47 protein-coding genes are annotated in these 57,253 nt (G+C 64.7%); 24 read left to right on the top strand and 23 right to left on the bottom strand.

From position 1 onward, the window contains the following. On the bottom strand, positions 1–171 hold a 171-nt coding region (locus ACFMO3_RS04590), incomplete at its 3' end, for a Uma2 family endonuclease (protein WP_376789262.1). A 317-nt stretch (positions 172–488) separates the two neighbouring features. Here ACFMO3_RS04590 and gltX point away from each other — a divergent pair. From gltX to ACFMO3_RS04545, 9 genes are all read left to right on the top strand, one after another. Next, on the top strand, positions 489–1,976 hold the full coding sequence (gltX, locus tag ACFMO3_RS04585; RefSeq protein WP_376789260.1) for a glutamate--tRNA ligase: 1,488 nt from the start codon (positions 489–491) through the stop codon (positions 1,974–1,976). A 64-nt stretch (positions 1,977–2,040) separates the two neighbouring features. Beyond that, a complete protein-coding gene (locus tag ACFMO3_RS04580; protein ID WP_376789259.1) occupies positions 2,041–3,078 on the top strand; it encodes a M50 family metallopeptidase in 1,038 nt (345 codons plus the stop codon). A gap of 79 nt (positions 3,079–3,157) precedes the next feature. Then, complete coding sequence (locus tag ACFMO3_RS04575) at positions 3,158–4,888, top strand: alkaline phosphatase family protein (RefSeq protein WP_376789258.1); 1,731 nt, start codon at positions 3,158–3,160, stop codon at positions 4,886–4,888. A 12-nt stretch (positions 4,889–4,900) separates the two neighbouring features. Next, the gene (locus ACFMO3_RS04570; RefSeq protein WP_376789257.1) at positions 4,901–5,800 is read left to right on the top strand and encodes a SurA N-terminal domain-containing protein; all 900 of its coding nucleotides are present in this window, start codon (positions 4,901–4,903) and stop codon (positions 5,798–5,800) included. Between the two features lie 92 nt (positions 5,801–5,892). Next, positions 5,893–6,738, top strand: coding sequence for a 16S rRNA (cytidine(1402)-2'-O)-methyltransferase (gene rsmI / locus ACFMO3_RS04565; protein WP_376789256.1), 846 nt, complete (start codon positions 5,893–5,895; stop codon positions 6,736–6,738). Between the two features lie 126 nt (positions 6,739–6,864). Beyond that, positions 6,865–8,067 (top strand): MFS transporter, encoded by a 1,203-nt coding sequence (locus tag ACFMO3_RS04560; RefSeq protein ID WP_376789255.1) that lies wholly within the window; start codon positions 6,865–6,867, stop codon positions 8,065–8,067. Positions 8,068–8,129: 62 nt separating this feature from the next. Next, positions 8,130–9,602, top strand: coding sequence for a TldD/PmbA family protein (locus tag ACFMO3_RS04555; RefSeq protein WP_376789254.1), 1,473 nt, complete (start codon positions 8,130–8,132; stop codon positions 9,600–9,602). A gap of 50 nt (positions 9,603–9,652) precedes the next feature. Next, complete coding sequence (locus ACFMO3_RS04550; RefSeq protein WP_376789253.1) at positions 9,653–11,011, top strand: TldD/PmbA family protein; 1,359 nt, start codon at positions 9,653–9,655, stop codon at positions 11,009–11,011. A gap of 97 nt (positions 11,012–11,108) precedes the next feature. Continuing rightward, positions 11,109–12,521, top strand: a complete 1,413-nt coding sequence (locus ACFMO3_RS04545) for a DUF3536 domain-containing protein (protein ID WP_376789252.1) — start codon at positions 11,109–11,111, stop codon at positions 12,519–12,521. A 71-nt stretch (positions 12,522–12,592) separates the two neighbouring features. On the opposite strand, the gene tsaA is transcribed toward ACFMO3_RS04545, so the two are convergent. From tsaA to ACFMO3_RS04530, 3 genes are all read right to left on the bottom strand, one after another. Next, positions 12,593–13,006, bottom strand: coding sequence for a tRNA (N6-threonylcarbamoyladenosine(37)-N6)-methyltransferase TrmO (tsaA, locus tag ACFMO3_RS04540; RefSeq protein WP_376789251.1), 414 nt, complete (start codon positions 13,004–13,006; stop codon positions 12,593–12,595). A 302-nt stretch (positions 13,007–13,308) separates the two neighbouring features. Further along, on the bottom strand, positions 13,309–15,621 hold the full coding sequence (locus ACFMO3_RS04535; protein ID WP_376789250.1) for a sodium-translocating pyrophosphatase: 2,313 nt from the start codon (positions 15,619–15,621) through the stop codon (positions 13,309–13,311). A 195-nt stretch (positions 15,622–15,816) separates the two neighbouring features. Continuing rightward, the gene (locus ACFMO3_RS04530) at positions 15,817–17,763 is read right to left on the bottom strand and encodes an Nramp family divalent metal transporter (protein ID WP_376789249.1); all 1,947 of its coding nucleotides are present in this window, start codon (positions 17,761–17,763) and stop codon (positions 15,817–15,819) included. A 310-nt stretch (positions 17,764–18,073) separates the two neighbouring features. Between ACFMO3_RS04530 and ACFMO3_RS04525 the strand changes: the two genes are divergently transcribed. Together ACFMO3_RS04525 and rfbD are read left to right on the top strand one after the other, a co-directional pair. Further along, the gene (locus ACFMO3_RS04525; RefSeq protein ID WP_376789248.1) at positions 18,074–19,717 is read left to right on the top strand and encodes a thiamine pyrophosphate-binding protein; all 1,644 of its coding nucleotides are present in this window, start codon (positions 18,074–18,076) and stop codon (positions 19,715–19,717) included. 57 nt (positions 19,718–19,774) lie between these two features. Continuing rightward, positions 19,775–20,626 (top strand): dTDP-4-dehydrorhamnose reductase, encoded by an 852-nt coding sequence (gene rfbD / locus ACFMO3_RS04520; RefSeq protein WP_376789247.1) that lies wholly within the window; start codon positions 19,775–19,777, stop codon positions 20,624–20,626. Positions 20,627–20,636: 10 nt separating this feature from the next. On the opposite strand, the gene topA is transcribed toward rfbD, so the two are convergent. Further along, positions 20,637–22,817, bottom strand: coding sequence for a type I DNA topoisomerase (gene topA / locus ACFMO3_RS04515; RefSeq protein WP_376789246.1), 2,181 nt, complete (start codon positions 22,815–22,817; stop codon positions 20,637–20,639). A gap of 64 nt (positions 22,818–22,881) precedes the next feature. Next, the gene (locus tag ACFMO3_RS04510) at positions 22,882–23,964 is read right to left on the bottom strand and encodes a mannose-1-phosphate guanylyltransferase (RefSeq protein ID WP_376789245.1); all 1,083 of its coding nucleotides are present in this window, start codon (positions 23,962–23,964) and stop codon (positions 22,882–22,884) included. A gap of 144 nt (positions 23,965–24,108) precedes the next feature. Here ACFMO3_RS04510 and aroQ point away from each other — a divergent pair, with 144 nt between their 5' ends. Beyond that, a complete protein-coding gene (gene aroQ / locus ACFMO3_RS04505) occupies positions 24,109–24,555 on the top strand; it encodes a type II 3-dehydroquinate dehydratase (protein ID WP_376789244.1) in 447 nt (148 codons plus the stop codon). Positions 24,556–24,671: 116 nt separating this feature from the next. Continuing rightward, complete coding sequence (locus ACFMO3_RS04500; protein WP_376789243.1) at positions 24,672–26,552, top strand: protein kinase; 1,881 nt, start codon at positions 24,672–24,674, stop codon at positions 26,550–26,552. A gap of 155 nt (positions 26,553–26,707) precedes the next feature. Here ACFMO3_RS04500 and ACFMO3_RS04495 read toward each other — a convergent pair whose 3' ends face one another. The 3 genes from ACFMO3_RS04495 to ACFMO3_RS04485 form a co-directional block, all read right to left on the bottom strand. Beyond that, positions 26,708–28,522, bottom strand: a complete 1,815-nt coding sequence (locus ACFMO3_RS04495; protein ID WP_376789242.1) for a VanW family protein — start codon at positions 28,520–28,522, stop codon at positions 26,708–26,710. Beyond that, on the bottom strand, positions 28,523–29,071 hold the full coding sequence (locus ACFMO3_RS04490) for an NUDIX domain-containing protein (RefSeq protein WP_376789241.1): 549 nt from the start codon (positions 29,069–29,071) through the stop codon (positions 28,523–28,525). It lies immediately after the preceding gene. A gap of 122 nt (positions 29,072–29,193) precedes the next feature. Continuing rightward, positions 29,194–29,805 carry a LysM peptidoglycan-binding domain-containing protein gene (locus ACFMO3_RS04485; protein ID WP_376789240.1) on the bottom strand — a complete coding sequence of 204 codons (612 nt, stop codon included), beginning with the start codon at positions 29,803–29,805 and terminating at the stop codon, positions 29,194–29,196. 284 nt (positions 29,806–30,089) lie between these two features. Between ACFMO3_RS04485 and ACFMO3_RS04480 the strand changes: the two genes are divergently transcribed. From ACFMO3_RS04480 to ccmA, 3 genes are all read left to right on the top strand, one after another. Beyond that, a complete protein-coding gene (locus tag ACFMO3_RS04480; RefSeq protein ID WP_376789239.1) occupies positions 30,090–30,551 on the top strand; it encodes a dTDP-4-dehydrorhamnose 3,5-epimerase family protein in 462 nt (153 codons plus the stop codon). Positions 30,552–30,643: 92 nt separating this feature from the next. Beyond that, positions 30,644–31,180 (top strand): shikimate kinase, encoded by a 537-nt coding sequence (locus ACFMO3_RS04475; RefSeq protein ID WP_376789238.1) that lies wholly within the window; start codon positions 30,644–30,646, stop codon positions 31,178–31,180. Then, entirely contained in the window at positions 31,177–32,103 is a 927-nt protein-coding gene (gene ccmA / locus ACFMO3_RS04470) for a heme ABC exporter ATP-binding protein CcmA (protein WP_376789237.1), read from the top strand. The genes ACFMO3_RS04475 and ccmA overlap by 4 nt, the downstream gene beginning before the upstream one ends. A 53-nt stretch (positions 32,104–32,156) precedes the next feature. Here ccmA and ACFMO3_RS04465 read toward each other — a convergent pair whose 3' ends face one another. The 3 genes from ACFMO3_RS04465 to proS form a co-directional block, all read right to left on the bottom strand. Next, positions 32,157–33,032: a hypothetical protein gene (locus ACFMO3_RS04465; RefSeq protein WP_376789236.1), complete on the bottom strand. Its 876-nt coding sequence runs from the start codon at positions 33,030–33,032 to the stop codon at positions 32,157–32,159. A 48-nt stretch (positions 33,033–33,080) separates the two neighbouring features. After that, entirely contained in the window at positions 33,081–34,184 is a 1,104-nt protein-coding gene (locus ACFMO3_RS04460; RefSeq protein WP_376789235.1) for a class II aldolase/adducin family protein, read from the bottom strand. 184 nt (positions 34,185–34,368) lie between these two features. Beyond that, on the bottom strand, positions 34,369–35,802 hold the full coding sequence (proS, locus tag ACFMO3_RS04455) for a proline--tRNA ligase (RefSeq protein WP_376789234.1): 1,434 nt from the start codon (positions 35,800–35,802) through the stop codon (positions 34,369–34,371). Positions 35,803–36,001: 199 nt separating this feature from the next. Between proS and ACFMO3_RS04450 the strand changes: the two genes are divergently transcribed. From ACFMO3_RS04450 to ACFMO3_RS04440, 3 genes are all read left to right on the top strand, one after another. Beyond that, positions 36,002–38,260: a tetratricopeptide repeat protein gene (locus ACFMO3_RS04450; RefSeq protein WP_376789233.1), complete on the top strand. Its 2,259-nt coding sequence runs from the start codon at positions 36,002–36,004 to the stop codon at positions 38,258–38,260. A gap of 256 nt (positions 38,261–38,516) precedes the next feature. After that, a complete protein-coding gene (gene cdaA / locus ACFMO3_RS04445; RefSeq protein WP_376789232.1) occupies positions 38,517–39,374 on the top strand; it encodes a diadenylate cyclase CdaA in 858 nt (285 codons plus the stop codon). Positions 39,375–39,458: 84 nt separating this feature from the next. Further along, positions 39,459–40,682: a YbbR-like domain-containing protein gene (locus ACFMO3_RS04440; RefSeq protein WP_376789231.1), complete on the top strand. Its 1,224-nt coding sequence runs from the start codon at positions 39,459–39,461 to the stop codon at positions 40,680–40,682. On the opposite strand, the gene ACFMO3_RS04435 is transcribed toward ACFMO3_RS04440, so the two are convergent. The 7 genes from ACFMO3_RS04435 to dnaX form a co-directional block, all read right to left on the bottom strand. Beyond that, on the bottom strand, positions 40,679–40,996 hold the full coding sequence (locus tag ACFMO3_RS04435; RefSeq protein ID WP_376789230.1) for a nucleotidyltransferase domain-containing protein: 318 nt from the start codon (positions 40,994–40,996) through the stop codon (positions 40,679–40,681). The two genes, ACFMO3_RS04440 and ACFMO3_RS04435, sit on opposite strands and share 4 nt — an antisense overlap. Next, complete coding sequence (locus ACFMO3_RS04430) at positions 40,956–41,408, bottom strand: HEPN domain-containing protein (protein WP_376789229.1); 453 nt, start codon at positions 41,406–41,408, stop codon at positions 40,956–40,958. Before ACFMO3_RS04430 ends, ACFMO3_RS04435 begins: the two co-directional genes overlap by 41 nt. A 24-nt stretch (positions 41,409–41,432) precedes the next feature. Continuing rightward, positions 41,433–42,773, bottom strand: a complete 1,341-nt coding sequence (gene asnS / locus ACFMO3_RS04425; protein WP_376789228.1) for an asparagine--tRNA ligase — start codon at positions 42,771–42,773, stop codon at positions 41,433–41,435. A 73-nt stretch (positions 42,774–42,846) separates the two neighbouring features. Further along, on the bottom strand, positions 42,847–43,461 hold the full coding sequence (recR, locus tag ACFMO3_RS04420) for a recombination mediator RecR (protein ID WP_376789227.1): 615 nt from the start codon (positions 43,459–43,461) through the stop codon (positions 42,847–42,849). Positions 43,462–43,651: 190 nt separating this feature from the next. Continuing rightward, entirely contained in the window at positions 43,652–44,779 is a 1,128-nt protein-coding gene (locus tag ACFMO3_RS04415) for a trans-sulfuration enzyme family protein (RefSeq protein ID WP_376789226.1), read from the bottom strand. Between the two features lie 105 nt (positions 44,780–44,884). After that, on the bottom strand, positions 44,885–45,214 hold the full coding sequence (locus ACFMO3_RS04410) for a YbaB/EbfC family nucleoid-associated protein (RefSeq protein WP_376789225.1): 330 nt from the start codon (positions 45,212–45,214) through the stop codon (positions 44,885–44,887). Positions 45,215–45,261: 47 nt separating this feature from the next. After that, on the bottom strand, positions 45,262–46,785 hold the full coding sequence (gene dnaX / locus ACFMO3_RS04405) for a DNA polymerase III subunit gamma/tau (protein ID WP_376789224.1): 1,524 nt from the start codon (positions 46,783–46,785) through the stop codon (positions 45,262–45,264). A gap of 418 nt (positions 46,786–47,203) precedes the next feature. Here dnaX and ACFMO3_RS04400 point away from each other — a divergent pair, with 418 nt between their 5' ends. After that, on the top strand, positions 47,204–48,133 hold the full coding sequence (locus ACFMO3_RS04400) for an MBL fold metallo-hydrolase (RefSeq protein WP_376789223.1): 930 nt from the start codon (positions 47,204–47,206) through the stop codon (positions 48,131–48,133). A 25-nt stretch (positions 48,134–48,158) separates the two neighbouring features. Here the strand turns inward: ACFMO3_RS04400 and folD are convergent, their stop codons facing one another. Further along, complete coding sequence (gene folD / locus ACFMO3_RS04395) at positions 48,159–49,073, bottom strand: bifunctional methylenetetrahydrofolate dehydrogenase/methenyltetrahydrofolate cyclohydrolase FolD (protein ID WP_376789222.1); 915 nt, start codon at positions 49,071–49,073, stop codon at positions 48,159–48,161. Positions 49,074–49,195: 122 nt separating this feature from the next. After that, the gene (locus ACFMO3_RS04390; RefSeq protein WP_376789221.1) at positions 49,196–50,134 is read right to left on the bottom strand and encodes an SPFH domain-containing protein; all 939 of its coding nucleotides are present in this window, start codon (positions 50,132–50,134) and stop codon (positions 49,196–49,198) included. A gap of 263 nt (positions 50,135–50,397) precedes the next feature. Here ACFMO3_RS04390 and ACFMO3_RS04385 point away from each other — a divergent pair, with 263 nt between their 5' ends. The 4 genes from ACFMO3_RS04385 to ACFMO3_RS04370 all read left to right on the top strand — a co-directional run bounded on the left by ACFMO3_RS04385 (position 50,398) and on the right by ACFMO3_RS04370 (position 55,787). Next, positions 50,398–51,081 carry a uracil-DNA glycosylase gene (locus tag ACFMO3_RS04385; protein WP_376789261.1) on the top strand — a complete coding sequence of 228 codons (684 nt, stop codon included), beginning with the start codon at positions 50,398–50,400 and terminating at the stop codon, positions 51,079–51,081. A gap of 256 nt (positions 51,082–51,337) precedes the next feature. Further along, the gene (locus ACFMO3_RS04380) at positions 51,338–53,935 is read left to right on the top strand and encodes a transglycosylase domain-containing protein (protein WP_376789220.1); all 2,598 of its coding nucleotides are present in this window, start codon (positions 51,338–51,340) and stop codon (positions 53,933–53,935) included. A 142-nt stretch (positions 53,936–54,077) separates the two neighbouring features. Beyond that, positions 54,078–54,755, top strand: coding sequence for a glycerol-3-phosphate acyltransferase (locus ACFMO3_RS04375; RefSeq protein WP_376789219.1), 678 nt, complete (start codon positions 54,078–54,080; stop codon positions 54,753–54,755). Between the two features lie 192 nt (positions 54,756–54,947). Then, the gene (locus ACFMO3_RS04370; RefSeq protein ID WP_376789218.1) at positions 54,948–55,787 is read left to right on the top strand and encodes a DegV family protein; all 840 of its coding nucleotides are present in this window, start codon (positions 54,948–54,950) and stop codon (positions 55,785–55,787) included. A 66-nt stretch (positions 55,788–55,853) separates the two neighbouring features. Here ACFMO3_RS04370 and fbp read toward each other — a convergent pair whose 3' ends face one another. Together fbp and ACFMO3_RS04360 are read right to left on the bottom strand one after the other, a co-directional pair. Next, entirely contained in the window at positions 55,854–57,005 is a 1,152-nt protein-coding gene (gene fbp / locus ACFMO3_RS04365) for a fructose-1,6-bisphosphate aldolase/phosphatase (RefSeq protein ID WP_376789217.1), read from the bottom strand. Positions 57,006–57,073: 68 nt separating this feature from the next. Then, positions 57,074–57,253: DUF4058 family protein (locus ACFMO3_RS04360; protein WP_376789216.1), on the bottom strand; the 180-nt coding region annotated here is incomplete at its 5' end.

Here is a 57,253-nt window from a genome sequence, read left to right as displayed (position 1 = left end):
CGGGCGCAGCGCCTCCCACGAAGCCTCCGGGGAAAACAACGAGCCGTCCGGAAGCCGAAAACCCGTCGAGGAATCAAACTCCACCCCCAGACCAGTCCGCCGATTCCACTCCCGAAGCTGCCCAAAAACCTCCCCGCCGCGCCGCCCGCTTTCCAGGCCGGGAGGGGTCACGATCAGCCTCCCGTCCGCTCGAATGGATACCCCGGGTTCCGCTCCGACAGCTCCCGCAGCTCCTCATCCGTCACCCAATGCAGCAAGTCCAGCCGGATCCCCATCCCCCACCTCCCCCGAATCCGGGATCTCCTGATACGGGAGAATCGACGGGCGAGCGGCAAGATGACTCCCATCCTGCATGGACGCGGGAGTTCTCACTGGCCGTATCCCGCTCTGAAATCCCGGTGAGCAGGCTCTTCCTGGGCTACAATATCATCGGCAAAAGCCATGGGAAGGCAATGAACCTGGTTCCAAGCAGCGGAGGTAAATCTCGGATGAGCGTACGCGTTCGCTTTGCCCCAAGCCCGACCGGGTTCCTGCATGTCGGAGGGGCCCGCACGGCGTTGTTCAACTGGCTCTTCGCCCGCCACCATGGCGGGCAGTTCATCCTGCGGATCGAGGACACAGATCGCAAGCGGCTTATCCCCGGCGCGCTGGAGGATATCCTGGACTCCCTCCGGTGGCTGGGCCTGGATTGGGATGAGGGGCCCGATGTCGGAGGGCCTTACGGTCCTTACATCCAATCCCAGCGGCTGGAGATCTACCAGGAGCATGCCCATCGCCTGGTTGCGATGGGACACGCTTACTACTGCTTCTGCTCCGAGGAGCGCCTGGAGCGGTTGCGCCGCGAGCAGGAGGCCCGCAAACAGCCTACCGGTTACGACCGGTTCTGCCGTTACAACGTCTCGCCCGAGGAAGCCCAGCACCGTATCGCCGCCGGAGAGCCTTACGTGATCCGCCTGAAGGCCCCCTTGGAAGGGACCACCACCTTTCGCGACCTGGTGCATGGCGAGATATCGGTGCAGAACCGGACGCAGGATGACTTTGTGCTGTTGAAGTCAGACGGCTACCCGACCTATCATCTGGCGAACGTAGTGGACGATCACCTCATGCGCATCACCCATGTGATGCGGGCGGACGAGTGGATCCCCAGCACCCCGCGGCATATCCTGCTCTATCGGGCCTTCGGCTGGGAGCCTCCGCAGTTCGCCCATCTGCCTATCATCCTGAGCCCCACCGGCAAAGGGAAGATGAGCAAGCGGATGCTGCAGGAGCAGGGGCGCTGGGAGACGGCAGTCTTCGTCCGGGATTTCCGGGAGGAAGGCTATCTGCCGGAGGCCTTGGTGAATTTCCTGGCGCTGACCGGCTGGGCCTACGACGACAAGACCGAGCTGTTCACGGTGGAGGAACTGATCGAAAAGTTCGACATCTCCGGCATCAACCCCAAACCGGCGGCCTTCAACTACGAGAAGCTGGAGTGGATGAACGGCGTCTACATCCGCCGCCTGACGGTGGAGGCGCTGGCGGATCGCTTGCGTCCCTACCTGGAGGCCCTGGACCTGCGCCCGGACCCCGAGACGCTCCGCAGGGCGATCCCGCTGATCCAGGAGCGCATTAAGACCCTCCGAGAGGGCGCGGAGATGCTGGAGTTCCTCTGGCGGGAGGAGATCTCCCCCACGCTGGAGGATCTGGTGCCGAAGGGAAACACTCCAGAGGAGGTCCGGACCTGGCTGGCGGAAGCCTCGCAGGTGCTGGAGCGCCTTCCGGAATTCACCCATGAGGCGATCGAGGCCGCCCTGCGCGGGCTAGCGGATCGCCTGGGGGTGAAGGCGGGCACACTGTTCATGGCGATCCGGGTGGCGGTGACCGGCCGGCGAGTCACCCCACCGCTTTTTGAGTCCATCGCTTTGCTGGGCCGCCCGCGGACGCTGGCTCGCCTAGAAGGAGCGATCCGCCTGCTGGAACGGGTTCCTTCGTCTTGATCGGGGGAAGTGGGCAGTCGGCTGATCCAGCATCCTGGAGCGCACCCGAAAAAAGGGGGAGCCGTTGAAACCCCGTTCCTTCACCCTGCACCTGTTCACGCTCGCCGGGACGCCGGTCCGGATCCACTGGAGCCTGATCGCGGTGCTGGCCCTTGCCATGCTGGGCGCGGGCGCGCTGGGAGGATGGCGAGCTGCTCTCCGTCAGGGGCTCTGGTGGGGTCTCCTGTTCGGTCTTGTGCTGTTGCACGAGATCGGCCATCTAATGGCCGCTCGCTTGCTCCGCATCCCTGTTTCCTCAATCCTCCTATGGCCGCTGGGAGGGTTCACGGCGGTGCGGTTGCCGGCCGGCCGCTTCGGCACGGAGTTCGTCATCGCCCTGGCTGGCCCGGCGGTGAACCTCCTGATCGCCGTGAGCCTCAGCGTAATGGGCATGGGGGGAAGTGCCATCAGGAGCCCGGGGGAGCACTGGAGCCTCGGGTCCATCCTATGGATGTTCAATCTCCTCCTGGGGGTTTTCAATCTGCTGCCGGTGTTTCCGCTGGACGGCGGGCGGATTCTGCGCAGCCTGCTGGCCATGGGGTTTGGGGAAGGACGAGGGACCCAGCTCGCGTTGCGGGTGAGCCAAGCCAGCACAATGGGCATCGGCGGGCTAGCAGTCTGGCAGTTCATGCATCAGGATCCCGGAGGGTTGGTGACGATGACAGTGGCGATGTGGCTATTCGGTCAGACGCTGCAGGAAACGCGCCTGCTTCGCCGCCACGAGCATCTCCAGCGGACCCCCGTGGCCCCCTATCTACAGCCGATCCGGATCGCCATCAACGATCGCCTCGCCCTTCCGGCAGCCCGTCGTTTGCTGGCCCATAGCGGGCAGCCGCTCCTCCCGGTGGAATCCGCTGGTCGGTGGGCGGAGGGCCTCTTCCGGGATCCAGAAGGGATTCGACGGCGAAAACTGGCGATCGTGGATGGGGAGAGCTCCATCGCCTTCGCCTGGTCCTGCCTAGTCCAAGGCGAAGAGCCAGGCCTGCTGGTGCTTCGCAATGGTCGGCCCATCGGCTGGCTTGCCCGGGAGCGGGTGGAATCTCTCCTTCAGGACAGCCTATAAGCGGGGGTTCTTCTCCGCCGCGATCCCTGGCCCCAGAGTGGGTGCAAGGAGTTCGAGAGAAGAAGATCGATCTAGCACGATGAAGCGGATCCTCCGGTGGGTTTACCGAGCGAAATATCGCCTCCTGGGTCGGCGGATGGGACAGCCAGAGGCCCTGCCGACCCTCGAGCGGGGCCTGGTGCTGATCCAGATCGATGGGCTCTCTTTCCTTCATTTGCAACGTGCCCTGCAGGAGGGCCGCATGCCGTATCTGGCCCGCCAGATCCGCAAGGGGCGTTTTCAAGTCGCGCCGTGGTTCGCCGGTTTCCCCACCACAACCCCGGTGGTGACCGCCGCGCTGCTCTACGGCCAGCTGGATGCGATCCCGGGGTTCCGATGGTATGAGCGGATGCGAAGGGAGCCGGTGGTGATGAAGCGGCCAGCGCACGTCCGTCGAGTCGCCGCACGATTGCGGTCCGGAGGGGGGAGCGGGTTGCTCCGGGGCGGCGCCTGTTACGCCAGCTTGTTCGATGGAGGGGCGGAGCGCACCGTTTTCACTTTGAGCACGATGGGTCTGCCCGGACTGCTGAGCGGTGTGCAGGGACTGGGCCTTTTCCTGATGGTGCTGCTGAACCCGGGGCGGATCTGGCGGATCCTCCGGATGGTGGCCCGGGACATCCTGGACGAATTGTGGTATGGGATCCGCTCCTGGGAAGCCGGGTGGCGGTTCCTGCGAGACCCGACCGGGCTGTTTCGGACCGCGTTTCTGGCCTTGGGAAGCGCCCTGCTCCACGAGCTATTGACCTTCAGCCTCAGCATGGATATCCATCGGGGGATCTCCCCCCTGTATGCGATTTACGTCCTGTATGACGAGGCTGCGCATCGCTACGGCCCGGACCATCCGGTGGCCTTCCGAGCCCTGCGCCGGCTGGACGCTTATCTGCGGGAGATCGATCGGATGGCCGGGTTCGCCCGGCGCCCCTACGATCTTTACATCTTCTCCGACCATGGCATGACTCCTTCGGAGCCCTTCGCCCGACGCTTCGGACGAAGCCTGGGAGATTTTGTCCGAGAGTATATGGTTCAACCGGTAACCCTGGATGAGAGGGTGGAACCGGATGATCGGCGCTGGCGGTCGTGGCGATACTTGATGGTGGAGATGCGCGGCCTGGAGCGAACCCTCTCCCCCCGCGGCGCTCAGGTGGTCCGGGCAGCTCGGGCCTATGTGCAGCGACAGGCTCCACGCCCCCACGAGGGAGAGGGCGGCCCCTTCGGGCGTCGGGCGGACGTCGTGGTTCGGGCCTCTGGACCCCTGGCCCATCTTTACATCACAGCCGCCCCGCACCCTCTGTCGTTGAGCGAGATCGCCGTTCAATGGCCGCGCCTGCTCGATGCCTTGATCGAGCATCCAGGGATCGGCCTGGTCATCGGGCGGGAAGGCGAAGACGTGTTTCTGATGGGCCGGTATGGAGCGCACGTCATCCGCGCCGATGGCCGGTCCTCGATCTACGGCCAGGATCCCTTAACGGATCCGGAGCGCATGGCGCCGGAGGGACGCTGGCTGGATGGGGAACGGATCGTTCAGGAGCTGGCCCGCCTGGCACGGTTGCCCGATAGCGGCGATCTCATCCTCCTGGGAGCCTGGGATGGCCAGGCGGTGATCACCTTTGAGGATCAGCGCGGAACGCACGGGGGGTTGGGCGGGGCGCAAGAGATTGCCTTCCTGGTTTTCCCCGCGGATCGACCGCTGCGCCCTCAGGGATGGCGCGATGCTCGGGATTTTCACGCTTATCTGAGCGAAACATATCAGAGGACGTCCCTGCCGGATTAAGGAGGAGAGCGCATGAAAAAATCGACGGTGATGCTTCTAACGCTCATTGCGGCGGCCTGCACGCCCGCTCCGGCGCTCACGCCGACCCTTTCGCCGCCGGCCGCCGCAACGCCAACCCCTGCGCTGGCGGCCCGCGTGAACGGCACGCCGATTTTCCTTCAGGAGTTCGAGAAGCGAGTGGCTGCATATGAACGCGAGTGGATCCGCAATGGTCTGGATCCCCAGTCCGGGGAGGGACGACAGCGCCTGGCCCAGCTTCCCCGCCAGATCCTGGAGGGGATGATTGAGGAGATTCTGATCCAGCAGCATGCCGCGGCGCTGGGGATCACGGTATCCCCGGCGGAGGTCGAGGCCACCATGCGCCAGTTAACCGAGGAAAGCGGCGGGGTCGAATCGTTCCGCCAGCGGCTGGCCTCCATGGGGATGACTGAGGAGGAATTCCGGCGCAATCAGGAGACGGCCATCCTGGCTCAGAAAGTCTTCGAGCGCCTGACCGCCGATATCCCGGCGGCGGCCGAGCAGGTTCACGCCCGACATATCCAGGTGGCCCGGGAGGACATCGCCCGTCAGCTGCTGGCCCGCCTACAACATGGGGAAGATTTCATCGAGCTGGCTCGACAATATTCCGAGAACGAAGCTACCCGGGATCTGGGAGGCGACCTGGGGTGGTTCGCCCGGGGAACCCTGGCGATCCCAGAGCTGGAGGAGGCGGCTTTTGCCATTCCTCCGGGTCAGGTTGTGCTGGTAAAAACCCCCCATGGCTATCACTTGCTCCTGGTGGTGGAGAAAGATCCCGCCCGACCGCTCTCCGAAGATCAGAAGGATCTGCTCCGCCAGAGGCGGATCCGGGAACAGCTCCAGGCCTGGCGGGCCGAAGCACGGGTGGAGATCTTTATCCCCCTTTCCCCTTGAGGGATCCCTCCGGTTGTCATTCCAGGCAATTGAGGGCATGCCGTTATCCGGCATGCCCTTTTCGCCTGGATCGGCGGAACCGGGAGGTGCGGATGGGGACGCTGTATGTGGTGGGCACGCCCATCGGCAACTTGGAGGATATCACGCTGCGCGCCCTGCGGGTGCTGCGGGAATGCGCCCTGATCGCTGCGGAGGACACGCGCCGGACCCGCATCTTGCTGGAGCATTACGGGATCCATACCCCGATGATCAGCTATTTCGAACACAACGAGCCGGTGCGCATCCCCCAGGTTCTGGAGGCCCTGACTCGGGGCGACGTGGCGTTGGTTTCGGAGGCCGGGATGCCCGGCCTTTCGGATCCGGGCTTCGCGCTGATCCGCGCCGCGCTGGATCGGGGCTTCCCCGTGGTGCCCGTCCCCGGACCCTCCGCCCCGGTGACAGCCCTGGTGATCTCCGGACTCCCGGCGGATCGCTTCGTTTTCCTCGGCTTTCTGCCACGCAAGCCCGGAGCACGACGGCGGCTGCTCGCGGAAGTCGCCGCTCTTCCCTGGACCCTGGTGGCCTTTGAAGCCCCTCACCGCCTCCAGGAGTCCCTTCGGGATATCCTGGAGATTCTGGGGGATCGCCCCATGGCGGCGGCCCGCGAGCTGACCAAGCTCCATGAGGAAATTCGCCGGGGCACCGTGCGGGAGATCCTGGAGCACTTCACCCAGGTGGAGCCCCGGGGGGAGTTCACCCTGGTCATCGCCGGAGCGCCCGAGGAGGTCCCACGGTGGGAGGAAGAGGAAGTGCGAAGCCGCCTTCAGGAGCTGCTCGCCGCCGGAATGCCACCGGCGCAGGCGGCCCGAGAGCTCGCGCGGGCTTCCGGATGGCCGCGCCCGGTGATCTATCGGATGGCCCTGGCCCTTCGAGGGGCATCCCACCGATCCGACATCTGACAAAAGGGAAGAACCACCGGTCCGAGGGGTCAAGGGGGAAGAGAGAACCCGCTTTTTGAGGATCCTAGGTGTCCTGCAAGGTCCCAACCAGCCCGCCAGGCCTTCACCGGAACGGAGTTTTCTCCCATGGAGCCTGCCTCCTCCACATCGTGGCGGATGATCCGGCTATTGATGCTCTCGGAAATCCTCTGGGCGCTGGGGGAGGGCCTCTTTTTCTATCTGATCCCCGTATATCTGCAGGAACTGGGAGCCACCCCGTCCGAGATCGGGATGGCCGTGGGGATCGGGGAGCTGATCCTGACCGCGATCTACCTCCCGGTCGGCTGGGTAACGGACCGCTTCCCCCACAAGCCGTTGATGCTGGGCGGATGGCTCGCCGGGCTGATGGGGGTCCTGACGATGGCGGGGGCCGCCGACTGGCGTACATTCGTCCCGGGCCTGACGCTCTACCTGATATCGGGCTACTGCCTTCCCATTATCAACGCCTATGTCGCCCGCATGGCCGGCCCGATCCCGCTGGAGCGCGCCTTCCCGCTGCTGAGCGCCAGCTATGCGCTGGGCGGCGTTCTGGCGCCCGCCATGGGCGGATGGCTGACTCCGCAATGGGGAATGCGCCGGGTGCTCCTGGTGAGCGCGGGGCTGTTTTCCCTCTCCACCCTCGCCGCCATACGCCTCCCTGCCGATCCTCCCCCTCAACGCCCCGGTCATCGAAGCCCGGGGGAGTTCCGGCGAGGGATCCCCTGGCCGTTCGGCCTGGCCCTGTTCACGCTCTTCACCGCCGGCCAGCTGGGGCTGGTTCTGCTGCCGAATTTTCTGCAACAGCAGGGAGGATGGGCCCGGACCCATCTGGGCCTCTTCGCCTCGCTGCAAGCCCTCGGGGCCATTGTGCTGGGCCCCATACTGGGCCGATGGGATGAAAGGCGCGCCCGGCCCATCGGGTTGCTGAGCGCATGGGGAATGGGCTGGATCGCTTTCGCGCTGCTCCAGATCGGATTCCGGCATCTTCCGATCGTGAGCGGGGCGATGTTCCTTCTGGGAGGCATGTATGCGGGCTATTCCCTGGCCGCGGCCCGCATCCTGCGCTTGGCTTCCCAGGAGACCCGGGCCACGTCCTCCGCGCTGGTTCATACCGCTCGCAGCCTGGCCATGACGCTGGCGGCCCCACTGGCTGGGCTCATGTTCACGCTGGAGCCCGCCTATCCGCTGCGAGCCGCCGGGCTGGCGATCCCCCTGGCGATGGGCGCCGTCTTTTGGACAGGAAGGCTGATCCCAGGGGAGGAGGCGGTTTCACCCGGACAAGCTTGGGAGGAAGGAAGGCCTCGCCTATAATACAGGCGCACGGGTTTCCGCCGCCGGCCCTCCCTCGAAACCCCACTCGGAAGGAGGCGAACGTGAAGGAGCTCCTGGAGCGGGCATTGAACGCCGCGCAGCTGAAAGGCGCATCCTACGCGGATGTCCGCCTGGTCCACCGCACCGAGCAATCCCTGCTGGTCCGCAACGGCGTGGTCCAGGGCATCAGCCAGCTCGAAGACATGGGCTTGGGGGTCCGGGTGATCGCGGACGGCGCGTGGGGGTTCGCCTCCAGCGCCCGGCTGACGCTGGAGGAAGCCGAGCGGATCGCCGAGCGGGCAGTTCAGATCGCGAAGGCCAGCGCCCTCTTTAAGAAGGAAGACGCGGACATCGGCCCTCCGGTCGTCCAGCGAGGGACCTATCGGACGCCGGTGCAGATCGATCCGTTCACCATCCCCATGGAGAAGAAGCTGGAGGTCCTAATGGCCGCCGACGCGGCGATGCAAGCGGTGAAGGGGATCGCCGCCACCGAGGCAGAGATGGTGTTCCTCCGCGAGCGCAAGATCTTCGCCAGCACCGAGGGATCATGGATTGAGCAGGAGATCATCGAGTCGGGCTGTGGCATTGAGGCTCTCGCCGTGGGGCCCGATGAGGTCCAGCGCCGATCCTATCCGAACTCCGTGGGCCGTCATCAAATGACCCGGGGGTGGGAGTTCATCGAGGAATGCGACCTGCCAGGCCACGCGCCGCGCATCGCGGAGGAAGCAGTCGCGTTGCTCAGCGCCGATCCATGCCCCGACACCGTGACCACGGTGATCCTGGGAGGCTCCCAAGTGGCCCTGCAGATCCATGAGTCATGCGGGCATCCCATCGAGCTGGATCGCGTTTTCGGGACAGAGGCGGCTTATGCGGGGACCTCCTTCCTAACCCCGGAGAAACTGGGGACCTTCCGCTACGGCTCGGAGGTGGTGAACATCACGGCGGACGCCACACTACCCGGGGGCCTGGGGACCTTCGGGTGGGACGATGAAGGAGTTCCGGCCCAGCGCGTGGATATTGTGAAGGAGGGCCTCTTCGTCGGCTACATGACCTCCCGGGAGACCGCCCGACAGCTGTTGAAGCTGTTGGGCCCTTCCCCTTACGTGACCGGCCTCTCGAACGGAACCATGCGGGCTTCTGGATGGAACCGCATCCCCCTGATCCGCATGACGAACGTGAACCTTCTTCCAGGGACATGGCGCCTGGAGGATCTGATCGCAGACACTGAGGAAGGGATCTTCATGGACACCAATCGCTCCTGGAGCATCGATGACAAGCGATTGAATTTCCAGTTCGGCTGCGAGATCGCCTGGGAGATCAAAGGGGGGAAGTTGACTCGCATGCTGAAGAACCCGATTTACACCGGGATCACGCCGGAGTTCTGGCGCTCCTGCGATGCGGTATGCAACGCCGATCATTGGGTGATCTGGGGGACGCCAAACTGTGGCAAGGGGCAGCCTTCGCAGCTGGCCCACACCGGCCACGGGGCCGCCCCCGCCCGCTTTCGGAACGTGCGGGTGTTCAGCCGCAAGTAGGAAGCGAGACGGCCGGTCCCCAGACGATGAGGATCCACAGGGAGGTGACAATGCTGGGCGAGTCCCAGATCCGCGAGCTTCTGGAGAAGGCCTTAACGATCTCCCCAGCGGATGAGACGGAGATCGTCTTGGAAGCCCACGATAGCGCCCTGACCCGCTTCGCGAACAACATCATCCATCAGAACGTGGCGGAAGTGAACGCGGAGATCGCCGTCCGCGTGGTGGTGGGGAAACGGGTGGGCTCGGCGATCACCAACCGTCTGACGGAGGAAGCCCTCGAGCGGGCAATCGAGGAGGCAGTGGCCATCGCCCGGCTGCAGCCGGAAAACCCGGCGTTCCCGGGCCTTCCAGACCCGGCGCCCATTGAGCCGGTTCTCGCCTTCGATGAGGCGGTGGCGGGCGCCACGCCGGAATGGCGGGCGCGCGCCGTCGGGGCCGTCTGTCGCATGGCGGAATCCGTGGGAGCCAGCGCGGCGGGCGCGCTCTCCACCGAGATCTACGAGCTGGCTGTGGCGAACTCCCGGGGGGTGTTCGCCTACCACGTTGGCACCGAGGCCCATTTCACCACCGTCGTGATGTGCGATGAGGGGTCCGGGTATGCCCATCGGGCCGCCTGGCGTCTGACCGATCTGCATGTGGAAGCCCTGGGCCGCTCCGCGATCGAAAAGGCCCTGCGAAGCCGGAACCCCCGCCCGATTGAGCCGGGGGTGTATCCGGTTGTCCTGGAGCCCTACGCGGTGGATGATATCCTCTCCTGGCTGGGCTACGCGGGCGCCGGCGCGTTGGCCGTCCAGGAAGGCCGATCGTGGATGAACGATCGGATCGGCCGCCCGCTGATGTCCCCCTTGGTGACCATCTGGGACGACGGTCGAGATCCGGCAGGGTTACCGCTTCCGTTCGATTTTGAGGGAGTCCCTCGCCAGCGCGTGGTCATCGTGGAGAAGGGCGTTCCCCAGAGCCCGGTCTACGATACCATCACCGCCGCCCGGGAGGGCCGGCATTCCACCGGTCACGCCCTCCCCCGCTCCCGCCCCCAGACGGCCAGCCTGGGGCCCATTCCCCTTCACCTGTTTATGGCCCCCGGTGAGGCGACGCTGGAAGAGATGATCCGCCAGGTGGATCACGGCCTTTATATCACCCGGTTCTGGTATACCCGCCTGGTCCATCCGCGAGATTGCGTCCTGACCGGGATGACCCGGGATGGAGTGTTCTGGATCGAGAAAGGAGAGATCGCCTACCCGGTGCAGAACCTGCGATTCACCCAGGGCTACGTGCCGGCCCTGGCTCAAGTGCGGGCTGTGGGGAAGGAGCGCTGGGTGCTTTCTGAAGGGTTCGGGTTCACCTGCGTTCCGGCCCTCCTGTTGGAGGCGTTCACATTCACCGGGGTGACCGAGATGCCCGGGCGTTAAACGGGGTGCGTTCCCATCGCTACGGGGAGCGTAGGATCGCAGCGTCCCCCTGTCGATATCCGACCTGGCTGCACTTCTTCGCGTGCGGAGGTTTCCGGTGAGCGAATCGACAGCGCGGCTGGCCGTGCACGGGCATTTCTATCAGCCCCCCCGGGAGGACCCGTGGACCGGGGAGGTCCCCCCGGAGCCTGGGGCGGAGCCGTATCACGATTTCAACGAGAAGATCACGGCGGAGTGCTACCGGCCGCTGGCGGAGCGCTGCCTTTTCGAGCGGCTCAGCTTCAATATAGGGCCCACCCTGATCGCCTGGCTGGCCCGACATGATCCGGAGACCTATCGGAGGATCCTGGAGGCGGATCGGGCGAACGTGGCCCGCGGCGTGGGGAACGCCATCGCCCAATCGGCCCATCACACGATCCTCCCCCTCGCCCGACGCCGCGATCGGATCACCCAGGTCTACTGGGGAATTCAATCCTTCCAGCACCGCTTTGGCCGGCATCCCCGAGGGATGTGGCTGCCAGAGATGGCCGTGGATCTCACCACCCTGGAGGTGCTGGCCGAGGCCGGCCTGACCTTTACCATCCTTTCATCCGAGCAGGTGCGAGGGGAACTCACCCAGGGCGCCGGGCCATATCGGGTCCGCCTGGAAGCCAACGCGTATTTCACGGTTTTCGTCCGGGATCGCGACCTCTCGAATCAGGTCTCCTTCGCGATGCCCTCCCTGGGGCCAGCGGACCGCTGGGCGCAGGAGGTCCTGCGAGGCCGGCGCGATCTGACATTGCTGGCAATGGATGGGGAGACCTTCGGCCATCATCACCGGGAAGGGGTGGGCTTCCTGGAACGCCTGCTCCACCCGCAGGCCGCTGCCTATGAAGTCGTAACCCTCACTGAGTATCTGCGGGCGCATCCGCCCGTGGAGGAAATCGAGGTGATCCAGAACACGGCCTGGAGCTGTTCCCATGGCCTGGCTCGCTGGAGCACGGGATGCAACTGCACCCCCGGGGATTCGCGGTGGAAGGCGATCCTCCGGGCAGCGATGGATCTGCTTTCGGAGGAGATCGACGCCGCCTATCTGGACCTGGCCCACGGGCGCGTTGAGAATCCGTGGCGGCTGCGGGACGAGTATATCCATGTGGTCCTGGGGGTGATGGACGCCGGCTCGCTCCTGCGGGGATTCGCCGATCGCCCCCTTTCCACCGAGGTTGAGCAGCGCCTGCTGTGGGCCCTTCAGGCCCAGGTCCACCGCCAACGTATGTTTGCCAGCTGCGGCTGGTTCTATGCGGATCTGGACAGCCTGGAGCCCCGCCTGGTGATCCGCCAGGCAGCCCGGGCCATCGAGCTGATCCATGAAGCGACCGGGATCGATCTGAGCGAGGGATTCCGCCGGGCCCTGGCGCTAGCCCGAAGCGAGCGCACCGGCAAGACCGGCGCCCAGATCTTCGATGAGATCTGGAACAGCCGGCCTTCGGGGCTTCGGAGCGAAAGCCCCCCATCGGGGCTCTCCCTATGACGCAAAGGCGAGGGATGAAGCTCCCAGCTTCCTCGCCCGCCCTGTCCACAAGAGAATGCCCTCCCCCCAGCTCAGGGATCCGGAGGCCGATCCAGGTCCGAGGCGATCTTCAGATCCAGAATCGGAGAGCCGTCCAACGCATCCAGCCCCCGCACCCGCACAATGTGGCCTTCGATGGCCACCACCCGCACCCCCGTGAGCCCGATGGGATTGGGTCGATACGGGGAGCGGGTGGCGAAGACCCCTTTCATAGGCTGGGTGGGATCGCCTCGGGGATGCACTTTCAGGCGGATCTCCTTCACCCGGTCCAGAACGTAAATGACCATCAGCCCATCGCCCGGCTGCAAACCCTCCAGACCTTCCACGAACGCCGGATCCAGGACCAGCTCGCTCTCCTCCTGGCGCATCCCCTTCGTTTCCGTCCCCTCTGAGAAGGGGCTCCGAACATAACCAATGGCCCGGAACACCCATTCTTTCTGGCTCATGACCGCTCTCTATCGAACTGCGGCGAATTGGGTAAGAGCGGGCCATCGGCCCAAGGCCCTTGAGGTCAAATTCCTTTGACATCCCTTCACACCCCGCGTCGACGATCGCCTCGCGTGTTGCATCTTGAATCCCGGAACCGGGTCATAGGCTCCCCGGCGGGCGACGCAGGGGACCAGGTAAGCTAAAAAAAGAGGCTGGACCGATGGCCCATCGCCGTTGATCCACCCCCCTGGAAGTTTTGGCTCCCCAGAGGAGTGGAGCAGGCACCGAAGGCGACTCCTCGACTTCCGGAGCTCCTTCTTCACTGCCCCGATCCGGAAGCTGGAGCTCCTGCGAGCTCCGGCACCTCCCGCTTGCTCTGCCAGACCACCCAGAGGAGCACCGCCAGGAGCACTCCCACTGCGGCGCTGATGGCCAGCAGGGTTCCCAGGGTGAGCACGCCCCGGAACTGAACGATGATCGGCGCGGCCAGCACGGAGACCAGATTCACCGCCTTGATCATTGGGTTGATGGCCGGGCCGGCGGTGTCCTTCAACGGATCCCCGACGGTGTCGCCGACCACGCTGGCCTTGTGGCGTTCGCTTCCTTTGCCCAGGTTGCGGGCAGGATCGCGGGGCTCGTTCTCCACACGCTTTTTGGCATTATCCCAGGCTGCCCCGGCGTTGGCCATGAAGACCGCCAGCAGCTGCCCCACCAGGATGGACCCCGCCAGGAAGGCACCGAGGGCCTCCACCTGGAGCACCAAGCCCACCACCAGCGGGGTAGCCACCGAGAGCAGCGCCAAGGAGAGGAGCTCCTTCTGGGCTGCCAGGGTGCAAATCGAAACCACCCGGGCGTAGTCGGGTTTCACCGTTCCCTCCAGGACCCCCGGGATGCGGAACTGACGTCGCACCTCCTCCACGATCAGAGTAGCCGCACGGCTTACGGCCCGGATCGCAAAGGAGGAGAAGAGCCACGGCAGCGCCCCGCCCAGCAGCAGGCCCACGAACACCAGGGGATAATCGATCCGGATCCCGACATCCTGCAGGGTGGGCTTCTGCCCGAGCTGGGCCTGGACCTTACTGACATCCGTGAGGTAAGAGCCGAAGAGGGCCACGGCGGCGATCACGGCGGTTGCAATCGCCAGGCCCTTGGTGGTGGCCTTCGTGGTGTTGCCCACCGCATCCAGATCCGCCAGCACCTCCTGGGCCGATTCCTCGAGCCCGGCCATCTCCGCGATCCCGCCGGCGTTGTCGGTCACCGGGCCGTAGGAATCCATCCCCACCACGTTGCCGGTGAGCATCAGCAGCCCGATGCCGGTAAGGGAGATCCCATAGAGCACATAGACCGGCGGCAGGCCCCAGTAGATCAGTGTGGAGGTAGCGATGGTGAGGGCGATGACCCCAATCGACCACACCGTGGATTCATAGCCCACGGCCAGGCCACTGAGGATCGTGGTGGCCGGACCCGCGCGGGTGGCCTTCTCGATCTCGCCCACCGGAGCCCGCTCGGTGCTGGTGAAGTAATCCGTCAGCCGCTCAATGACGATGGAGAGAATCAACCCCACCGTCGTTGAAGCCACCACCCGCCAGTCCTTCGCGTAGAGCAGGCCGATCGTTCCGAAGCCCAGGAAGGAGAGAACGGCTCCAATGAAGAAGCCCCGGCTGATGGCCCGCAGCGCGTCCCCCCGGCGGCCGGCCACGCCCCCCACCGCGTATGTGCTGAGGATAGAGGCGATCACCCCCACCGCGCGGGCCAGCAGCGGGAAGATGATCCACACCATCGAGTGGTTCGGATCGACTGCGCGGACGGCCAGGCCGAGGATCATCGCCGAGACCATGGTGACCTCATAGGACTCGAAGATGTCCGCGGCCATTCCGGCGCAGTCGCCCACGTTATCGCCCACCAGATCCGCCACCACCGCCGCGTTGCGAGGGTCATCCTCCGGGACGTCCATTTCCACCTTGCCGACCAGGTCTGCCCCCACGTCCGCGGCTTTGGTATAGATGCCGCCGCCCACCCGCATGAACAGGGCCAGCAGCGTCCCGCCGAACCCAAAGCCCAGGAGGGCATCCGGCGCGGCGATCCCGAAAATCAGAAAGATGATGGAGCCACCCAGCAGCCCTAGGCCGTTGGTCAGCATCCCCGTAATGGTGCCGGCTCGATAGGCCAAGCGCAGGGCCGCCTCATACCCACGGGTCCGCGCGGCCTCAGCCACGCGAATGTTCCCCTGGACAGCCATCCGCATCCCCAGCTGCCCGACGGCGAGGGAGAACCCAGCGCCCAGCAGGAAAGCGACCGCCCGGCCCAGTCCCATCACCAGTCGCAAGGTGTTCTCATCCAGCTGGGGGAAGACCTCTCGCGCTTCCGGTGAAGGGGGAACGATGTAAACACTGAGGAAGAGCAACACGCTCAGGAGGCCCATGAACGGAAGGATGCTCATAAGCTGCCGGCGCAGATAGGCCTCGGCCCCCTCCCGGATGGCCCCCCAGACCTCCTGCATCTTCGGCGTGCCCTTCGGGTGGCCCATGACCTCCGTCCGGAGGATCCAGGCGAAGATCAGGCTCACCACGGCCACCCCAAGCACGGCCAGCACCGCATAGAACTCAAACGGTGTGAGCCCATGCCAGGTCATCCGCGCACCTCCCTAAGGGTTTCTACCAGCGGGGAAATGTGAGGAAAGACGCAAACCCATTCTACAAGCTTTATAAGGAAGGGTCAAGGGGAAGGGGGACCGAAAGGAAGCCACCGTCCAGCGCATCTTCGCGGAGGGTCGAGGGATCCTCCTCACGGACCGGTACACGCGGGCTGAACAGCCCCTGGCCTCCCCTTATGCGGAGGGAGAAGTCGCCCACGTGCTTTCGGTGGCTCCTTTCTCCCCCAGGTTCACGATGAGCACGTTGGCCCCCACGCGATGGCGCACACCCTCGATGGTCGTGCCATGGACCATGTCGGCCAGCCCGGCATGGCCGTGGCTCCCCATGATGAGCAAGTCCACAGCCGTCTCGTTCACCAGGCGAGCAATTTCCGGCACCGGGTGCCCCATGCCCAGGAGGCACGTGACCTCAAACCCCTGCTCCCGCAGCACCCGGGCATACATCTGCAGCCGCGCCTCGTCGCGCGCCACTTCGGAATCCGCGGCCTGAGGGCCCACGGCCCGCGCGGTCGGGCTTTCCACCACGTGGATCAGGTAGACATGCGGCCGGCTTTCCCCGGCCACCCGGACCACCTCGCGCAGCAGGCGCTCCTCCCCGCCGCTGAAGTCCAGCGCCACCGCGATGCGGCGGTAGGGGGTCGGCGGCGTCACCTGCGATGGGACCGGCACTTCGCGGTGGACGGGCGTCCACGATGGCACCCCCGCGCGGCCCAGGTAGGGATCCAGCCAGGGGCGCGCGGTGATGTAGGTGAGGAGCGCCGCCAGCGCCACAGCGGCCAGGAGGACCAAAGCCCGGACCCACCACGCTTCCGGTCCGACTGTGGCCATCCAGGCGCCGACCTCATCCACCAGCAGCTTGACATTCAGGGCCACAATCACACCGGCCACAGTCCAGGCAACGCCCTGCATCCGCCTTCCGAGGGCAAACTCCCCCATCCGCTCCCGATCCGAGACCATGTGGATGAGAGGAATCACCGCGAAGGGCAGTTGCAGAGAGAGGATCACCTGGCTGAGGACCAGCAGATCGCTGGTGGCATGTTCCCCGAAGAGGGAGATGGCGATGATTGCGGGCGTGATGGCCAGCAGGCGGGTGATGAGCCGGCGCAGCCAGGGGCGAAGGCGCAGGCTGAGATACCCTTCCATGACCACCTGGCCGGCCAGCGTGCCCGTGATCGTTGAGCTTTGCCCTGAGGCCAGGAGCCCGATGCCGAAGGCCAGTGGTGCCAGAGTCGTGCCCAGGAGGGGTTCCAGCAGGCGATAGGCCTCCTGGATCTCCGCCACTTCGCGCAGCCCGTTTCGGTAGAACACAGCCGCGGCCATGACCAGAATGGACGAGTTCACGAAGAAGGCCAGGCTTAGCGACACCGCCGAATCGATCGTGTTCCAGCGGATGGCATCCCGCAAGGACGCCTTATCGCGCTTCACCCGCCGCGTCTGGACCAGGGCCGAGTGCAGATACAGGTTGTGGGGCATGACCGTGGCGCCCAACATGCCGACGGCAATGTAGAGCGCCGTCGTATCGGGAATGGAAGGCACAAAGCCCGAGGCGAGGTCCGGCCAATCGGGCCGCGCCAGGAAGATCTCCACCAGCAGTGCCAAACCGATGGTCCCCACCAGCGACGCGACAACTGCCTCCAGCTTACGGATTCCATAGCGGGACAAGAACAAGAGGAGCAGCGTGTCGAAGGCCGTGATAAGAACTCCATACAGAAGGGGGATGCCGAACAGGAGCTGCAGGGCAATGGCGGACCCCAGCACTTCGGCCAGGTCCGTGGCGGTGATGGCGATCTCTGCCAGGAGATACAACGGGATGTTCACGAGGGGTGGATACTCCTCCCGGCAGGCCTGGGCCAGGTCCCGCCGGCTGACAATGCCTAAGCGGGCGGCCAGGCTCTGGAGAAGCACCGCCATCAGGTTGGACATGAGCAAGACCCAGATCAGGGTGTAGTTGTAGCGGCTCCCCGCCGCCAGGTCCGTCGCCCAGTTCCCCGGGTCCATGTACCCCACGGCCACCATGATCGCCGGGCCGGCCACGGCAAACCAGCGGCGCCACCAGCGGACATCCTGGAGGAGATCCACGCTTTCGTGCACCTCTTCCAGGGACACATGGGCCTTGCGCACGATCGCCTCCCGATTTCCCGGCCTCGCCTGGACCAGATATATCAGGGTATATCCCGAAGATCACCCGCTCGGAATAGAGTTGTGTTTCTCCCCTGTAAATTTAGTCGAACCTAAAAATGATGTCAAATCGTTAGCGGGTTCTCCGCTCCTCCCGGCGATCGGAGCGCTGGCTGCGCTGCTCTCTGAGCGCGGGAGGGGACGCAAGCCGGATGGCTCTCGCGGTCTCTCCTTCGGGAGCAGATCCCAGGTTGCGTTAAAATGAGGCTATGTAGATCACGCATTGATTCGAAGCCTGAGGGGAGGGAAGGAGATGTCGAGTGTGCATGGAGGGCGGCTGGTGGCCAAGGCCCTGAAGGCCGCAGGGGTGGAGGTGGTTTTCACGCTGTGTGGCGGCCATATTCTGCCCATCTACGACGGATGCCTCGACGAGGGGATCCGCATCATCGACGTCCGCCACGAGCAGGCCGCTGTCCACGCCGCCGATGCATGGGCCCGCCTGACCGGCCGGCCGGGGGTCGCAGTGGTGACCGCGGGCCCTGGGGTCACCGACAGCGTCACCGGGGTGGCCAACGCCTTCCGGGCCAACAGCCCGGTGCTGGTCATCGGCGGCCAGGGGCCCTTCGCACAGCTCGGCCGGGGCTCCTTGCAGGAGATGGATCACGTGGCGGTGATGCGGCCGATCACCAAGTGGGCCGGGGCCGTCTATGAGACCGAACGGATCCCGGAGTTCGTGGAGATCGCCCTTCGCCATGCGGTAAGCGGCCGCCCCGGCCCCGTCTTCCTGGAGATCCCCCTGGATGTCCTCTTCCGGTTCGTGGATGAGCGCCACGTGGCCTTCCCGGGTTTCGAGCGAAATGTGCCGCGGCCCGGCCCGACGAAGTCGGCGCTGGAGCACGCGGTGGCGATGCTCTCCGAAGCGGAACGACCCGTGGTGATGGCGGGGAGCGGGATCCGCTGGTGCAATGCCTATGGCACCCTCGCCCGATTCGTGGAGACGCTGGATCTTCCTTTGTTCACAAACGGGATGGCCCGAGGAACCCTCCCCCCGGATTCGCGGCAGTTTTTCCAGCACGCCCGGCGCAAGGCCTTCGCTCAGACGGACCTCCTCATCCTGGTTGGTGGGGAATTCGACTTCCGTCTGAAATTCGGGCAGGAGATCGCCTCAACAGCGCGGATCATCCACGTGGACCTGGAGCCCACGGTGATCGGGCATAACCGGCCGGTGGATCTGGGACTGGTGGGGGATATCGGGATCATCCTGGAGGAGTGGCGGCAGGCCATGCAGGCCCGCCATCCAGGCCGGCGGTGGACGGCGTGGCGGGAGGCGCTGCGGGAGATCGAGGAGACCGAGGCGGCCTTCTGGGCCCAGGGGAAGGACGCCGCGGATATCCCCATCCATCCGCTGCGATTGTGTCATGAGCTGGCCCGTTTCATAGATGACCGAACCATCGTCATCGGTGATGGGGGAGATATCGTGGCGGCCGCTTCCCGCATCCTCCCGGTTTACCGGCCGGAGAACTGGATGGATCCCGGGCCTTTCGGATGTCTGGGGATCGGGGTACCCTTCGCGATCGCGGCTCAGCTGGCTTATCCGGATCGGCGGGTGCTGGTGCTCTTCGGCGATGGGGCCTTCGGATTCAATGGTTTTGAGTTCGATACGGCAGTGCGCTTTCGCCTTCCCATCATGAGCGTGGTGGCCAACGATGCGGCGTGGAGCCAGATCCGCCGGCCCCAGCTTGAAATGGTAGGGGAAGCTCGCGCGGTGGCGACTGCCCTGGCTCCCACCCGCTATGATCGGATCGTGGAAGCCTTCGGAGGTTACGGCGAGCTGGTGGAGCGCCCGGAGGACATCCAGCCCGCTCTAACCCGAATGGCCGCTGCCGGGCGACCGGCCTGCCTGAACGTCCGCACCCAGCCACTGCCGCCTGGCCTCCTGTCGGCGCGGTATTTTTAGTCGAGGGGGAGCTACCTGCCTCCCCTTCCCCTCTTCCTCTATCGTGGAGAAGGCGCGATGCGGGTGCTTCTCACCGGTGGAACCGGGATGCTGGGGCGAGCCCTTCGGGAAATCTGGAGCTCGCAACATGAAGTGATCGCGCCACCCCATGCGGAGCTGGATCTCACCCGGCCGCCCCAGATCTTCGAAGCGGTCCGGCAGCTCCATCCGCAGCTCATCCTCCACGCCGCCGCGATTGCGGACGTGGACCGTTGCGAGTCGGATCCGGATCTCGCGTTTCGGGTGAACACGGTAGGCACCGCCTGCCTGGCCGCAGCCGCTCATGAAATTGGGGCTACCCTCATCTTCATCAGCACGGACTATGTGTTCGACGGCACGAAGGGAACTCCTTACACCGAGTTCGACACTCCCAACCCGATCAATATCTACGGACGGAGCAAATGGATGGCCGAGGAGGCCGTGCGAACCCTCTGCCCGCGGCATTTCATCGTGCGGACGGCGTGGCTCTTCGCCCCATGGGGCCGTCATTTCGTGACCCAAACCGTGGAACGCATCCAGCGCGGAGAACCCGTGGGGGGGATCGCTCAGACCAGCTCCCCTACTTCTGTGCTGGATCTCGCCCGGGGTCTTCTGTGCCTTCTGGAATATCCCGCCTATGGGGTCTATCATATGGTAAATCACGGCGCGGTCTCCCGATACGAGATGGCCCGGGTGATCCTGTCCATGCTGGGGCGAAGCCCGGAGGAGGCCGTCCGGCTGTCCGCGGTGTCCGGCCGGCGCGCCCCACGGCCGGACCGGACACCGCTGCGGAACTATGTGCTGGAGCTGCAGGGCCGCGATCCCATGCGGCCATGGACGGAAGCTCTCGCGGAATGCCTGGAACGGATGGGGCTGTCTATCGTCCTTTAGGATTCAGGATTTACGCGCCTTCGCCAGCCTCCTCCAGCTCCAGCTCCTCGAGGGAAACCATCGCCTCGCACTTCAGGCAGCGGGCGCTCTCCCGATCATCCTGCACCAGGACGCCGCCGCAGTGCGGGCAACGCACAGTCAATGGTCGCTTCCAGGTGGTGAAGTTGCACGCGGGCCAGTTGCTGCATCCATAGAAGGTGCGGCCCCGCCTGGTCTTCTTTTCCAGAAGCTCTCCGCCACACTGAGGGCATGGGATGCCCAGCTTGTTGTAGAAGGGCCGGGTGTAACGGCACTCCGGGAAGCGCGTGCAGCCCACGAACTTCCCGAAGCGGCCATAGCGGATCTGCAGCGGCGCGCCGCACTCGGGGCACTGTTCGTCCAGAAGCTCATGATCCAGGGAGATCTTCTGGATCCCGGCCAGGGCAGCCTGGAGCCGCTGTTCGAAGGGCCCATAGAACGCTCGCAGCACCTCCACCCAGTCCACTTCGCCGGCGGCGATGCGATCCAGATCCTCCTCCATCCGGGCCGTGAAGTTCACATCCATGATGTCCGGGAAATGCTGGACCAGGAGATCGGTCACCGTGATCCCCAATGGGGTGGGCACCAGGCGTTTGTCCACCCGTTCCACATACCCTCGCTGGAAGAGGGTGGAGATGATCGGGGCATATGTGCTGGGCCGGCCGATGCCATATTCCTCCAGCGCTTTGATCAGCGAGGCTTCGGTGTAGCGCGGCGGCGGCTGGGTGAAATGTTGTTCCGGCAGCACCTGCCAGAGCCGCAACCGCTCGTTAGGCTCCAGCGGCGGCAGAAGCCCGCCGCCCTCCTCTTCCTCTTCAGACCGGACATCTTCCTCACGTGCTTCCTCGTAAACCACCAGGAAGCCCGGGAAGCGGATCGCGGAACCGGTGGCCCGGAAGAGATAGCGGGGGCTCTCCAGGGCTTCCGCAGGGATCTCTCCGTTGGCGATCAGCGAGCGGGGCACCGCCACGATCTCCACCGCCATGGTGTCCAGGATGGCGGGGGCCATCTGGCTGGCCACGAACCGTTTCCAGATCAGCTCGTAGAGGCGATATTGATCGCGATCCAGATAGGGCTTCACAGACTCCGGCGTCCGGAACACCGAAGTGGGGCGAATGGCCTCATGGGCCTCCTGGGCAATCCGGGCTCGGGTCTTGTAGACCGGAGGCTCGGGAGGGAGCAGCTGCTCCCCATAGGTCTGGGCGATGAAACGGCGGGCCTCCTCTTGAGCGAGAGGGGAGATGTTCGTGGAGTCCGTGCGCATATAGGTGATGAGGCCGACGGAACCCTCCTCGCCCAGGGGCAGGCCCTCGTAAAGCTGCTGGGCGACGGCCATCGTGCGCCGGGCCGTGAAGCCCAGGCGTCGGGAGGCCTCCTGCTGCATCGTGCTGGTGGTGAACGGGGCAGCCGGCCGCCGCCGGCGCTCGCCCTTCTTGACACTGATCACCACGTAGAGAGCATCCCTCAGCTCCTCCACCAGCGGGCGCACCTGCTCCTCGTTCTGGAGCTCAGGCTCGGCCCCCCGATAGCGAACCAGGCGGGCGCGGAAGGTCCGATCCTCATTGAGTTTGCTCAACTCCACGGCGATGGTCCAGTATTCCTCCGGGACGAAGGCCTGGATCTCCCGCTCCCGCTCGACGATGAGTCGCAGGGCCACCGACTGTACCCGGCCGGCGGAAAGGCGCCCGCGAACTTTCTCCCAGAGCAGCGGGCTCAGCTTATAGCCCACCAGGCGGTCCAAGATGCGCCGGGCCTGCTGGGCGTTCACCAGCTGCATATCGATGCCCCGGGGATGGGCGAAGGCCTCTCGGATCGCCGGCTCCGTAATCTCGTGGAAGACCACCCGGCGCAGCTTCGAGGCCGGGATGTTCGCCACCTCGGTCAGATGCCAGGCGATGGCCTCCCCCTCGCGATCCGGGTCGGTGGCCAGATAGACTTCCGCCGCCTCCTTCACGGCCTCCCGCAGCTCCCGGACCACCGCCTGCTTCTCCTTCGGCACCCGATAAGTGGGCTTGAATTCGTTCTCGATATCCACCGCCAGCTGGGATTTCAGCAGGTCCCGCACGTGTCCGATGGACGCTTTCACTACGAAACCCCGGCCCAGGATGCGGCCTACCGTGCGGGCCTTGGCAGGGGATTCCACGATGACCAGCCGTGTGCCTTTCTCCGCCATTTTCTTCCCTCCAAACCTTATCCCTGCAGGTAAAAGAATATGGGCCATTTATCCGGACGAAACGCTACAGATATTCCTGCCGTCCCTCCCGTTTTAGGGTTTCCACCAGCAGACGGACATCCTGGGCGCGCTCGCGATGGCAGACCAGGAGGACATCTTCGGTGTCCACAATGATGAGATCCTGGATCCCCACGGTGGCCACCAGCCGGCCATTTCCGAAGATTAACGAACCGGAGGTATCCAGACCCAGGTGTTCTGTCCCCAGAACCACGTTGCTCTGGTCATCGGCGGCCAGGATGTCCAGCAGCGCCGCCCAGCTGCCGATATCGCTCCACCCGAACTCCGCCGGGATCACGGCAACCTCCTGCGCCTTCTCCATCACCCCGTAGTCAATGCTGATGTTCGGCATCTCCGGCCATATCCGGCGCAGGGCGGCCGCCTCCTCGGGGGTCCCGAGGGCCGCCTCCAGCGCCCGGAGCCCGGCGGCGAGCTCCGGCATGCTTCGTTCAATCTCCTCCAGGATGCGATCCGCCCGCCAGATGAACATGCCGCTGTTCCAGGAATGGCGACCGTCGGCCACAAAGCGTTCAGCGGTCGCCAGATCCGGCTTCTCCCGGAAGGCCAGGACACGGTAGGCCATGAAGCCGCCGAAGCGGCCCAGGGGCTCCCCGCGCTCGATATAGCCGAAGCCCGTGGCGGGGTAAGTGGGGCGAATGCCCAGGGTGACCAGGAACCCTCTCTCCGCCACCTGGAAGGCAGCGCGGAGCACGGCCCGGAAGCGGGCTTCATCCCGGATGTAATGGTCGGCAGGCAGGACGGCCATGAGGGCATGCGGCGCTCGCCGGCGAAGGTGCAGGGCGACGAGGCCGATGGCGGGCGCCGTGTTGCGCCCCACCGGCTCCACCAGGAAGTTCTCCTGGGGGATCTCCGGAGCCTGGTGGATCAATTCCTCCGCGTGCTCCTGGCCGGTGATGACTAGGATTTGCTCCGGTCGGAACATCGGAAGCAGACGATCCACCGTCAGTTGAAACATAGTCCGCTCCCCCAGCAGCCGGAGCATCTGCTTGGGGCGGCTCTGCCGGCTCAGCGGCCACAGACGCGTGCCGCTTCCCCCCGCCAGTATCACGGCAAAAGGCTCCGCCCTCATCTCCGTGCCTCCCACGCCCCCAAGATCCCGCTTTCCACTGTGAGGGTTCTGGCGGAAAATAACGATACGCAGAACCGGACGGTTTCGCAACTTCCAATAGATAGGGGATGGGCGATCCGCTTCTGATGCTCGGGGAGGTCGCGGATGAACATCCTGGTGCTGCACGGCCCGAACCTGGATCTGCTGGGAACCCGGGAGCCCCATATTTACGGGACGATGACCCTGGAGGAGATCAACGCCCGGATGGCAGAGTGGGCGGCGACCCACGGGGTCAGCTTGCGCATCGTCCAGTCCAATCATGAGGGAGCTCTGATCGATGCCCTCCATGAAGCCCGGGGGTGGGCGGATGGGATCCTCATCAATCCCGGCGCTCTACATATCTACGGCTATGCCCTGCGTGACGCCATCGCCGCAGTGAACCTGCCAACGGTGGAGGTCCATATCTCCAACACGCAGGCTCGGGAGGAATGGCGGCGGGCCTCGGTGATCGCTCCGGTTTGCCGCGGGGTGGTGCTGGGCTTCGGATGGCGGAGCTACATCCTGGGGCTCGAGGGACTGTATGCACTGCTCCAGGAGGCTCAGGGTCGTTAATCGGCCCCCGGGGGATGCCTCAGGGGTCCGGTCTGTCCTTCGATATAATGAGAACCGACCTCCCGAAAGGGGATCCCAGCGGCGGATCTCTTACCATCAGAAAAGCTGAGGAAGCGATGGCCGAAACGCTATTCGCGGGACGATATCGCATTCTGAGCACGCTGGAACGCAGCGGGGCGGCCGTGGTTCATCGGGCGTTCGACACGGTCCTCCTGCGCACGGTGGCCATTAAGGTTCTCCGCAACGATCGCCTGCAGGATGCGGCGCTGCGCCCGCGGCTGGAGGCTGAGGCTCGTCTGCTGGCCAGCCTATCCCACCCGAACCTGGTGACCGTATATGATTTCGGATGGGAGAACGGCCAGCCTTACTGGGTGATGGAGTATGTGGACGGTTGGGATCTCAAAACCCTGATCCGTCACAGCGCTCCCCTCCCGGTGGAGCGGGCGCTGGAGCTCTTCCTCCAGATCTGTGCCGGGGTGGGTTATGCTCACCGGAACAATCTGGTACACGGCAATCTTAAGCCCCAGAACGTCCTGGTATCCCGATCCGGCGAGGTCAAGGTGGTGGACTTTGGCATCGCGGCCCTCCTGTGGTCCCGGGATCCCGATCCAACGACCTGGGCCACCCCGCAGTATCTCTCTCCGGAGCAGGCCGCCGGCCAGCCGCCCACCCCGGCCTCCGATGTGTATAGCCTGGGCCTCATTCTTTATGAAATGCTCACAGGGCGTCTTCCTTTTGAGGCGTCTACTCCCACGGAATGGCTTCAAGCCCATCGGATGCAGGCCCCTCTTTCTCCGAACACTTTCCAGCCGACGCTGCCGGACGATCTCATTGCGATCCTCCTCACCTGTCTGGAAAAGGAGCCCGCCCGGCGCTACCGGAACGCAGATCAGCTGGCCCGGGTGCTGCTCCAGCATCATCCGATGCCATCCCCTATGGGCCTCCCGGAGCAACCGGCTGAGCGAACCATCCCGGACGTTTCCCCGCCGGCTTCAGCCCCTCCCTCGTCCCCAACAGCCCCCCCTATCCCAGAGGAACGGGACTGGATGGTCTGGCTCCTGGGGGCGCTGGCGGCCCTGGCCATCCTGGGCTTGATTCCCCTCTGGCTGCTGGTCTATCGGGCGTGGCTGGGCGGCCCAGCGGGCCTTCCGACCCCCACTCCGCCGCCGACCATCGCGCCGACCATCCAGGTTCCCGACCTCCGAGGATTGCCCATCGTCGATGCGCAGGCACGGGCAATGGGGCTCGGATTGGGACTCTCGGTTGTCGGCGAGACGGAAAATCCTCAGCAGCCTGCAGGCGTGGTGATCACCCAGGAGCCTCCGCCAGGGGCGACGCTGCATCCGGGCGAAACCATCCGGGTCACCGTCAACCGTGGCGCACCGGTCTTTCCAGTCGTCAACGTCCTGGGATATACCCTGGACGAGAACATCCTGAACGGCCTGCGCTCATATGGATGGGATGTGCGGGTGGAACGGGTGTGGAGCCCAGAACCTCCCGGGCGGATCCTGGGTCAGATCCCCCCGCCAGGGGCTCTTCTGGGCGTGGGCCAGCCCCTCACGTTGACGGTGAGCGCGGGGACGCGGGTCGAGATCGGGGCGAACTTTGCCAACTGGGTGGTGCTGGATGCCGTGGACCTGCCCCAGCGAGATTTCCGGCCTGGGGAAACCCTGGTTGCCACCCTGGAGTGGCGCTCCCTGCAGCGGGTGGATCAGCCGCTGGTGATCTTCGTCCATCTGATCGGCCCGAACGGCCAGCTGATCGCCCAGCGGGATGCCCCACCAACCCCTCCCATCCCAGCCTGGCAGCCTGGGCAGATCGTGCGGGATCCGCTGGCCCTGCCCATCCCGGGTGGGGCTCCGCCTGGGATCTATCAGCTCCGAACCGGCCTCTACCCGGAGGGCAATCCGGCCGCCCGGGTGGTCGTCTTGACCCCCGGGTACTCCAGCGCGGTCAACAACAGCGTGCTGATCAGCGAGCTGACCGTGCGGCCATGAGGGAGGCCGGGGTAACGCCGCTGACCTCGAGATCGCGGCTCCATCGAGCGGTCACCCCGCTCAAGGCGGAAGAGGTTCCCCGCAAGCCTCCACGGGGCGGCCGCGGAGGGTTGTTGAGCCGTTCGAACCGTTCATGGGCGATGGACGCCGGAGGATCATTCCCCTGTTCCCACCTTGAAGACGGCCTGCCAGGGCTGATAACGGGTAAACACTCGATCCTCATACAGGATCTGCCCATCCTTCTCGACTTTCCGCTTGACCAGCACATCGGCCCCATCGACCGCCCAATCCACCTGGATGATCTTCCCTTTCGGCAAAGTAGGATCTTCCTCGTAGATCGGAGGGCCATGGGGGACGATGTTGGAAACGAAGGGGCCTTCCACCGTCACCCTTCGCCCATCGTTCGCACCGTAGATCTTGAAGGTTAACGTCCCCGCTTCCGGATCGACTTCTGCCACAATCAGGATCGGCGTCTGGCGATCGTTCCGGAACTTGAAATCCGCATAAGGGGAGAAGATGGCAGCGTCGAGGCCAGGCCCGAAGGTTCGCTCATACCATCCTACCCGATAGGCATGAGGCCAACGCTCCTCGATGGGAAAGCCTCCGAAGAAGGCAGCCCGGAACAAGGTGGTGGAGACCTGGCAAAGCCCCCCGCCCACCCCTCGAACGGTCCGCCCATTGAAGATGATCAGCGCCTCTTCGAACCCAGTGTCCACACTGACATCCCCCAGGTAGGCATTGAAGGAGAACACCTCCCCGGGTGGAACCACCACGCCGTGCATCCGGGAGGCCCCGAGGGTGATGTTCCGCACCCGCGGGGGAGGCGAACCTTTGAAGCTGGTGGTCGCCGCAGCGAGGCGCTCGGTGATCCCGAGCGCCTCCGCGGTCACTGTTTCCGGATAGCGCGGGGGGACCAGCGTCAGGGCGATCGGGACCTCCCGGGTCGGCCCAGAAAGGCTTTCCCGGATGCGGGCCACGGTGGTTGTGACCGCTACCCGATAGCCCCATTGGGAAGGCGCGATGGGAAGCAATCGCCGTTGCGCTTCATCAAAGATGAACCGCGCATCCACCGGATCTGCGCGGAGCGTCTGGGTGATCGGGGTCAGCCATTCCAGCAGGCGGGCTTCCTCCAGCCGAGCCTCCAAATGCGGCGCCGGGGAATCCACGCGGACCACGGTGATCATCCGAGCCAGGTCCGCGGGGGAGAGCTCCCAGGGGCCGGCTTTTGGAAGGGGAAGAGGAACCGTCAGGGTTTCGGTGGGCACGAGGAGGCGGATCGGCGCCTGGAGCCACTGGCTCAACTGGGTCCGCGCTGGCTCCACCTCGGCCACCGCAGGGGGCACGGTCTCCACCGGCAGGTCGATGATCTGAGGCTGTAGAGCGGACAACGCCTCCAGGAGGCGTGCCTGAAGCGCCGCCTGGTTCAGGCGGGCTCCGGCCTCCGCCGGGTGAACGATCACCTGATCCCCCCGGATCTCCAGAAAGGCATCCCGGGGAGGACGATCAATGATCTCCGCGATCGCGGCGATTCGTTCCTCTAGGAGCGCAGCGTCGACCTCCACCCGTGGGGACACCGTCCGGCCGAACCACCAGATCCAGAACCGATCGAGCCCATCGGCAAGGCCCCTCCCGCGGCCGGCCTGCATAGCCTCCTGGAGAGTCCCCAGGATGTCCACGCGAGCCCCCAGGTCGGCCAGGGAAAGTGTCTGCTCGAATCCCGGCCCCCGGAGGGTGAAAAGGGGACGCTGGGGATCAGGCAGCGTGGCCTCCCACCGGGTCCGGGCTTCCGCTTCGCTCAACCCCCCCACATCCACGTCGCCGATGAAAACCCCTGGCCAGATCCGGTCGGCATAGATCCACTCCAGGGCACCAGCCGTCAGAAGTCCAAGCCCGGCCATAAAAAGCAGGAGGGCCGGGATATAAGAGAGCGTCCATCGGGTGGAGCGGATCGAGGTCGCTTCGCCAGCCATTTATTTCCCTCCCAGGCGGCGGGCAGCCCAGGTCAAGGCCACGATGCTCTTCGCATCCCGCAGGCGGCCTTCCTCGATCGCCTCCCAGATCTCTGACCAAGACATACAGGTTACACTGAGCGCCTCATCGAACTCCGGCCGCGCGGGGCCAGGCGTCAGATCGTGGGCCATGAAGAGGATGATCTCCTCGGTGCTGTAACCGGGGGTGGGCCAGATCGTTCCCAGCCGTTCCCAGCGGGCGGCCTGATAGCCCGTTTCCTCCTCCAGCTCCCGACGGGCGCATGCCAGGGGATCCTCTCCAGGCTCCAGAGTGCCCGCTGGGATCTCCAGAGAAACCTGACCAACCGCGTAACGGAACTGCCGCACGAACACCACTTGTCCATCCGTCAAGACGGGGACGATGGCCACAGCCCCACGGTGCTCCACGATCTCTCGCAACGCCGTCCCGCCCGAGGGCAGGCGGACTGTATCCACCCGCAGATTCAGGACGCGGCCCTCATAGACCCGCCGGCTTTCCAGCGGAATCTCCGCTATGACGGGATCCAACATAAAGACCTCCACCGAGATCGCCGATACGGCTTCCGGCCTGATGGCGGACTGGGCGCTGTGGGCGGTGGCCCCTTCCTGCTAGGCCTCCCCTCAAGGCACCCATAGCCCCCGGGATGAGATTTTCATGGGCTTGGGATAATCAGACGCTGCCCTGGATAGATCGCATTCGGGTTCGTGATCCCGTTGCGAGCTGCGATCACTGTCCAGAGCATGTTAAATTTCAGCCCGATGCGGAACAGGTTATCCCCGGGCTGCACAATGTAGATCCGTTCGCCGCCGGCAGGAGTGGGAGCAGGTGCCCCCGCCGTGGGAATCACCAGCCGCTGGCCAGGCACGATGAAATCCGGGTTGATTAGATCATTGGCTTGGACGATGGCCTCCACAGTGGTCCCATAGCGAAGGGCAATACGGAAGAGAGTCTCCCCGGGCTGGACCACATGGGTGATCCCCGACGGAGGCGCGGAGGTCGGCGCCGGGACGACAGCAGGCATCGTCGGCGTCGGGAGCGGGGAGAGGAACGGCGTCGGCGTGGGAGCGCCCTGGGGAAACACTGGGAGCGGCGTCCAGGTGGGAGTAGGCAGCAAGGTCGGCGTCGGCTGACCCAGAAGCAATCCCGGGGGGGTTGCTGTGGGCGCAGGACCAGAACGGGAGCGCACGGGGCGACATCCAACCAGAAGGATCACCCAAATCAAGCCCAACCTGGACAGCGCGCGGATCCAGCGATGACGAACCATGGGCACCTCCTGCGAGCATCCATCGCTCAGAGAACGATTTTCCATCCTTCCGAACAGGTAATCAAAGACTAACACAAGGGAAGTCGGAGAGCAAGAGATCTGGCGCTTGCCAATCCTCTTCCTGAACGCGCAGGGCCATGCATGCACAACACCGGATTCATGGCTTACGCGCCATCCCGCTTAGAATGGAAAGGGGCGAGACGCTATAGCGCATATCCAGAGTCCGTGCGCTTACGCCCTCCCATTCCTCGGGTTGCGGGATTCTATCTCGCCAGGAGGTGGCGATGATCGCCGGCGTGGAGCTCAAGGAGCTGATCACCCACGTGGATGAGCGGGGGTTCTTTCGGGAGATCCTACGAGTCACCGACCCCATCTTCACCGAGGGGTTCGCGCAATGGAGCCACTCGTTGATGTATCCCGGTGTGATCAAGGCATGGCACATCCACTGGAAGCAGACCGACTGGTGGTATGTGGCGATCGGGACGCTGAAGGTGGCCCTGCATGATCTCCGGCCGGATTCGCCAACATATCGGCAGACGATGGAGCTCTACCTGGGGGATCATGCGCCACCGCGGGTATTGAAGATCCCGCCCGGCGTAGCCCATGGATGCAAGGTGATTAGCCCCACGCCGGTGCACCTGTTTTACATCACCTCCAGGACCTATGATCCCGAGGACGAAGGGCGCATCCCCCATAATGATCCGACGATCGGCTACGACTGGTTGGCGCCGCCGCCGATCCGATAACGTCATTCCTACCGGGTTGGAGGAGAAGCCCCTCCTGCCCGAAGTTACCGGCTGTGACCGGCAGAAGCTGATTCAGAGGTGACATCCACAGCATGTCGCAACGGAACCTGGTGATCACTGGTTTTGTGGGGGCCGGGAAAACAACGATCGGTCGGCAGCTCGCGGCCCGGCTGGGATGGCCATTCCTGGACTTCGATGAGGAGATCGTCCGACGGACCGGGCGATCGATCGCGGAGATCTTTGAGCGCGATGGCGAGGAGGCGTTCCGTGCGATGGAGGCGGCCCTCTGTCAGGAATGGTCCCATCCCCGGGGATGGGTGTTGGCGACCGGCGGGGGCACATGCATAAGCCCCACCAATCGGGCCGCCTTGGAGGCGGGAGGCCATTTGTTCTTTCTATATGCCGATCTGGAGGAAATCGCCCGCCGGCTGACCGGAGCAGCTGATCGACCGCTCCTCCGCCTTCGCCCGGGGGAAACCCTCGTGGAGCGCCTGAGGAGCCTCTGGAAGGCCCGGGAAGACGCTTACCGGGAGATCCCCCACTGGGTAGATACCACGGGGCGCTCCCCCGATGCGGTGGTCGAGGAGATCCTCCAACGCTACAGGTCGCTCGAGAGGGAAGGGAAATGATCCGCGTTGAGCATCTGACCAAACATTATGATGGGATCCTGGCCCTGGACGGGCTGACCCTGGAGGTCCAGGCAGGGGAATTGCTCGTCCTTCTGGGTCCTAACGGCGCCGGCAAAACCACCACCCTTCGTCTCCTTATAGGGTTGATTTCCCCTACATCTGGACAGGTGTGGATTGCAGGGGAGCGCATGACACCGGAGTCCCATTGGTTGCGCCGGCAGATTGGGTATCTGCCGGAAACCCCCGGGTTCTGGGAGCGCCTCCCGGCGTGGAAGAACCTAGAGATCTATGCGCGCCTGTATGAGGTCCCCGCCCCTCGTTCCCGGGTCATGGAGCTTCTGGAGCAGTTCGATCTGGCAGATCGGGCCCGCGATCCGGTGGCCACCTTTTCTAAAGGGATGCGCCAGCGCCTGGCCCTGGCTCGGGCTCTGATTCATGATCCGCCGATCCTCCTGTTGGATGAGCCCACGGCAGGCCTGGATCCAGAAGCCGCCCTGGAGGTCCGGGAGCTATTGCGTTCATGGAAAGGCCAGGGGCGAACGATCCTCCTATGCACCCACGATCTGGAGGAAGCCGAACGCCTGGGGGATCGGGTGGCGATCCTGCGCACCCGTTTGCTGGCCCTGGATACCCCCGATCGGCTGCGGGCCCAGCGGTTTGGGGAGGTGGTCGCGATCGAGATCGATGGAGACCCTACGCCTTATCTAGCTCGGATCCAGGAGCAACCCGGAGTGATCCAGGCGGTCCTCCGGAACGGCCGCTTGGAGATCCAGGTCAGGAACTCGCGGACAGTGACCCCCGCTTTGGTCCGCCGCCTGGTGGAGGCGGGAGCGCCGATCCTGAGCGTGACGCCTGTAAAAGCCTCCCTGGAGGAGCTCTATTTGCAGATCATCCGGGAGAGCAGCGGGTCTGCGGAATCCTGAGGGAAGGGAAAGGCAAGCCGGTTTCGAAACCCCAATGCCCTATCAACCCTCCCTCAAGGCCATATCCGGAAAGATGAGAAGGCCTCCGCCTGGCGAAGGCCATCGGAGGCGATCCCATGGACTTCCACCAGCGATCCGGACGGAAAGGGGCCCACTGGGAAATGCACAATCGCCTTGCCGGTTTCATCCGTCTCCAGAAGCCATGGGCCCTGGCCGGTGATCTGAATGCGAACCCGGGCCCGGAAGACGGGCTGGCCATTTTCTTCGGTTACGAACACCGTGATCGTCTGCCAATCGCCAGACGCCAGGACCGGGCGGTGCACGGCGATATAGATCCGGAGAGGGGATGGCGTCTGGAGGATGCGAGCAGGAACCCTCGGGTTGAACCCCCGGATATGCGCATAGGATTCCCCCAGATTCATCGGCCGCACGGTCTGCTCCACCGGATCCCATTCCACTTTCATCCGCTGGAAGGTCTGAACCACCCGCCCGTTTTCAACATACGGCTCTGTGATCGGATTGCCCATGATCGGTGCGCCGCCATGTCGTAACCAAAAGGCGAGGAACATCCCGCTCACCGTGTGTCCGGTCTCCGGGATAAACCGTCGGAAGGGACGGCCCAGCGGGATCCGCTGCGGGGCGATGGGCGGGGCTCCTAACCCTAAGGCTTCCGCAATGGGAAGCAACTGCACCATTCGATCTGAAGGCGCTAAGGGATCCCCGCGTAAACAGGCGTGCTGGAAGCACTGAATGGAGTAAGGGGGCTCCGGGATGGCGGGGGTAATCGGGTAACCGAAGAAGCTCACCCCGCCATGAGCCTCAAAGAACCCCAGAAAGGGCTCCCGGACCGTATAGCCGGTCTCTGGGAAAAACCGTTCCCCCGTTCCCTGGGCAAGCCCTCCTCCGAGAACGGCCAGCGCAAGAAGCATCGCTCCGGATGCGGCATATGGGGTGAACCGGGAGGATCGGCTCATTATCTATTCCATCGGGACTTGAGGGATCACCCGACCACGCAGGCGCTTTAGGATGTCATCCAGATCGCGACCGGTCACCGTGATCCCATGATTGCGCAGCCCGATCACCGCCTGTGCGGGATCCGGGGAGCGGCGCACCAGCTCCGCCACTTCCGCCGCTAGCTCCCACGTCCCACAGGGATAGTTGACCGTCGTCACCGGGATGCCCTCCATCCAGGCGTGGACATGGATGATGGCCCCCACCTGGGGATGCTCCCGGTAAATCATCCAGTGCTCAATCGCATCCACGGAGACACGGCGGGGCTCGATGTGCGGAGGGACGCTCAGGAGGATCACATTGCGCTGGGCATCGTAGCCTTTCACCAGGAGGATGTCCCGGCCGATCACCTGCAGGTTCCCTTTGTCCACCCCACTGGCACTCATCCAGAAGCGCTCGGCATCCTCCCGCACGCTGAGATTGCCGTAGCTCAGGCCGCCCAGCCCATACAGCCTTTTCACATGCTGGAAATCCCGGGGTGGGAGGATTTCCTCCAGCGGAAAGGGCGCGGGCAGCAGATTCAGGGAGGCCAGGAAGCGGCCCGCCTCCTTTAATTTCTCGGTCCGCTCGTTTCCGTTCCAAAGCTCCGGCGGCAGATCGGGGTGGAACTCATTGTTGATCACCAGACGGGCCTGGGCCAGAGGGGCCAAGCGCCGGTAGATCCGCTCGAAGAAATCCCCCTCATCTTCCCGACAGGTCTCTACATAATGGCCGAGCTCCAGGGTGACGAAGTGTGCCTCCCAGCGGATCCCATTGGATGAGGAGATGTGAGTTCCCGGGATCAGCACGATGAGGAGATTAGAGAGGGAGCGGACCAAGATGGGATAACACGTCTTCAGGAAATCGACGGGCGGCTCTGGGAGCTCCACAATCGATGTGACAAACGTCCCCTGGGATTTCCGTCGGAAGGGACGAGGTCGGGATGGATGGGTGAAGTTAAGAACCAGGCGAATATCCGGCGTGGGTTCCTCTTGGAAGGTATGCCCTTGCGCCCGCAGGGTTCGCCACAGCCCATCCCGGAACCATCGAAGCCCTGCAGTGTCCGCTGGTCCGGTGATGACAAAATCCATGGTTCCCTCCTTGACGATCACGATCGCCCGTTGAGCTTTGCTGGGGCTGCCCTCCGACCTTAGGAAGCATCCGGCTCCATGGAGGACCCCATGCGTCGTTTTATCTCTTCCTTATGGCCCTCGGGCCACGGCGAGGATAGCGAGCAAATCCCATTCGGAAGAGAGAAAGCGCGAGAATCCGTCATTAATACGCCCTCGCGAAGACCGCCATTTCCGCGGCGGGCTCGCCGCACACAATGCATCGACCGCGCCCATCGGGTTGCTCCAGGGGGATGCAGCGGTTGGTTGCCGTTGTATCCGCCTTAACCCGGGCCTCGCACTCCGGGCTTCCGCACCACCAGGCCCACGCGAACCCATCGGCCACGGCTTCCCGAAGCTGATTGTAGGTCTCGGGGTAATGGGTATGGGCCTTATGAAAGGCCAGGGCCCGCTGATAGAGATCCGCCTGGATGGTGCTCAGGGCCTCGTGCACCGCGCCCAGAAGCCCCTCCATCGGGACAGCCCATTTCCCTTGAGGGCCCGGCTGATCCCGACGGGCCAGCACCACCTGTCGCTCCGCCACGTCCCGCGGGCCGATCTCGATCCGCAAGGGAACCCCGCGCAGCTCCCACTCGTTGAATTTCCAACCCGGGGTATATTCTTCCCGCGCATCCACCTCCACTCGGATCTCCGGTTCCAGCATCCGCCGGACCTGCGCACAGGCCTCCAGCACCCGGGAGCGCTCCTCCTCGCTCTTCCAGATGGGCACCACAATCACCTGAACAGGCGCGAGGCGAGGTGGGAGGATTAACCCCCGGTCATCCCCGTGCACCATGATCACCGCCCCCACCATCCGCGTGGATAGGCCATGGGAGGTGGTCCAGGCGTATTGCATCTGGTTCCCGGCGTCCAGGAATCGGATTTCAAAAGCCCGGGAGAAGTTCTGCCCCAGATTGTGAGAGGTGGCGGATTGCAGCGCGCGCCCATCGCCCATCATCGCCTCGATGGTATAGCTGCGCAGCGCGCCAGCGAACTTTTCCGACTCGCTTTTACGGCCCTGGATCACCGGGATGGCGGCGTCCTCCACAGCGAAGTCCGTGTAGAGATCGAGCACCCGCCGGGCTTCCTCTTCGGCTTCCTCGTAGGTGGCGAAGACGGAATGAGCCTCCTGCCACAGGAACTCCAGCGTCCGCAGGAAGGGCCGGGTCCGCTTCTCCCAGCGCACCACGTTGCACCACTGATTGATCCGCAGTGGCAGATCCCGGTAGGACTGGATCCACTGGGCATACATGTAGCCGATGATGGTCTCGGAGGTCGGGCGCACCACCAGCGGCTCCTCCAGGGTCTCCCCGCCTCCAATGGTCACCACCGCCAGCTCCGGGGAGAAGCCGCTCACGTGTTCCCTTTCCTTCTGGATGAACGAGTAAGGGATGAAGAGAGGGAAATAGGCGTTCCGATAGCCATGGGCTTTAAACCGCCGATCCACAGCCGCCTGGATGTTTTCCCAGATCGCGTAACCGTAAGGTCGGAAGACGATGCACCCCCGAACCGGGGCGTAATCGGCGAGTTCCGCTTCCCGGATGACATCCAGATACCACTGGCTGTAATCCTCATGACGCGACGTGATACGACCCATCATCCGGCCTCCTGTTCCTCCCCGGATGGAATGGAGCTTCCTGTATGCCAGGGCCATCGGTGAGAGTTATTGTAGCCACGCTGGAGAGCCCTTTCAAGCCGATCCAGACCGGTTAGGGAAGCGACTCTGAGGGAACCCATCCTCCTTCCTCGTTTAATGCTATACTTGCACTTTGAGGCATCCAACGGGTGGGAGCCCAGTTATGGAAAGGGATCGCCTGCGCTATGAACAGGCGCTGAGACGCGGGCACGAAGCCCTCTGGCAAAAGCAATGGGCGGTGGCCATCACGGCCTATCGGGAGGCGCTGCAGGCTCTTCCGGATCAGCCAGAGGCTCTGACAGGATTGGGCCTGGCGTGCCTGGAAGCCGGCCATTATGAGGAGGCCATCGCAGCCTTCCAGCAGTTGATAGGGCTTCGCCCGGGCGATCCCACGCCGGTGCTCCGCCTCGCAGAGGTTTACCAGCGCGCCGGCCGTGTCGCGGAGGCCGCATCCCATTACCACCAGGCCGGCCAGCTGTTCGCGGCGCAGGCGGATCTCCGACGGGCGGTCCAGGCATGGGTGCAGGCCGTCCGATTGGAGCCGAATCGGGTGGATACCCTGGACGCCCTATCCCATGCGTATCGTCAGCTCCACCAGCCGGAAGCCGCGATCCGGGCTGATCTCGCCCGGGCTCGTGCCTGGGTCCAGCAGGGGGATCTGCAGCGGGCGCTGGAAGCGGTCAGCGCCGCCCTGGCTCTGGATCCCGATCACCCCCAGGCACTCCAGGCCCGGGACTGGCTGCGGAGGCAGCTGGCCCATCGAACCGGCACCGGCCCCTTGCCTACCCTTCCCACTCGGGGAATGGAAGCCGAGGCGGAGCAGGCCCGGGCGGAAGCTTTCTGGATGCTGCCGCTGGAAGAGGCCGAAGCCCCCACGGATTTGATCCGTCAGGCCCTTTCCCGGGCCCTTCATGCGCTGGCCGATCTGGTGTTCTCCGAGGATCGCGGAACGTTCTCCGAAGAAGAATGGTTCCGAATCCACGCGGGATTAGGGCGGGCGGTGGATGCCCATTCCCATGGGCAGTGGCGGGAGGCCCTGGCCCTTTACGAGCAGGTTCTGGCAGCCGGACTCCAGCATCCCGCTCTCATGTTTGCCACCGGGGCGATCCTGACGGAATTGAGGCGTTGCGATGAGGCCCTCTCGTGGCTTCAGCGAGCGCTGGCCGCTTCTGATTATCATCTGGCCAGCCTGCTTTTGATGGCCCGTTGTGAAGAGCGCCAAGGAAACCTGGAGCGGGCGGCGGAGCGATATCTGGAAGCCTTAGAGCACATCGAACAGGAGCTGCTCCATCAGGATCCAGCGGCGGGATTGCGCGATCGGTATCGCTTCCTGCGGACCTGGATCCAGCGGCATCCTGAGCAGCAGGCGGCTCTCCAGAGGGAGGCTTCGCAGATCCTGGAAAGTCCTACCTGGCTGGATCGCGTAACCCTGATCCGGCGGGCTTTGGATCAGTGGACGGAGAAGACGCCATTCCGCCTTACCCTGGCGGATGCGCTGATGTATCCAGAGGGGGAACGCCTCCTGATCGAGCTGGGGCAAGCATACACCTGGGCGCAGCACAATCTGTTCTACAGCGCCCTGGAGGAGGCCATGCGGGTCATCGCGGGGATGCCTTTCGCGCCGCTGGCCCATCTCGCCTTGGGCCAACTGCTCATCTGGGGCCATCGCAGTGAGGCGGCAGTGGGGAAATTCCGGACCCTGGGCGAGTATTTTCTGTTTATGGGAGATCTATATATGGCAATGGCGGCTTTTGAGCAGACGCTTCAGCTCGCCCCCCTCGATCTGCCCGCCCTGCAACGATTGCTTCAGCTCTCTCAGGAGCTGGGGGATCCTGCCCATACCATCCAGGCGTTCACAGGCATAGCGGACGCGTATTTGCAGATGGCAAATCTGGAACAGGCGGAGCGGATCGGCCAGGAAGCGCTGAATTGGGCTTCGCGGCGGGGAATCTCCGGCGCAGCGCTCCGGCCTCTCCTGCTCCGGCTGGTGGAGATCGCTGTCCAGCGCCTGGATTGGGCCCGGGCCGTGGAGTATTTGGAACAACTCCGGGCGATCGATCCCCAGGATCTCGAGATCCGCTGGGATCTGGCGGAGGCCTATCTGCGCGCCCGTCGGGTCGAGCTGGCGCTGGAAGAGATCCGCAATGTGGTCGATCAGGCGCGCGCGACAGGCCAGCTGGCGGAGGCGGCCTCGAACCTTGAGGAGCTGATCGCCCTCTTCCCGGAAGAGCCGGTTTTGCGACAGCTGGCCGCTCAGGTGCATCTGGAGCTGGGCCAGACGGAACAGGCCATCGTACATCTGGAACGGATCGGGGAGCATTATTTCCGGCAGGGGCGCCGGAGGGAGGCCCGGGCTGTCTATCAGTCCCTGATCCAGCTGAACCCGGACCGCGCTGCGGATTATCGAGCCCTGATGGGCTGACGCTCCCATCCCGTAGCAAGGGGTCTCGGGACAGCGGCCGGACTCTCCCCCCTTCCCGGGGACCCCGAGGCCTGGCATCCGGTCAGGCCGCAAGGCCCTTGTCCCTCCCCTTCCCGGCGGTCGACAGGGCCGCAGGGAGGGGGCCCTTCCGCCTTCCCGCTGGGAGCCCAGCGGCGCGGGTCCAAATCTCTGAATCCTCCTGAGATCTATGCATGGCTATGGATAGGGAGAAGATCCATCAGACGGGTGAGCCTTCGTGCGGGATCTGGTCTATCTGCTGGATCAGCTGAACTGGATCAGCCTGATCGATATCGGGTTGGTGGCTCTCCTCTTTTTCGGGATCCTGTATTCCCTGAAAGGGACACCAGCCGTTACGTTGATCCGGGGCCTGTTCATCCTGATCCTGCTGGTCCTGATCCTGAGCGGGCCCTTGAGTTCCCTTCGGGCGATGCGCTGGCTTCTACAGCGAACCCTGCCGGCCCTCCTGATCGCCATCCCCATCATCTTCCAGCCGGAACTCCGTCGAGCCCTGGAGCGGTTAGGCCGCCTGGGGCTCTGGCTGCAGCGAGACCCTCAGGGGGCGCGAGTCGATGAAGTGATCGAGGCCCTGGTGCAAGCGTGCCCCCGCCTGGCGGAGCGCCGGCACGGTGCCCTGATCGTTCTGGAGCGCACCACGGGCCTTGAGAACTACATCGAAACGGGAATCCGGCTGGATGCCCGGGTGACCCCGGAGCTGTTGATGACGATCTTCGCGCCGAACACGATCCTGCATGATGGCGCAGTGATCATCCGGGATGGGCGGGTAGTGGCCGCCGGTTGTATCCTACCCCTCACCACTGGATGGGTGGGGGATCCGCAGCTGGGCCTGCGCCATCGCGCGGCCATTGGGATCACGGAAGTGAGTGACGCCCTGGCGATCGTGATCTCCGAGGAGCGGGGGACGATCTCGGTGGCTCTGAATGGACGGATCGTGCGCCGCCTGGACGCGCGGCGCCTGGAACTCGTGTTGCGGAACTTTTATAGCCCCCCGCCGGAGATCGAGCGGACCCGGCGGTGGTTCCAGGAGTTACGGGAGCTTGGGCGACGGGCATGGATCCTCTTCTTCCCCCATTAGGGAAGTTGAGGATAAGTCGAAGGGATCGCCATGCCAAGATGACTAGACTCTCATCCGGTGAAGGAGATGCGGGGAACCCGATGGATGCGGGAGAATCTGGGCCTGGCCCTGCTGGCCTTCGGGCTGGCTTTCGCCCTCTGGGCGGCCGCGGTATGGGAAGAGAACCCGCCGGTGGAACGGACGTTGACGGATCTGCCGCTGGCGTTCCACGGGCTGGGATCGGATCAAGTGGTTTTCGAGGCCTCGGCGGAACGGATCCGCCTCCGCCTCCGGGCGCCGCGCGCGATAGAAGGGAGCCTTTCTCCTCAGGACGTCGAGGCCTTCGTCGATGTCCAGGGGCTGGGAGAAGGCACTTATGAGCGACCTGTCCAGATCCAGATCCGGCAGCGGGGGATTCAGATTCTGAGCGTGGATCCTCCACGGGTTCGCTTCCGCCTGGAGCATGTAGAGAGCCGGGAGGTTCCAGTATCCATCCAGATCCTGGGACAACCCGCGATCGGCTACCAGGCGGGGATCCCTCTCCCGGCGCTCTCCAAGGTGCAGGTGCGCGGCCCGCGCTCGCGGGTGGCGGTGGCGGCGATGGCCGTGGGGAGGATCCAAATCGACGGCGTTCGACAGTCTGTGGAAACCCAGATCCGGCTGGCCGCGGTTGACCCGCAGGGGGAGCTGCTGCCGGAGTTGAAAGTCGAGCCGGAGCAAATCACGGTCACGGTCCCGGTGGAGCCGCGTCTGGGCTTCCGCGAGCTGCCGGTTCGCGTGGCGCTGCAGGGGCGCCCAGCCCGAGGCTATCAGCTCACCGAGATCTCCGTGGATCCGCCGACGGTGACCCTCACCGGGGATCCCCGGCGGCTGGAGGCGATCGGGAGCTTCATCTCGACAGAACCCATCGACCTCTCGGAGGCCCGCGGGGAGCTCATCGCGGAAGTCCCCCTGGTCCTTCCCGCCGGGGTGACCCTGATAGGCAGCCCCACTACGGTGGAGGTTCGCCTTCGGGTGGAACCGATCCTCAGCACCCAGGTCTTCCAGCAGGTTCCGATCGTCGTGGAAGGCCTTCGGCCGGGGATGATCGCCCGGCTCTCGCCCGAGACGGTGGATGTCATCCTCCGGGGCCCGCTGCCGTATGTGGAGAACCTGCGCCCGAACGAGCTGCGGGTGTGGATTGATGTGGGAGATCTGGAGCGGGGAACCTATACGCTCACGCCTACGGTCACCCTCAGCGCCACAGTGGCCAATCTCTCATGGACGCTGATCCCGCCGAACATCCAGGTGTCCCTCGCGCCGGCGCCCACGCCCACCCGATCGCGTTAGCACGCGTCTGCCTGCAGCTCCGGGCGTTCGTAGACCCAGACCGCCTCTTTCATCAGGGTCTGATAAAACCGCCCTCCTCGATCCAGCGTTTCCCACTCCTCCTGCGTGTAAATCAACAAATCCGCCGGAACAGGGATGCGCGAGGTGTCCCAGCCTGTGGCGCGCCGTTCGAAAGGGACCGGGGAGGAGCGGACGATCACAATGAGATCCACATCGCTGCCCACACCCCAATCCCCTCGGGCGTAGGAACCGAAATAGCCGATGCGGATCACCTCAGGACGCTCCCGGGCGATCTGCCGCGCCCACTCCCGCACCGCCTGATCCACGGCTTCCCGCCCCGGCCATTTGAGCACGGACGAACGCAAGGATTTCACGGGCATAGCGGATCGCTTCCTCGCTCTGAAGAGGCCCGTAATGTTCGAAGGGTGCACCCGCCGGATGACTGTTCGGATAGCGGGGGGGGATGTAGAAATTATCCAGCACCCGCGCCTTCTCCATTAGATCCGGGGGAACGGAAATCGTCTCTGGAAGCTCCTGAAGCAGGCGGGCAATCACATGTCCCCAGGCTTCCTGCCCGCAGGACAGGTGCAACGCTTTCACCGCCTTCTCCGCCGCCTGCTGGGCGGCGAAGCACGCCCATTCATGCCGTCCGGCCCGGCGCGAATCCTCCGCCTGCTCCAGATCGCGCTCCGCCTGTCGGAACCAGTCCATCGCCCGGTTACCCATCGCCGGGTCGCCCCTCCGGATGGCTTACGGTCGATACCGGTAAAGCATCCGCGGGAAAGCGATTGCTTCGCGGATGTGATCGAGATGGCAGATCCAGGCGACTGTCCGTTCGATTCCCAGCCCGAAGCCGCTATGGGGCACGGACCCGTAACGCCGGAGATCCAGATACCACTGGTATTCCTCCAGCGGGAGGTTGTGTTCCCGGATCCGCTGGAGCAGGAGATCGTAATCGGCGATCCGTTCGCTGCCCCCGATGATCTCCCCATAGCCTTCCGGGGCCAGCAGATCCGCGCAGCGCACCACTTCCGGCCGCTGGGGATCCGGTTGCATGTAAAAGGCTTTAATGGCGGCAGGGTAGTGGGTGACGAAGACCGGCTTCTCGAAATGAAGGGAGAGGGCGGTCTCATGAGGAGCCCCGAAATCCTCCCCCCATTCGATCCGCAGGGCGGCTTTCCGCTCTGGATCCGCTTCCTCCTCCGCCCATTCATTCAGCAGACGGACCGCCTCATCATATGGGATGCGCGGGAAGGGCGGCGTCACTTTCTCCAGAGGCGCGCTGTCGCGCTCCAGCACCCGGAGCTCGTTGCGGCGCTCTTCCAGCACACGGGCGACCACATACGAGACCAGCTGCTCAGCAATCTCCAGCATCTCCTCAAAGGTGCAGAAGGCCATCTCCGGCTCCACCATCCAGAACTCCAGCAGATGCCGCCGGGTCTTGGAGCGCTCCGCCCGGAAGGCTGGCCCAAAGCAGTAGACACGGCCGAAGGCGAAGATGTTGGCCTCATTATAGAGCTGCCCGGTCTGGGCCAAATACAGCCGCTCCCCGAAGTAATCCACCGGGAAAAGGGTGGTGGTTCCTTCCGCCGCCGTCGCCGTGAGCAGCGGCGTGTCCACGTTCAGAAACCCGTGCCCATCCAGCCAGTCCCGGATGGCCCGGATCACGGTCGCGCGGATACGCTGGATCGCCCACTGGCGGGAGGAGCGGAGCCATAAATGCCGGTGGTCCAGCAGGAACTCCACCCCATGTTCCTTGGGGCCGATGGGATAATCCTGCGCCAGGTGGATGATCCGGATCTCCCGGACGGCGATCTCATAGCCTCCGGGGATCCCCGGCGCCCGGGCGTCCTGGCGGACGATGCCGGTGACGATGAGGGAGGATTCCTGGGTCACGCGGCGGGCGGCCTCAAAGGTTTCCGGGGGAACATCCCGCATGGACACCACGCACTGGGCAATGCCGGTTCCATCCCGCACCAGCAGGAAGTAAAGGCGGCCCTTGTCGGTCTTGTGATAGAGCCAGCCCCGGACGGTGACCTCTTGCCCCACATATTCGGCGATCCGCTCGATCCGCATAATCGGCGCCGTCATTCGGATCCCTCCGGCGTATCCTCTCAGGAAGGCAGGCGGTTCCCCAGCCTCTCTGCGGCCCGAGGGGTGATCGTTATCCCATCTCCTGACGGCCCTGAAGGGCGCGGACCAGGGTGATCTCGTCGGCGTATTCCAGGTCGCCCCCCACCGGCAGGCCCCGGGCCAAGCGGGTGATGCGCATCCCCAACGGGGCCAGCAATCGATGGATGTAAACCGCAGTGTTCTCGCCTTCCAGGCTGGGGTTGGTGGCCAGGATCACCTCCCGCGGGGCGTCGCGCTGCACCCGTTCCACCAGCTCCCGGATCCGGAGGTGCTCCGGCCCGATGCCATCCATAGGGGAGATCACCCCATGGAGGACGTGGTAGACCCCCCTGTATTCCCCGGTACGCTCGATGGCCAGCACATCCAGGGGCTCCTCCACCACGCAGATCACCCCGTGATCGCGGCGTTCATCCCGGCAGATCGCGCATGGACTTTCATCGGTGATGTTGAAACAGACCTCACACAGGCGAGTCTGCTGCTTCAGCTCCCGCAGCGCCTCCGCCAGGGCCATCACCTCCTCGTCTGGCGCTCGCAGCAAATAAAAGGCCAGACGGGAGGCTGTCTTCGGCCCGATCCCGGGCAGTTTAACCAGGGCCTCAATTAAGCGGGCAACGGGAGGCGGGGTAATCGTCGGTAACGGGCGCATATGGACTCACTCATCCGATCGAATGAGAAAATCGGCGTCTCTCCACCCACCACCTCATTTTCATCATAGCACAGCCATGGACCCCAGGCTTTATCCTTCGACACAGACAGGAGGTGTGAGGAAGAAGGCAGGGACACCCCCCGCAGCCCCCCGGCCGGGGGCTTTTGCCCCCTGCACCGAGCGCCGCCCCTTATCGGAGCGTTCCCAGGGCCTGATCCAGATCTTCGATGAGATCGTCCGGATGCTCCAAGCCGATGGACAGTCGAAGGAGATTATCCGGAGTAGTGGTCTCGGGGCCTTCGATGGAGGCCCGATGCTCGATGAGGCTCTCCGGGCCGCCGAAGCTGGTGGCCCGGGTGAACAGCCGCACCCGGGTTGCCACCTGGAACGCGGCGTCCCGTCCTCCCCGGACCTGAAAGGAAACCATGCCGCCAAACAAGGCCATCTGCCGGGCGGCTACGGCATGGCCGGGATGCCCGGGCAGGCCCGGATAATGCACGGCCTCCACCGCGGGGTGCTGCGTGAGGAAAGCGGCGACCCGCATCGCGTTCTCGCAGTGCGCTCGCATTCGATAAGGCAATGTGCGCAGGCCCCGCAGGATCAGCCAGCTCTCGAAGGGCGACAGAACCGCACCGCCGGTGATCTGGATCTCCCGCAGGCGTCGCGCGAAATCGCTGTCTTCTTTCAGTACCACAACCCCGCCCATCGCATCGCCGTGTCCCCCCAGGTATTTGGTGGCCGAGTGCACCACGCCATCCGCTCCGAGGGCCAGAGGGCGCTGAAGGACTGGGGTAGCCAGGGTGTTATCGCAGATGCAGAGGGCGCCGACCGCATGGGCCATGGCGGCCACCCGGGCGATATCGGTGATGCGCAGCATGGGATTGGATGGCGTTTCCACCCAGATCAGACGGGTATTCGACCGGATGGCGGCTTCTACAGCCGAGGGATCTGTCAGATCCACAAACGAGATGGAAATCCCCCAACCGTTGGCGATCTCGCGGAACAGGCGGGCGAGGCCGTGATAGAGATCCCGAGGGGCGATCCCATGATCCCCGGGAGAGAGGGTTTGCAGAACCGCAAAGGCCGCTGCGGAGCCGGAGGCGAAAGCCACCGCCACCGCGCCTCCTTCCAGGGCGGCCATGGCCTCCTCCAGAGCCTCGCGGTTGGGATTCCCATGACGGGTGTAGATATAGCCGCGGGGATAGCTTCCATCGGCCGCCCGCTCGAAGGTGGTGGAAAGATAAAGCGGCGGCGCGATCGCCCCGGTGGTTGGATCGGGGCGAGCGCCCGCATGGATCGCCAGGGTCTCCAGACGCATACCCGTGCTCCGGGCTCCCGTTGGCCATCGGTGTGAGAGGCGGCGGAGGAAACCGCCTGCTACACTCACCCCTCTGACCCCGGGCCACAGCGGATTGCACTCGCTCTACAGCAACCCGCTCAGGCCCATCTGGCCTGCGAGGGCATTCAGCCGCTCCGCCGCATAGGTCTGGGACTGCTCGATCGCCTGATTGATGGCGGCCACCAGCAGATCCTGAAACATCTCGATGTCTCCGGAGGCGAGGAGCGCCGGATCGATCGTGATGGAACGGACGCGCTGATCCCCCGTGATGACCACGGTGATCGCCCCGCCGCCGGCAGTCACAGTCAGCGTCTCCTGAGCGAGCGCCTCCTTGGTCTTTACCATCTCCTCCTGAAGTCGCTGGATCTGCTGGAGGAGTTGCATCGGATTGCTGGGCAAATGTCCTTTTGCCATGGAGGAGCTCCTGAAGTCGGGGATGGATTAGAAGCCGGTTTCGCCCTTCACTCCTCCTCAACCTGTGCCCCGAGGTCTTCCACCGCCCGACGGATCAGCGGATCCTCCAGGGCGGGGCGACTCCGACGGGTTTTCCGCGCCACAATGTTTTGAATGACTACAGGGAACCCAAATGTGTGGCTTAGGATATCTTCCACCAGAGCCTGGGCCCTGGTCCGGGGGTCCTGGAATTTGTCCCGCAACAGTTCGGAGGGCCAGGCCAGAATCACAGTGTTCCCCTCCACGCCGTGCAGGGCACACGATTTCAGCAGCGCTTCAGTAGGCAGGCTTTGGGCTCGAACTGCCTTCAGGATGCTGGCCCAGCGCTCCCGGAGGGCCTCCAAGGTCAGAGTCCCAACTCCCGCTCCGGTTGCCGGAGCGGGGGAAGAGGGCGGCGGAGATGACGTCCCGGCGGCCGGAAGGGAGGGAGCCACCCGGGCAGCCCGAGCTTGCTGACATGCCAACGTCGCTTCGATGAAGGCCAGCTCCAAGGCCAGCTGGGGCTGCCACGCTGTGCGCATGTCCGAGGCCGCCCCGGTGAACAAACGGATGAGACGGGGGAGGGCCTCCGGGGGTAACGCACGGGCATGCCGCTGCGCCGCCGCCACCTGCTCGGCGGGGAGATCCAGAGCCCCGGTATTTCCCCACTGGATCCACATCACCGTTCGTAGGTGTTCCACCAGTTGACGGGCCAGCTGCTGCGGGTGGGCGCCTTCCTCCACCGCCTGGGCGATCAGTGTCAAGCCCCGGGCTGTCTCGTTCTCCCCCAAGGCCTCCACAATCTGCCCAACCAAATCCCAGCGTCCGGCTCCCAGGGCGCGCTGGACCCGTTCCACAGTAATCGGCTCCTCGTCAGCCGCCAGCTGGTCCAGCAAGGTGACCGCGTCCCGAAGGCTGCCGGCGGCCTGACGGGCGATCCAGGTCAGGGCTTCCACCTCCGCCCTCAGCCCCTCGGCGGCTACAATCGCCTCCAGGCGCCCGGCGATCTCCGCGGTGCTCAGCCGGCGGAAATCGAACCGCTGGCAGCGCGAGAGGATCGTGGCCGGGATCCGGTGGGGTTCCGTCGTCGCCAGGACAAAGATCACATGCGGCGGGGGCTCCTCCAGGGTCTTGAGGAGGGCGTTGAACGCCTCGGTGGTGAGCATGTGGGCCTCGTCGATGACGTAAACTTTGTAGCGGGCCTCGTTGGGGGAGAACCGAACCCGCTCCCGGAGATCCCGGATCTCATCAATGCCCCGATTGGAGGCAGCGTCGATCTCAATGAGGTCGATGAGACGGCCCTCGTTAACGGCCTGGCAGATCCGGCAGTGATCGCAGGGACGCTCCTCAACAGACTCGGCCAGGCAATTCACCGCCTTCGCCAGGAGGCGCGCCGTGGTCGTCTTGCCAGTCCCTCGTGGACCGGCAAAGAGATAGGCGTGAGCGATGCGGCCCAGGCGCAGGGCGTTGCGCAGGGTGCGGGTCACATGCTCCTGGCCGACCACCTCTTCGAAGCGTCGGGGGCGCCACTTGCGGTAGAGGGCGAACGGCATCAGCGGTCCCACTCCGGAGTTCTGCCGGTCTGGCCGGGATTATAGCCGAGGCCCCCGAAATGGGCAATGATCCGGCGCAGGGAAGGGATCGAATCCGGGCATCCCGGGGGACAGCCGCTGCCGGATGCAAGCCTGGCCGATGTCCTGAGAGCCCGGGGAAGATCGGGCCCTCGTGACCGGCCTTGAGCCTTCGGGGCATTTGCGCTAACATTGAACCCCAGCTAAGGAGAGGGCGGGAGCAAAGCCCATCGCGCGCCATGCCCTCTGGGCGCTATGGCCTCCATACGCCCTGGGGTCGGCCGGACCCAAGCGCCTCCGGGAACAGCGGGACTTCGGTCTGTGCGCTCACGCCGTGAAGCGGCGAGGGACAGGCAACAACTGGAGCTGGAAGCACTCTGAAACGGGTGGACGATCGACTATGGCGCTGGAGGAGAAGCCCCCCCTTTCGCTGGAATCCCGTATATTTGTTGAAGATCGACTGTATTGCTCCACCGTAGGGGCTGTGCGGACAGAGCAAGGATGGATTTGCATCGATACGCCGGCCGATCCGTTGCATGCCGCCTGGTGGCGGCAGACCCTAAAGACCATTGCTCCTCTTCCGATCCTCGCCGTGATCTATACCGACGCAAACCGGGATCGGGTTCTTGGGACCGCTGTTCTCCTGGAGGGGCGCCCGGGCTTGGTCATCGCGCATCATCAGGCCTTCGATCGGATCAAAAGCCACGGGGAGGTGGGGCGCCAGCAGGTCATTGACACGTTGATCAACCTGGGTCAGAGCGAAGCGGCAGGGCTTTTGAATCGAACCCCCCTCGTGCTGCCGAACTTGACTTTCGCAGATCGCCTGATCCTGCACTTCGGCTCACCGACGCTGATCCTGGAACATGTGGATGGAGCCTCGCCGGGTCAGATCTGGGTTCGAATCCCAGAGCATGATGTGGTGTTCGTCGGTGATACCGTGACGCTGAACGCGCATCCCAATCTGAGCGAAGCGGATCTGGAACGCTGGATGGAACAGATCCGGCAGCTACATGCCGGACGGGTGGCTCGTCACATCGTTCCCGGGCGAGGCCCGTTGGTGGAACCGAAAGGAGTCTCGCCCCTCCTCAATTATCTCAGGACCCTGCTGAAACGAGTGAAGGCCCTGGCGGGAAGCCGTCGGAAGGTCGAGCTGGGTCCGCTTGTGAATGAATTTATGAATTACTTCCCCGTTCCCGAGCATGAGCGAGAGCGGATCCAGCGTCGGATTCGCCTTTCGATCGAGCGCCTGCTAGACCTTTACGCCGAGGAGAAGAGGGTGAAAACCAGGAAAGCGGCAACAGCGAAGGCCGGATCGCGGAAGAAACCGTGATCCGCCGAAGTGGCCCCAGGGTTGTTCAGCCCTCTATCGGCTCCAGCCATGGCGATGCGGATCCTTCCACCTGACGCTGGGCCGCCTTCAGGGTGTTCACCAGCAGCATCGCCACGGTCATCGGCCCCACCCCTCCCGGGACGGGAGTGAGGGCAGCGGCGACGGCGGACACCTCCTCAAAGACCACATCGCCGACCAGCCGGTAACCCCGCGGGACCTGGGGATCCTCGACCCGGTTGATTCCCACATCGATCACCACCGCGCCGGGCCGCACCATTTCTCCCCGGATAAGACCCGGGCGCCCGGCCGCGGCGATGAGAAGGTCGGCCTGGCGCGTCAGCGCGCCCAGATCCGGCGTCCGGGAGTGACAGATCGTCACCGTGGCGTCCAGGCGGAGGAGCAAGAGGGCCATAGGCAGCCCCACAATCCGGCTGCGCCCCAGGATCACCGCCCGGCGGCCGGCAATCGGGATCCGAGCTTCCTGAAGCATGGCCAGGATCCCCAGCGGCGTGCAGGGGATAAAGTAAGGATCCCGCCCCTTCAGCCCCAGACGGCCGATGTTCAGCGGATGAAAACCGTCCACATCCTTCTCCAGTGGGATCGCGCTCAGGATCTCCTCTTCGTCCAGGTGGGACGGCAACGGCAGCTGTATCAGGATCCCGTGGACTTCCGGGTTGCGAGCCAGCGTTCCCAGCAGTTCCAAAACGGTCTCCCGCTCCACATCCGCCGGCAGATCGTAACGGAAGGTGCGGATGCCCACTGCGGCGCAGGCGCTTTGTTTCGCCTGCACATAGGTGAGGGAGGCCGGATGATCGCCGATGAGGACCGTCGCCAGGCCCGGGACCTGACCCGTGCGCGCTCGGAACGCTTCCACCTGAGCCTTCACCCATTCCCGCCATCGAGCCGCCATGGCCCGCCCGTCCAGGATGCGCGCCGCCATGAGTAGATCCCCTCCCTCCGTTGGGACTTTAGGACCGGTGGGCCCGGCCCCAGGGAACCTTCTTCCTGGGCGAGTGGAGCATAGAAAAACCCTTCGGCTGTCCATGCTCCCGTCGAACGCTCTCAACGGGAGGGCTCGCTGTTCTCCGGGGAACGCGGGGAGCCTGCATTCCCAACCAGGTTCGAGAGCGGCGTGATCAGTCGGGTGAATTCCATGGGGAAGACGAACTTGGTGGCCGGGCTGGCCCCCAGCGCTTTGAGGGCTTCCAGGTATTGCAGGGTCATGGTGTTGGCATCGAGGGTGCGGGCGACGCTGAAGATGCGCTCCAGCGCCATCGCGAAGCCCTCGGCGCGCAGGATCTGGGCCTGGCGCTCGCCCTCCGCCCGCAGGATAGCCGCTTCCTTCTCCCCCTCCGCCTTCAGGATGGCGGCCTGCTTTTCGCCCTCCGCGACCTTCACCGCCGCCTCCCGCTTCCCGTCGGCCTCGGTCACCAGGGCGCGGCGGTTGCGCTCTGCCGACATCTGCCGGGTCATCGCCTCCAGCACATCCCGTGGCGGCTGGATCTCCCGGATCTCCACCGCGGTGACTTTCACCCCCCAGCGCTCGGTCACCTCGTCCAGCTTCACCCGCAGGGCCTGGTTGATGTATTCCCGCTTCGCCAGCACATCATCCAGCAGGATGTCGCCGATGACCGCCCGCAGGGTGGTGGTGGCGATCCCTACAGCGGCAGAGACAAAATCCCGCACCTGCACCACGCTCTGGACCGGATCCACTACCCGCCAGTAGATCAGGAAGTCAATGCCGATGGGGGCATTGTCCTTCGTGATGGAAGTCTGCTGAGGGATCTCCCGGAACTGCTCCCGCAGATCCACGGTGATCGCCCGATCGACGATGGGGATCAGCAACACCAGCCCTGGCCCCTTCGCCCCGATCACCTTCCCCAGGCGGAGCACCACCAGCCGCTGGTATTCTGGAACGATCCGGATCATGGAGCCGAGAAGGGCCAGCAGGATCAGGCCGCCACAGACCAGAAGCAACAGGAGAGAGACAAAGGTCCCCATCATAACCTCCTTTATTGCGATTCTGGATTAGAATCCATGCGCAGGCACCGGCGATCCCCGAAAGAGGAGAGCCGGTCTGGAAGCCAGTCCCGTACCAGAGCGATCATCCGGAAGATCCGCGACGGGATTGGCCGGGTTGCTTACCAGTTTAATTGAAATCCCTTCCCTTCATAGCTCTCTGGGCCTGGAGAGGAGAGGGCCGGCCGCTTCCGGCAGCTGGCCCCGCTCCAAAACCCCTTCGGAGGGGATAAAGGGTGTGCTTCCTGCCGGAATCGCTGGATCAGATCGCCCGGGATGTGATTCAGTGCCGCCGGTGTCCCCGCCTGGTGGCCTATCGGGAAGCCGTCGCCCGGATGAGGCGGCGGCCGTTCCCGGATTGGGACTACTGGGGCCGTCCAGTCCCCGGGTTCGGGGATCCCCAGGCCCGCCTGCTGGTGGTCGGGCTGGCGCCTGCCGCCCATGGGGCGAATCGGACCGGGCGGATGTTCACCGGGGACAGCTCGGGGGATTTCTTGATGGCGGCCCTTTATCGGGCAGGCTTCGCCAATCAGCCCACCTCCATCCATCGGGAGGACGGGCTGGTTTTGCAGGATGTCTATCTCACAGCGGTAGTACGTTGCGCACCCCCGGGCAATCGCCCCTCCCGCGAGGAGTTGGCCAACTGCCGGCCCTACCTGATCCGCGAGCTCCAGGCCCTTCCCCGAATCCAGGTCGTGGTCGCTTTGGGACAGATCGCCACCGAGGGCCTTCTGGCCGCCCTTCGCGCCCTGGGGTACGATGGGCCCCGCCCGGCCTTCCGCCACGGGGGGCTCTATCCGCTGGGCGCCGGATGGCCTGTTCTGATCACGTCCTACCATCCCAGCCGCCAGAACACTCAAACCGGGCGGCTCACACCGGAGATGTTCGATGCGATCTGGGCGCTCGCCAGACAGGTTTTACATGAGTGAGGAAGCACGGCGGGGGCCACGACGCGCCGCCCCTGCAGCGCCTTGGCCATCCTATCCTTCCCGGTGGAAATCGAACACGATGGGTGAGCGCTGGCTGCATCCGAGCGGAGATGCCTACGAAACCACCGGCGGGCGGGGGTCTGGGTGGGATCGCCCCCATCGGATCCCTCCGCAGCCACCAGCGGGGGGGCCGCCTCGGCTTCCCCTGCGACCTCCGCAGCCTTCGGCCCCGGCGCGGCGTCGCCCCTGGAGCCGGATGATCCTTTCTGCCCTGCTGATGCTGTGGCTCCTGGGGATGGCAGGGGGCGTGGCAGGCCTGGCCGGCTACGTCTACGTCGCCATGCAATTACCCCCTCCGGAAACCCTTCAGGAGCGGGCGCTGAATCTCTCCACTTCCTTGGTGCTGGTGGATCGGAACGGAGAACTGCTCGGGGAGATCGCCGATCCTCAGAGCGGCCGCCGGCAGCTGGTCCGTCTCTCAGACATCTCGCCGTGGCTGATCCAGGCTACCGTGGCAACGGAGGATCCCCGGTTCTGGCAGCATCCCGGATTCGATCCGATCGCCATCGCCCGCGCGATCTACCAGGCTGTCCGGGAAGGGGAGGTAGTGAGCGGCGCCAGCACCATCCCGCAGCAGCTGGTGCGGAACCTGCTGATCTCCCCCGAGCGCACCCTGCGGCGCAAAATCAAAGAGGCCGTGCTGGCCGCGGAGATCACCCGGCGTTACCCCCGGGAGCAGATCCTGGAGATTTATCTTAATACGATTTATTACGGAAACCTGGCTTACGGTGTAGAGGCCGCCGCCCGCACCTATTTCGGGAAATCGGCGAAGGACCTCAATCTGGCGGAGGCTTCTTTCCTGGCTGGTCTCCCCCAGGCCCCGGCGCTCTACGATCCCTTCACGCCGGAGGGCCGGGAGCGGGCCCTGCGGCGCCAGCGGGATGTCCTGCGCCTGATGGTCGAAGCGGGGCTCATCACGCCTGAGCAGGCAGAGGCGGCCGCGCGGGAGATGGCAGTCCGGGAGTTCGCGAAACCTCCCCTCGCGTCGCCGGCGCCCGAGGCTCCCCACTTCGCCCTCTATGTGCAGCAATGGCTGGAGCAGACCTTCGGCCTCAACGCCCAGGCCCTTCATCGGGGCGGCCTGCGGGTGGAAACCACCTTGGACCTCCGCCTCCAGCGGATGGCCACTCAGGCCCTACGGGCACACCTGGAAAAGCTAAAGGACAAAAACGTCCATAACGGCGCGATCGTGATCCTGAATCCCCACACCGGCGAGATCCTGGCCATGGTGGGGAGCCCAGATTACAACGACGCCGAGCATGGTGGCCAGATCAATATGGCCCTCATCCCCCGCCAGCCCGGCTCCTCGATTAAGCCGCTGACCTATCTGGTGGCCTTTGAAAAGGGCTGGACCCCCGCCACGTTGATCTGGGATGTGCCCACGCGCTTCCCCGACGGGCCGGGCCGGTTCTATGAGCCGGTCAACTACGATCGCCGCTTCCACGGCCCGGTGACGGTTCGCTATGCCCTGGGGAATTCCTACAACATCCCGGCGGTGAAAGCGCTGGCCTTCGTCGGGCTTCCGGCCTTCCTCCAGCGCGCTCGCGACCTGGGCATCACGACCCTGACCCGGCCGGATTACGGCCTCTCCCTCACCCTGGGGGGCGGGGAGGTGCCGCTTCTGGAGATGGCCGGCCTTTACGCGGCCTTCGCCAACGGAGGCCGCCGCATCCCGCCGGTCCCGGTCCGGAAGATCACCGACGCCTTCGGCCACGTGCTCTACGCCTACACGCCGCCGCCGGGCCAGCCGGTGATGCGGCCGGAGCATGCGTACCTGATCACCCACATCCTCTCCGACAACGAGGCCCGCCGGGCGGCCTTCGGGCCCAATAGCCCACTGAAACTCTCCCGGCCCGCGGCCGCCAAGACCGGGACGACCAACGACTTCCGGGACAACTGGACATTGGGCTACACGCCGGACCTGGTGGTCGGGGTCTGGGTGGGGAACACGGACAATTCCGAGATGAAAGGGGTCACCGGCATCACCGGCGCGGCCCCGGTTTGGCATGATGTGATGGAGGAAGCCCACCGCATCCTGAACCTGCCCCCCCGAGAATTCCAGCGGCCCCCGGGGATCATCGAGCGGGAAATCTGCCTGGATTCCGGCACCCAGCCCTCCCCTTATTGCCCGCCGGATCGACGGCGGATCGAGCTCTTCGCCGCTGACCAGCCTCCGCCCGGGCCCGAGCACGACCTGTGGAAGAAAGTGGTGATCGATGGGGCCACCGGGCTGCTCTACACCGAAGGCTGCCCCGGCCCGCCAATCGAACGGGTCTTCTATGTGATCCCGGAGGAGGGACGCTGGTGGGCGGAACAGCGTCAGATCCCCCAGCCCCCTACCGAGGTCTGCACGGTCGCGATCCCCGAGGTGATCATCCGGTGGCCGAACGAAAGCACCGTGGTGCGCGGGATAGTCCCAGTGCAGGGGACCGTGTGGATCCCCGATTTCGCATATTACAACGTGGAATGGGGAATCGTGGGGCCGGAGGGCGTGTCCTGGCAATGGTTAAGCGGACCGCACCTGGCGCCAGTGCGGGATGGCCAGATCACAATTTGGGATGCCTCTCATCTCCCCACCGGATGGTATGCCCTGCGAGTGACGGCCTTCAATCATTCCGGACAGGCGTTTGTGGGGGAAGTCCGAACGTATGTGGACAATGGGATCGTGCCCACCTCCACACCGATCCCAACGGTGACCCCCAGCCCGACGCCGGAGCCTGTCCTGCCCACGCCCACGCCAGTTCCCACGCCGTTGCTTCCCCTCTTGCCTACGATTCCGCTGCCCCAGCCATAGAAGAACCTTCTGTTTTCCGGATGAACCAGGGCTCACAGAGATCTTCCCTGGCGGAGCGCCACACCGGTTGTATTCCCCTGCGCTTCCGCGTTATGCTTAGAGGGGTACTGGCCCTCAATTTCCAGAAGGCAGGGGGGTTATTATGCCGGATCTCGGATTTATTTTGTTGGGTTATCTCCTCGGTTCGATCCCCACAGCTTACCTCGCAGGTCGTCTCCTGCGCGGAGTGGATCTGCGGCATTGGGGCAGCCGCACCGTTAGCGGGACCGCAGTGTATTACCACGTGGCCCGCTGGGCCCTCTTCCCGGTCGGCCTCTTCGATGTCCTCAAAGCCGCCCTCCCCACCCTCGGAGCGCTGTCCCTGGGCCATCCGCGCGGGGTGGCGGTGGCAGCGGGGCTGGCCGCCGTCATCGGTCATAACTGGCCGGTCTGGCTGGGCTTCCATGGAGGACGCGGCATCGGCCCGTTCCTGGGGATGCTGGCCGTGACCTTCCCGGCCGGGGCCCTCTGGCTCCTTGGCGCGCTGGCCATCGGGCGTCTGTTGGGTGCCACCGCGATCATGGCCTTGCTGGCCATCGCCGGATTGCCCGCGCTGGTATGGCTGGCCGACGGACCCTCCGAGGTGGCATTCGGGGGGCTGGCCATGCTGGGGATCACGGTGATCAAACGCCTGGAGGCCAACCGGGAACCGCTCCCCCCAGATCCGGTGAAACGCCGGCAGGTGCTCTGGCGACGCCTCTGGCTGGACCGGGATACGGCTTCCTGGGAGGCCTGGATGTTCCGGCATCCAGGCGACCAGCACCGAATGTCCGCCGGGTGAGCGCTCCGTCGGTGGGCGGGTCCCGTAAGAAGGGGAGGAAGGGCCCTTTCTCAGGGATTCCTGAGGAACCCAGAGGACTCCTCCCGGGGGAAAGAAGGGCCTGCTCGCCAGCCGGCCGCGAGCGCGAGCACAAGGGTCGCGTGGAAAGATCCGGTCAAGCTCCCCACGCGTTCGCCTGCAGGGAGAAGCGCCATGGCGAAGATCGCAGTGGTTACCGATAGCGTGGCGTGCCTGCCCCCCGAGCTGGTGGAAGCCTATCGCATCCGCGTGGTCCCTGTTCGCATCCTCCTGGGGGAGCGGGTGTTCCGGGATGGCATCGATGTGACCGCCGAGCAGATCTACGAGTGGCAGCGCACAGGGCTCATCGCGACCTCTTCCCAGCCCTCCGTCGGGGATTTCCTGGAGACCTACCGGGAGCTGGCGAAGGAGGCCGAAGGAATTGTCTCCATTCATGTTTCAGCGGCGATGACGGGAACCTACAACGCGGCCCTCCTGGCCGCTCAGATGGTCCCCGAGGTGCCCATTCGAGTCATTGACAGTCAGGCCGCCACCATGGCTCAGGGGTTCCTCGTCCTGGAAGCGGCGCGGGCCGCCGGAGCCGGGGCATCGCTGGAGGAGATCGTCGCCCGGGTTGAGGCTCTCCGCCCCCGCCTTCGGTTCTTCGCCGTCCTGGAGACGGTGACCTATCTCATCCGGAGCGGGCGAGCGCCTGCCCTGGCCTCCCTGGCGGTGGACGTGCTGCAGATCAAGCCGATCCTGACCCTGCAAAACGGCCGCATCGAGGTGCTGGCGAAAGTTCGCACGCGACGCCGAGCGATCGAAGCCATGCTGGAGCGGATGGCCCAGGATGTGGGGGATCGTCCGGTCCATGCCTCGGTCTTCCACGCGGCCGCGCTGGAGGAGGCCGAGGCCCTGCGGCAGCAACTCCTCGAGCGGTTCGATTGCCGGGAGTGTTATCTCACCGTTTTCTCGCCGGTGATGGGCCTCTATGCTGGGCCGGGCGTGCTGGGGCTGGCATATTACACCGAATAGGGAGCGCATGAACCGATGGGGGCGGGCAGGGAAACCGCCCGCCCCCATCCGCCTTCAACTCATCCGCTAATCCGCCTCGGCCGCGCTGCCATCCCCGCCCGCGATGGCGGGATGGGGCTCGGGCAGGGGCTCCCAGCGGCCTACCAGGCGCTCGGCCACCTCGGGCAGCGTGGTGTATTCCATCTCCTCCATCGGCAGGCGGTGGGGCTCAAAAGGCCCGTGACGTCGGAAGTGATCCGCGATCACATTGCATAGCCGCCGCGCCTCATCGAAGGCGGGATCGTCGAACATATCCCGCGGCCCGATCAGCCGGCCATCGGCCAGCTGAAAGCCCAGGGCCACCACCCGTGGCGGACCATCGAAGCGGGTGCACTTAGCATATTGCAAAGGCACAGGCATCAGCGGTCCGTAGTGGGAGCCCCGCATCCAGCCCTCCACGATGTGCGGCATCGTGAAGGGCTCCAGGATCTCCCCCACCGCCGGGAAGATCCCCTGCGCCCGCACGATGCACACGGGGTCGTCCTTCCCCACGTAATGCCCGGCGATCAGAGAGAGGCGTTCGGTGGAAGAGACCGCCGCCATCTCCCCCTTCTTGGTGTAAACGGCCTTGATCATATACCGGCCCGGAGCCCCAATGAAGACCAGAAGATCATACATCTCCTCGGGGCAATTGAAGAAAATCCGCTTGTGACCCTTGACATCGTGAACCTCAAAGCGGAACCCTTCGTGGAGGGCAGGAGAGATCACCAGACCGGCCGTGTTGAAGGGATCTGCGAACATGCGGAACAGGGGTAAATTCCAGGCGCCGGCGGAGGTTTTGTCGGCCATGAAGACGATGATGGGCTCCGAGGGGCGCTCAACGAAGGACATCTCCGCCACCCCCGGCCCCATCCCCCGCACGTTCCCTGAGAAGGCGTCGGCGATGAGATCCTGGCCGGCTCCGTAAAGCTTCATTTCCTTGGCTTTCACAGTGCAGCGCTCAAACGTTTCCCAGGCCAGGCCGTGGACGATGGGGCTGTCGGTCCCATGGCGATGGGTCATGATGAGCTGCAGGTCGTCCCCGCACCAAGTCACATAGTAATCGATGATCACGCCCCGGCGCTGGGCCTCCTCCAGATGCTGGCGGGCCAGGGCCACCAGATCCGTGTGGATCCCGGAGTGGCCCACCATGCCCCCGATATCGGCTTTGATCACACTGATCGTGATCTCCCGGCTCATCGCGCACCCCCTATTCGAGATGTTCGGGAACCCATCGGGGATCGCCGGCGTCGCCGGCAGCCCCGGGGCTATCGCCTCCGGTATCCCTTCTCCCGAAGCAGAGTGGCGGCCCATTCGGCGAAGGGGGGTTCAAGAGGAGGGACCGGCTCCTCCTCATAGCGAACCCGGAGATCGTAAGCCGCCCGTTCATAAACAGTTTGAAGCAGGCGCCCCAGATCCACCTCCGGCTCCTCATCCCCAGGCAGCAG

Source organism: Thermoflexus sp. (assembly GCF_042408815.1).
Lineage (GTDB): Bacteria > Chloroflexota > Anaerolineae > Thermoflexales > Thermoflexaceae > Thermoflexus.
The sequence above is the reverse complement of the archived record's forward strand: the minus strand, read 5'-3'. Positions and strand labels throughout refer to the sequence as shown.

Coding starts and splice junctions, on each gene's coding strand:
- gltX (WP_376789260.1), top strand. CDS start 489: ATGAGCGTACGCGTTCGCTTTGCCCCAAGCCCGACCGGGTTCCTGCAT.
- ACFMO3_RS04575 (WP_376789258.1), top strand. CDS start 3,158: ATGAAGCGGATCCTCCGGTGGGTTTACCGAGCGAAATATCGCCTCCTG.
- ACFMO3_RS04570 (WP_376789257.1), top strand. CDS start 4,901: ATGAAAAAATCGACGGTGATGCTTCTAACGCTCATTGCGGCGGCCTGC.
- rsmI (WP_376789256.1), top strand. CDS start 5,893: ATGGGGACGCTGTATGTGGTGGGCACGCCCATCGGCAACTTGGAGGAT.
- ACFMO3_RS04560 (WP_376789255.1), top strand. CDS start 6,865: ATGGAGCCTGCCTCCTCCACATCGTGGCGGATGATCCGGCTATTGATG.
- ACFMO3_RS04550 (WP_376789253.1), top strand. CDS start 9,653: ATGCTGGGCGAGTCCCAGATCCGCGAGCTTCTGGAGAAGGCCTTAACG.
- tsaA (WP_376789251.1), bottom strand. CDS start 13,006: ATGAGCCAGAAAGAATGGGTGTTCCGGGCCATTGGTTATGTTCGGAGC.
- ACFMO3_RS04535 (WP_376789250.1), bottom strand. CDS start 15,621: ATGACCTGGCATGGGCTCACACCGTTTGAGTTCTATGCGGTGCTGGCC.
- ACFMO3_RS04525 (WP_376789248.1), top strand. CDS start 18,074: ATGTCGAGTGTGCATGGAGGGCGGCTGGTGGCCAAGGCCCTGAAGGCC.
- rfbD (WP_376789247.1), top strand. CDS start 19,775: ATGCGGGTGCTTCTCACCGGTGGAACCGGGATGCTGGGGCGAGCCCTT.
- topA (WP_376789246.1), bottom strand. CDS start 22,817: ATGGCGGAGAAAGGCACACGGCTGGTCATCGTGGAATCCCCTGCCAAG.
- ACFMO3_RS04510 (WP_376789245.1), bottom strand. CDS start 23,964: ATGAGGGCGGAGCCTTTTGCCGTGATACTGGCGGGGGGAAGCGGCACG.
- aroQ (WP_376789244.1), top strand. CDS start 24,109: ATGAACATCCTGGTGCTGCACGGCCCGAACCTGGATCTGCTGGGAACC.
- ACFMO3_RS04500 (WP_376789243.1), top strand. CDS start 24,672: ATGGCCGAAACGCTATTCGCGGGACGATATCGCATTCTGAGCACGCTG.
- ACFMO3_RS04495 (WP_376789242.1), bottom strand. CDS start 28,522: ATGGCTGGCGAAGCGACCTCGATCCGCTCCACCCGATGGACGCTCTCT.
- ACFMO3_RS04490 (WP_376789241.1), bottom strand. CDS start 29,071: ATGTTGGATCCCGTCATAGCGGAGATTCCGCTGGAAAGCCGGCGGGTC.
- ACFMO3_RS04485 (WP_376789240.1), bottom strand. CDS start 29,805: ATGGTTCGTCATCGCTGGATCCGCGCGCTGTCCAGGTTGGGCTTGATT.
- ACFMO3_RS04480 (WP_376789239.1), top strand. CDS start 30,090: ATGATCGCCGGCGTGGAGCTCAAGGAGCTGATCACCCACGTGGATGAG.
- ACFMO3_RS04475 (WP_376789238.1), top strand. CDS start 30,644: ATGTCGCAACGGAACCTGGTGATCACTGGTTTTGTGGGGGCCGGGAAA.
- ccmA (WP_376789237.1), top strand. CDS start 31,177: ATGATCCGCGTTGAGCATCTGACCAAACATTATGATGGGATCCTGGCC.
- ACFMO3_RS04465 (WP_376789236.1), bottom strand. CDS start 33,032: ATGCTTCTTGCGCTGGCCGTTCTCGGAGGAGGGCTTGCCCAGGGAACG.
- ACFMO3_RS04460 (WP_376789235.1), bottom strand. CDS start 34,184: ATGGATTTTGTCATCACCGGACCAGCGGACACTGCAGGGCTTCGATGG.
- proS (WP_376789234.1), bottom strand. CDS start 35,802: ATGATGGGTCGTATCACGTCGCGTCATGAGGATTACAGCCAGTGGTAT.
- ACFMO3_RS04450 (WP_376789233.1), top strand. CDS start 36,002: ATGGAAAGGGATCGCCTGCGCTATGAACAGGCGCTGAGACGCGGGCAC.
- ACFMO3_RS04440 (WP_376789231.1), top strand. CDS start 39,459: ATGCGGGAGAATCTGGGCCTGGCCCTGCTGGCCTTCGGGCTGGCTTTC.
- ACFMO3_RS04430 (WP_376789229.1), bottom strand. CDS start 41,408: ATGGGTAACCGGGCGATGGACTGGTTCCGACAGGCGGAGCGCGATCTG.
- asnS (WP_376789228.1), bottom strand. CDS start 42,773: ATGACGGCGCCGATTATGCGGATCGAGCGGATCGCCGAATATGTGGGG.
- recR (WP_376789227.1), bottom strand. CDS start 43,461: ATGCGCCCGTTACCGACGATTACCCCGCCTCCCGTTGCCCGCTTAATT.
- ACFMO3_RS04415 (WP_376789226.1), bottom strand. CDS start 44,779: ATGCGTCTGGAGACCCTGGCGATCCATGCGGGCGCTCGCCCCGATCCA.
- ACFMO3_RS04410 (WP_376789225.1), bottom strand. CDS start 45,214: ATGGCAAAAGGACATTTGCCCAGCAATCCGATGCAACTCCTCCAGCAG.
- dnaX (WP_376789224.1), bottom strand. CDS start 46,785: ATGCCGTTCGCCCTCTACCGCAAGTGGCGCCCCCGACGCTTCGAAGAG.
- ACFMO3_RS04400 (WP_376789223.1), top strand. CDS start 47,204: ATGGCGCTGGAGGAGAAGCCCCCCCTTTCGCTGGAATCCCGTATATTT.
- folD (WP_376789222.1), bottom strand. CDS start 49,073: ATGGCGGCGCGCATCCTGGACGGGCGGGCCATGGCGGCTCGATGGCGG.
- ACFMO3_RS04390 (WP_376789221.1), bottom strand. CDS start 50,134: ATGGGGACCTTTGTCTCTCTCCTGTTGCTTCTGGTCTGTGGCGGCCTG.
- ACFMO3_RS04380 (WP_376789220.1), top strand. CDS start 51,338: ATGATCCTTTCTGCCCTGCTGATGCTGTGGCTCCTGGGGATGGCAGGG.
- ACFMO3_RS04375 (WP_376789219.1), top strand. CDS start 54,078: ATGCCGGATCTCGGATTTATTTTGTTGGGTTATCTCCTCGGTTCGATC.
- ACFMO3_RS04370 (WP_376789218.1), top strand. CDS start 54,948: ATGGCGAAGATCGCAGTGGTTACCGATAGCGTGGCGTGCCTGCCCCCC.
- fbp (WP_376789217.1), bottom strand. CDS start 57,005: ATGAGCCGGGAGATCACGATCAGTGTGATCAAAGCCGATATCGGGGGC.